This is a genomic window from Shewanella sp. SW1 (assembly GCF_025653545.1).
Lineage (GTDB): Bacteria > Pseudomonadota > Gammaproteobacteria > Enterobacterales > Shewanellaceae > Shewanella > Shewanella oncorhynchi.
Genome location: NZ_JAKKSG010000013.1, coordinates 115,344 through 164,179, shown reverse-complemented (window position 1 = coordinate 164,179; position 48,836 = coordinate 115,344). Strand labels below are relative to the sequence as shown.

At 45.5% G+C, this 48,836-nt stretch carries 43 protein-coding genes and 1 pseudogene (1 of these 44 only partly in view); 25 read left to right on the top strand and 19 right to left on the bottom strand.

Annotation, left to right across the window (positions count from 1 at the left end):
* Positions 1 to 157, bottom strand: a 157-nt coding sequence (locus L5M71_RS13400) for a transposase (RefSeq protein WP_259573881.1), incomplete at its 3' end; no start/stop codon positions are given.
* 218 nt (positions 158 to 375) lie between these two features.
* Between L5M71_RS13400 and L5M71_RS13395 the strand changes: the two genes are divergently transcribed.
* From L5M71_RS13395 to L5M71_RS13370, 6 genes are all read left to right on the top strand, one after another.
* The gene (locus tag L5M71_RS13395; protein ID WP_263208272.1) at positions 376 to 999 is read left to right on the top strand and encodes a hypothetical protein; all 624 of its coding nucleotides are present in this window, start codon (positions 376 to 378) and stop codon (positions 997 to 999) included.
* 198 nt (positions 1,000 to 1,197) lie between these two features.
* Positions 1,198 to 2,592 carry a UDP-N-acetylmuramate:L-alanyl-gamma-D-glutamyl-meso-diaminopimelate ligase gene (gene mpl / locus L5M71_RS13390; RefSeq protein ID WP_263145309.1) on the top strand — a complete coding sequence of 465 codons (1,395 nt, stop codon included), beginning with the start codon at positions 1,198 to 1,200 and terminating at the stop codon, positions 2,590 to 2,592.
* Between the two features lies 1 nt (position 2,593).
* Positions 2,594 to 3,253 (top strand): flavin prenyltransferase UbiX, encoded by a 660-nt coding sequence (locus L5M71_RS13385; protein ID WP_212599735.1) that lies wholly within the window; start codon positions 2,594 to 2,596, stop codon positions 3,251 to 3,253.
* A 7-nt stretch (positions 3,254 to 3,260) separates the two neighbouring features.
* The gene (gene hpt, locus L5M71_RS13380) at positions 3,261 to 3,791 is read left to right on the top strand and encodes a hypoxanthine phosphoribosyltransferase (protein ID WP_028761726.1); all 531 of its coding nucleotides are present in this window, start codon (positions 3,261 to 3,263) and stop codon (positions 3,789 to 3,791) included.
* A 203-nt stretch (positions 3,792 to 3,994) separates the two neighbouring features.
* Positions 3,995 to 4,933, top strand: a complete 939-nt coding sequence (locus L5M71_RS13375; RefSeq protein ID WP_113939775.1) for an ABC transporter ATP-binding protein — start codon at positions 3,995 to 3,997, stop codon at positions 4,931 to 4,933.
* Positions 4,930 to 5,700, top strand: coding sequence for an ABC transporter permease (locus tag L5M71_RS13370; RefSeq protein ID WP_006080287.1), 771 nt, complete (start codon positions 4,930 to 4,932; stop codon positions 5,698 to 5,700). Before L5M71_RS13375 ends, L5M71_RS13370 begins: the two co-directional genes overlap by 4 nt.
* 68 nt (positions 5,701 to 5,768) lie before the next feature.
* Here the strand turns inward: L5M71_RS13370 and L5M71_RS13365 are convergent, their stop codons facing one another.
* The 3 genes from L5M71_RS13365 to rluA all read right to left on the bottom strand — a co-directional run bounded on the left by L5M71_RS13365 (position 5,769) and on the right by rluA (position 11,075).
* Positions 5,769 to 9,632, bottom strand: coding sequence for a S8 family serine peptidase (locus L5M71_RS13365; protein WP_263208276.1), 3,864 nt, complete (start codon positions 9,630 to 9,632; stop codon positions 5,769 to 5,771).
* A 208-nt stretch (positions 9,633 to 9,840) separates the two neighbouring features.
* Positions 9,841 to 10,302 carry a transcriptional regulator AsnC gene (gene asnC, locus L5M71_RS13360; protein WP_006080290.1) on the bottom strand — a complete coding sequence of 154 codons (462 nt, stop codon included), beginning with the start codon at positions 10,300 to 10,302 and terminating at the stop codon, positions 9,841 to 9,843.
* 95 nt (positions 10,303 to 10,397) lie between these two features.
* A complete protein-coding gene (gene rluA, locus L5M71_RS13355; RefSeq protein WP_113939779.1) occupies positions 10,398 to 11,075 on the bottom strand; it encodes a bifunctional tRNA pseudouridine(32) synthase/23S rRNA pseudouridine(746) synthase RluA in 678 nt (225 codons plus the stop codon).
* A 203-nt stretch (positions 11,076 to 11,278) separates the two neighbouring features.
* Here rluA and L5M71_RS13350 point away from each other — a divergent pair, with 203 nt between their 5' ends.
* Together L5M71_RS13350 and L5M71_RS13345 are read left to right on the top strand one after the other, a co-directional pair.
* Positions 11,279 to 13,195, top strand: a complete 1,917-nt coding sequence (locus tag L5M71_RS13350; protein WP_263208269.1) for a peptidase U32 family protein — start codon at positions 11,279 to 11,281, stop codon at positions 13,193 to 13,195.
* Between the two features lie 200 nt (positions 13,196 to 13,395).
* Positions 13,396 to 13,770: a PH domain-containing protein gene (locus L5M71_RS13345; RefSeq protein ID WP_105250128.1), complete on the top strand. Its 375-nt coding sequence runs from the start codon at positions 13,396 to 13,398 to the stop codon at positions 13,768 to 13,770.
* A gap of 143 nt (positions 13,771 to 13,913) precedes the next feature.
* Here the strand turns inward: L5M71_RS13345 and L5M71_RS13340 are convergent, their stop codons facing one another.
* Positions 13,914 to 16,310 (bottom strand): toxin-antitoxin system YwqK family antitoxin, encoded by a 2,397-nt coding sequence (locus L5M71_RS13340; RefSeq protein WP_263208266.1) that lies wholly within the window; start codon positions 16,308 to 16,310, stop codon positions 13,914 to 13,916.
* Positions 16,311 to 16,490: 180 nt separating this feature from the next.
* Between L5M71_RS13340 and L5M71_RS13335 the strand changes: the two genes are divergently transcribed.
* Together L5M71_RS13335 and L5M71_RS13330 are read left to right on the top strand one after the other, a co-directional pair.
* A complete protein-coding gene (locus tag L5M71_RS13335) occupies positions 16,491 to 16,619 on the top strand; it encodes a cupin (protein ID WP_263139544.1) in 129 nt (42 codons plus the stop codon).
* Between the two features lie 207 nt (positions 16,620 to 16,826).
* Positions 16,827 to 17,069 carry a cupin domain-containing protein gene (locus L5M71_RS13330; protein ID WP_317630047.1) on the top strand — a complete coding sequence of 81 codons (243 nt, stop codon included), beginning with the start codon at positions 16,827 to 16,829 and terminating at the stop codon, positions 17,067 to 17,069.
* A 19-nt stretch (positions 17,070 to 17,088) separates the two neighbouring features.
* Here L5M71_RS13330 and L5M71_RS13325 read toward each other — a convergent pair whose 3' ends face one another.
* The 4 genes from L5M71_RS13325 to L5M71_RS13310 form a co-directional block, all read right to left on the bottom strand.
* A complete protein-coding gene (locus L5M71_RS13325; protein WP_263208264.1) occupies positions 17,089 to 18,261 on the bottom strand; it encodes an AAA family ATPase in 1,173 nt (390 codons plus the stop codon).
* An 83-nt stretch (positions 18,262 to 18,344) separates the two neighbouring features.
* The gene (locus tag L5M71_RS13320) at positions 18,345 to 19,511 is read right to left on the bottom strand and encodes a dipeptidase (protein ID WP_263208262.1); all 1,167 of its coding nucleotides are present in this window, start codon (positions 19,509 to 19,511) and stop codon (positions 18,345 to 18,347) included.
* 176 nt (positions 19,512 to 19,687) lie between these two features.
* Positions 19,688 to 20,134 (bottom strand): SufE family protein, encoded by a 447-nt coding sequence (locus L5M71_RS13315; RefSeq protein ID WP_028759335.1) that lies wholly within the window; start codon positions 20,132 to 20,134, stop codon positions 19,688 to 19,690.
* 100 nt (positions 20,135 to 20,234) lie between these two features.
* Positions 20,235 to 21,551, bottom strand: coding sequence for an aminotransferase class V-fold PLP-dependent enzyme (locus tag L5M71_RS13310; RefSeq protein WP_263208260.1), 1,317 nt, complete (start codon positions 21,549 to 21,551; stop codon positions 20,235 to 20,237).
* 346 nt (positions 21,552 to 21,897) lie between these two features.
* Between L5M71_RS13310 and L5M71_RS13305 the strand changes: the two genes are divergently transcribed.
* From L5M71_RS13305 to L5M71_RS13285, 5 genes are all read left to right on the top strand, one after another.
* Positions 21,898 to 23,598 carry a methyl-accepting chemotaxis protein gene (locus L5M71_RS13305; RefSeq protein ID WP_263208258.1) on the top strand — a complete coding sequence of 567 codons (1,701 nt, stop codon included), beginning with the start codon at positions 21,898 to 21,900 and terminating at the stop codon, positions 23,596 to 23,598.
* Positions 23,599 to 23,877: 279 nt separating this feature from the next.
* A complete protein-coding gene (locus L5M71_RS13300) occupies positions 23,878 to 24,717 on the top strand; it encodes a MipA/OmpV family protein (protein WP_317630046.1) in 840 nt (279 codons plus the stop codon).
* Between the two features lie 9 nt (positions 24,718 to 24,726).
* A complete protein-coding gene (locus L5M71_RS13295; protein ID WP_263208254.1) occupies positions 24,727 to 25,116 on the top strand; it encodes a DUF3019 domain-containing protein in 390 nt (129 codons plus the stop codon).
* Between the two features lies 1 nt (position 25,117).
* The gene (locus L5M71_RS13290; protein ID WP_105250123.1) at positions 25,118 to 25,822 is read left to right on the top strand and encodes a response regulator transcription factor; all 705 of its coding nucleotides are present in this window, start codon (positions 25,118 to 25,120) and stop codon (positions 25,820 to 25,822) included.
* Positions 25,819 to 27,111, top strand: coding sequence for an ATP-binding protein (locus tag L5M71_RS13285; protein WP_263208252.1), 1,293 nt, complete (start codon positions 25,819 to 25,821; stop codon positions 27,109 to 27,111). The genes L5M71_RS13290 and L5M71_RS13285 overlap by 4 nt, the downstream gene beginning before the upstream one ends.
* 260 nt (positions 27,112 to 27,371) lie before the next feature.
* Here L5M71_RS13285 and L5M71_RS13280 read toward each other — a convergent pair whose 3' ends face one another.
* The 3 genes from L5M71_RS13280 to L5M71_RS13270 all read right to left on the bottom strand — a co-directional run bounded on the left by L5M71_RS13280 (position 27,372) and on the right by L5M71_RS13270 (position 30,020).
* Positions 27,372 to 27,830, bottom strand: coding sequence for a CC0125/CC1285 family lipoprotein (locus L5M71_RS13280; RefSeq protein WP_028761861.1), 459 nt, complete (start codon positions 27,828 to 27,830; stop codon positions 27,372 to 27,374).
* A 21-nt stretch (positions 27,831 to 27,851) separates the two neighbouring features.
* Positions 27,852 to 28,625, bottom strand: coding sequence for an outer membrane protein OmpV (ompV, locus tag L5M71_RS13275; RefSeq protein WP_131523706.1), 774 nt, complete (start codon positions 28,623 to 28,625; stop codon positions 27,852 to 27,854).
* A gap of 354 nt (positions 28,626 to 28,979) precedes the next feature.
* The gene (locus tag L5M71_RS13270; RefSeq protein WP_263208247.1) at positions 28,980 to 30,020 is read right to left on the bottom strand and encodes an NADP(H)-dependent aldo-keto reductase; all 1,041 of its coding nucleotides are present in this window, start codon (positions 30,018 to 30,020) and stop codon (positions 28,980 to 28,982) included.
* Positions 30,021 to 30,474: 454 nt separating this feature from the next.
* Here L5M71_RS13270 and L5M71_RS13265 point away from each other — a divergent pair, with 454 nt between their 5' ends.
* The 6 genes from L5M71_RS13265 to nqrF all read left to right on the top strand — a co-directional run bounded on the left by L5M71_RS13265 (position 30,475) and on the right by nqrF (position 36,406).
* Positions 30,475 to 31,848 (top strand): Na(+)-translocating NADH-quinone reductase subunit A, encoded by a 1,374-nt coding sequence (locus L5M71_RS13265; RefSeq protein WP_105250119.1) that lies wholly within the window; start codon positions 30,475 to 30,477, stop codon positions 31,846 to 31,848.
* On the top strand, positions 31,848 to 33,080 hold the full coding sequence (locus L5M71_RS13260) for an NADH:ubiquinone reductase (Na(+)-transporting) subunit B (RefSeq protein ID WP_028759366.1): 1,233 nt from the start codon (positions 31,848 to 31,850) through the stop codon (positions 33,078 to 33,080). Before L5M71_RS13265 ends, L5M71_RS13260 begins: the two co-directional genes overlap by 1 nt.
* Positions 33,070 to 33,876: a Na(+)-translocating NADH-quinone reductase subunit C gene (locus tag L5M71_RS13255; RefSeq protein ID WP_131523704.1), complete on the top strand. Its 807-nt coding sequence runs from the start codon at positions 33,070 to 33,072 to the stop codon at positions 33,874 to 33,876. The genes L5M71_RS13260 and L5M71_RS13255 overlap by 11 nt, the downstream gene beginning before the upstream one ends.
* Positions 33,873 to 34,493, top strand: a complete 621-nt coding sequence (locus tag L5M71_RS13250; RefSeq protein WP_028761892.1) for an NADH:ubiquinone reductase (Na(+)-transporting) subunit D — start codon at positions 33,873 to 33,875, stop codon at positions 34,491 to 34,493. The genes L5M71_RS13255 and L5M71_RS13250 overlap by 4 nt, the downstream gene beginning before the upstream one ends.
* A 9-nt stretch (positions 34,494 to 34,502) precedes the next feature.
* The gene (nqrE, locus tag L5M71_RS13245) at positions 34,503 to 35,111 is read left to right on the top strand and encodes an NADH:ubiquinone reductase (Na(+)-transporting) subunit E (RefSeq protein WP_105250116.1); all 609 of its coding nucleotides are present in this window, start codon (positions 34,503 to 34,505) and stop codon (positions 35,109 to 35,111) included.
* A gap of 77 nt (positions 35,112 to 35,188) precedes the next feature.
* Positions 35,189 to 36,406 (top strand): NADH:ubiquinone reductase (Na(+)-transporting) subunit F, encoded by a 1,218-nt coding sequence (gene nqrF / locus L5M71_RS13240; RefSeq protein ID WP_105250115.1) that lies wholly within the window; start codon positions 35,189 to 35,191, stop codon positions 36,404 to 36,406.
* A gap of 99 nt (positions 36,407 to 36,505) precedes the next feature.
* Here nqrF and L5M71_RS13235 read toward each other — a convergent pair whose 3' ends face one another.
* The 3 genes and pseudogenes from L5M71_RS13235 to L5M71_RS13225 all read right to left on the bottom strand — a co-directional run bounded on the left by L5M71_RS13235 (position 36,506) and on the right by L5M71_RS13225 (position 37,796).
* The gene (locus tag L5M71_RS13235; protein ID WP_107403856.1) at positions 36,506 to 36,898 is read right to left on the bottom strand and encodes a hypothetical protein; all 393 of its coding nucleotides are present in this window, start codon (positions 36,896 to 36,898) and stop codon (positions 36,506 to 36,508) included.
* A 580-nt stretch (positions 36,899 to 37,478) separates the two neighbouring features.
* A pseudogene (locus L5M71_RS13230) lies at positions 37,479 to 37,646 on the bottom strand (ankyrin repeat domain-containing protein); the annotation flags it as partial.
* A gap of 15 nt (positions 37,647 to 37,661) precedes the next feature.
* Positions 37,662 to 37,796 carry an ankyrin repeat domain-containing protein gene (locus L5M71_RS13225; RefSeq protein WP_263208243.1) on the bottom strand — a complete coding sequence of 45 codons (135 nt, stop codon included), beginning with the start codon at positions 37,794 to 37,796 and terminating at the stop codon, positions 37,662 to 37,664.
* A 167-nt stretch (positions 37,797 to 37,963) separates the two neighbouring features.
* On the opposite strand from L5M71_RS13225, the gene L5M71_RS13220 reads away from it, so the two are divergent.
* The gene (locus tag L5M71_RS13220; RefSeq protein WP_263208241.1) at positions 37,964 to 38,281 is read left to right on the top strand and encodes a hypothetical protein; all 318 of its coding nucleotides are present in this window, start codon (positions 37,964 to 37,966) and stop codon (positions 38,279 to 38,281) included.
* 251 nt (positions 38,282 to 38,532) lie between these two features.
* On the top strand, positions 38,533 to 39,738 hold the full coding sequence (locus tag L5M71_RS13215) for a serine hydrolase domain-containing protein (protein ID WP_263208239.1): 1,206 nt from the start codon (positions 38,533 to 38,535) through the stop codon (positions 39,736 to 39,738).
* Between the two features lie 140 nt (positions 39,739 to 39,878).
* Here the strand turns inward: L5M71_RS13215 and L5M71_RS13210 are convergent, their stop codons facing one another.
* The 4 genes from L5M71_RS13210 to yjjX all read right to left on the bottom strand — a co-directional run bounded on the left by L5M71_RS13210 (position 39,879) and on the right by yjjX (position 44,776).
* Entirely contained in the window at positions 39,879 to 40,298 is a 420-nt protein-coding gene (locus L5M71_RS13210) for a hypothetical protein (protein WP_263145267.1), read from the bottom strand.
* Positions 40,299 to 40,459: 161 nt separating this feature from the next.
* A complete protein-coding gene (locus L5M71_RS13205; RefSeq protein WP_263208236.1) occupies positions 40,460 to 42,922 on the bottom strand; it encodes an ankyrin repeat domain-containing protein in 2,463 nt (820 codons plus the stop codon).
* A 239-nt stretch (positions 42,923 to 43,161) separates the two neighbouring features.
* Entirely contained in the window at positions 43,162 to 44,211 is a 1,050-nt protein-coding gene (locus L5M71_RS13200; RefSeq protein WP_263208234.1) for a bifunctional helix-turn-helix transcriptional regulator/GNAT family N-acetyltransferase, read from the bottom strand.
* Between the two features lie 4 nt (positions 44,212 to 44,215).
* Positions 44,216 to 44,776, bottom strand: a complete 561-nt coding sequence (yjjX, locus tag L5M71_RS13195) for an inosine/xanthosine triphosphatase (RefSeq protein WP_263208232.1) — start codon at positions 44,774 to 44,776, stop codon at positions 44,216 to 44,218.
* Between the two features lie 258 nt (positions 44,777 to 45,034).
* Between yjjX and L5M71_RS13190 the strand changes: the two genes are divergently transcribed.
* Both L5M71_RS13190 and L5M71_RS13185 read left to right on the top strand, forming a co-directional pair.
* Positions 45,035 to 47,599, top strand: a complete 2,565-nt coding sequence (locus L5M71_RS13190) for an acylase (protein ID WP_263208230.1) — start codon at positions 45,035 to 45,037, stop codon at positions 47,597 to 47,599.
* Positions 47,600 to 48,050: 451 nt separating this feature from the next.
* Positions 48,051 to 48,836, top strand: the 5' portion of a protein-coding gene (locus L5M71_RS13185; RefSeq protein WP_028761640.1) for an aromatic amino acid transport family protein. It continues 510 nt past the right edge of the window; only the first 786 of its 1,296 coding nucleotides appear in the window; it begins with the start codon at positions 48,051 to 48,053; its stop codon lies off the right edge, out of view.

Here is a 48,836-nt window from a genome sequence, read left to right as displayed (position 1 = left end):
CTTTAGGTAAATCTCGCCAAGGGATACCTGTTCTAAGGCGGTAAAGAATACCTTCGAATGTTTGTCTATGTTCAGGTTTGTCATAAACACGGCCTGTGCTTTTCATTAAATGAAATAGCTTTTCCCAGCGTGCATCGGTTAGCATAAGTCTTGGCATGGCTTGAGGTTATGGTTACTTTTGGCGAAGCAAATTATAACGTCTTGCCATGCTGTCTAAAAATTACTCTCGAAAGATCAACAGACCCTAATAGAGTCTTGAATTTAGCCTTGCTAGCCTATATTCCGTTTTTTGCCACTGTTTTGGTGTAAAAATGTACAATCCCATACTTTGGTGGTACTTTTTGGGGTAAGGAATTTAACTCGGGAGGACGTATCATGATGGATGAACCTCGATTATCCGCGGAGGAGCTTGCTTGTTTTAGCGAACTTTTTTCGCCGACTCGTGTGGGCACTGCCTTGACTAACGATCCCCTAGTCAATCACGTGCTCACAGTCACAACTGAAGTGCCGCAAGTTATTGCCTCGATTCTCGGCAAGGCAAAACTCACTTTATTGGCCGAAGTTGGACCCTATAAACTCTGGTTTCCGCTACTGATGAATGTGGATGACTTTGGACAGTTTCAACCCACTTTAGGTGTGCCTGAAGTGCTAGATGCCTCGGGAGTGGAGCGCAGTTGGCGGTTAACTCAAGCCGATGATGTGTGGATATTTGACCACGATCAAGGTGAGCAATGGTCTGTTGCCTCGTTATCCAGTTCTGGCATGGCCATCCGTGCTAAATCACAGCAGCAATTTAAGCAATTGTTAGGCAGTAAAGACTTGCAATTACAATTGCCCAATGGCGAGACTATGCGCGTCGATATCGAGCCTATTCGTAGCGAGAAAGGTCTGGCCTTCGTTAAGTTTCAGGCCGAAACCGAAGAGCGTGAAGCCTTACGTCAATTCTTATTTAGTCGTCACCGTAGCCAGCACGCTCAGCTCTACCGTGACTTACGTTAGGACCTCCATTGCGACAGTTTTCGGCCTTGTGTTAGTTGACCTGTTATCTAAAAATCTCAGTTCTGCAGCTCAAATGTGAAATCTACGGATTTAAAAACTGTCATTTGCGATTGCAGTGCTTTTCACCGATTGTTACCTGCCAATCTGTCGCCCGATGGATTAGAATGGCGGTGAATTCAACACATCAGAGCGAGCGGTATGCACGTACATATTTTAGGGATTTGTGGAACCTTCATGGGTGGTCTAGCGTTATTGGCTAGGGCCAAAGGGCACAGAGTGACGGGCTCGGATGCCAATGTCTATCCTCCAATGAGCACGCAACTAGAGGACCAAGGCATTGAGCTTATTCAAGGTTTTGATCCCAGCCAGCTGGGTGAAGCAGGGCATTATCCTGACTTAGTTGTGATTGGTAATGCCATGAGCCGGGGTAATCCTTGTGTGGAAGCCGTGTTGAACATTGGCATCCCTTATACTTCTGGCCCGCAGTTTTTAGCCGATCATATTTTGCCTGAGCGTTGGGTGCTGGCAGTGTCTGGTACTCACGGTAAAACCTCGACATCTAGCATGTTAGCCTGGATTTTAGATGATTGTGGTTATGAGCCTGGGTTCTTAATCGGTGGCGTACCGCAAAACTTTGGTGTGTCGGCACGTTTAGGCAAGACCGCTTTCTTTGTCGTTGAGGCCGACGAATACGACAGTGCCTTTTTCGATAAACGTTCGAAATTCGTGCATTATCATCCGCGTACCTTAGTGATCAACAATCTTGAGTTTGATCATGCCGATATTTTTGCCGATCTGGCTGCTATTCAAAAACAGTTTAACCACTTAGTTCGCACCGTTCCAGGTGAAGGCAAGATCATTTGGCCCGCCGATTCCCATGCTGTTAAGCAAACGATTGATATGGGTTGTTGGAGTGAGCAAGAAACCTATCATTTAGCCGAATCGACCAGCGGTTGGTATGGCAAAGCGTTAAGTGATGATTGCCATCGCTTTGAAGTGTTTTTTGATGGTGAGTCTCAAGGCATTCTCGAATGGGATTTGATTGGTCAACACAATATTGAAAACGCCATAATGGCTATTGCTGCCGCACGCCACGTGGGCGTTAAGCCGAGTGCTGCAATTGAAGCTTTAGCTAAGTTTATGCCACCTAAGCGTCGACTAGAATTACTCGGAACCGTTAACGGTGTGAGCGTATATGACGATTTTGCCCACCATCCGACGGCCATTGCGACCACGTTAAAAGGTATGCGGGCTAAGGTTGGGCAGAGCAAAATTACTGTGGTACTTGAGCCGCGCTCAAATACCATGAAGAGCGGTGTCCATAAAGACACTTTAGCTTTTTCTATGATGCAAGCCGACGAAGCCTTTTTATATCAAGCCGATACCATCGACTGGAATATGAAAGAAGCCATGGAAGCGGCGGTGATCCCTGTGACTGTGTTACATCAAATTGATGATGTGGTCGCGAAAGTCGCAGCAACCGCCAAAGCAGGCGACACCATAGTGGTGATGAGTAACGGCGGTTTTGGTGGGTTACATAAGAAGCTGCTGGCCGCATTAGAACAGGCTTCAACTGTAGAGCAGGTTAGCTAAGATGGCCTACGCAAAGTCGACTAAGGCGATTAGCTTAGCTTGGACAGGTGCCTCGGGTGCACCCTATGGGCTTAAGTTACTCGAGTGTCTATTGGTATCGGGTTATCAAGTGTTTTTGATGATCTCCAGTGCCGCTCGAGTGGTATTGGCGACGGAACACGGCTTACAGTTAAGCGCCAACGGTGACAAAGCCCATGCCCAGCTGTTGGCTTTGCTGCACGAAAAAGGCGTGATTATTGCTGGCGAGTTAGTGGTATTAGGCAAAGATGAGTGGTTTTCGCCGCCTGCATCGGGTAGCGCTGCACCTAAACAAATGGTGATTTGCCCTTGCTCGACGGGGACGTTAGCGGCTGTAGCCACTGGAATGAGTAATAATTTACTCGAACGCGCCGCCGATGTGGTGATTAAAGAGCGCGGTCAGCTTATCCTAGTACCGAGGGAAACTCCTTTTAGTGCCATACACTTAGAGCATATGTTAAGCCTTTCTCGCCTCGGCGCGACCATTATGCCCGCTGCACCCGGTTTTTATCACAATCCCAAATCGGTAGAAGATCTGGTAGACTTTATGGTCGCTCGAATTCTCGATCATTTGGGCGTTGACCATGCATTAACGAGTCGCTGGGGTTATGACAAACAGTCTAACCGCGACCTCGACAATTGAGACTTATATGAAACACACCACCGAAGTGATGATCTCTGCTGAAGAGATAAGCCAGAAATTGGATCAAATGGCCGAGCTAATCAATGCCCATTATGCCCACAGTGAACGTCTGCTGATGGTAGGCTTGTTAAAAGGCTCAGTGGTCTTTATGGCTGACCTGTGTCGCCGCATTAAAGGGCATGTTGAAATCGATTTTATGTCGGTTTCCAGTTATGGCAATACTATGACCAGCTCACGGGATGTGAAAGTGCTGAAAGATGTGCAATCAGATATCGCCGGTCGCGATGTATTGATTGTGGAAGACTTGATTGACTCAGGTAATACGTTAAGCAAAGTGCGCGAGATGTTGTTACTGCGGGAGCCTAAGAGCCTTGCACTGTGCACCCTGCTGGATAAACCTGAACGTCGTGAAGTGGATGTGAAGGTCGATTTTATCGGTTTTACTATCCCTGATGAGTTTATCGTAGGTTATGGTATTGATTATGCCGAGCAGTATCGCAATCTACCTTATATCGCCAAAGTCGTACCACTCGATTAAGTGTCCGATACAGTTTAAAACTCCCGCAGCAGGCGGGAGTTTTGCTTTTTGCGGCAATATAAAAAGTATTAATGATTGAATCATTAAAGATTGTTTTTTCAATCAATTAGCTATTTTTTTGCTTTAGTTCTGCAACCCATCATTGTAATTGTGTTTTTTAGCACCATCTTATTACTTTCTAATGTGTAAGGATCGGTACAAATATGGCGAATATTACCCATGCTCTAGTACTCGAAGGGCTTAAAAAAACCTATAAAGGCGGCGTCGAAGCGGTCAAAGGCATCAGCCTCACCGTCAATCAAGGGGATTTCTTTGCCTTGCTAGGCCCCAATGGTGCGGGTAAATCCACCACGATTGGTATTATTAGCTCCTTAGTGCAGAAGAGTTCAGGTACGGTCAAAGTCTTTGATTATGATATTGATAAGCAGCTAGAACACGCCAAGCTCTGCATTGGTTTAGTGCCACAAGAGTTTAACTTCAACCAGTTTGAAACCGTGCTGCAAATTGTGGTGAATCAAGCGGGTTACTATGGTGTGCCAAAACCTATCGCCCTTGAGCGTGCCCAAAAATACTTAAGTCAACTGGATCTGTGGGAAAAGCGCAATAGCCCTTCGCGGGAATTATCCGGCGGCATGAAGCGACGGTTAATGATTGCGCGCGCCCTGATGCACGAACCTAAATTATTGATTTTAGATGAACCTACCGCAGGTGTGGATATTGAACTGCGCCGTTCTATGTGGGAGTTTCTCAAACAAATTAACCAGCAGGGCGTGACGATCATCCTGACCACTCATTACCTTGAAGAAGCGGAAATGCTTTGCCGTAATATCGGCATTATCGATAAAGGTATTTTAGTGGAATGCACTAGCATGAAGGCGTTGCTGAGTAAGCTGAATATGGAGACTTTTATTCTCGATCTTCGTCGCGATACTGGAACGGCCCCCGTGCTCGATGGCATGGCTTGTCGCTTAACCGACTCTCATACCTTAGAGGTGGATGTAGCGAAAGAGCATAATCTTAACGATGTCTTTAGCCAATTGAGCGCAGCCAATATTGAAGTGCTATCGATGCGTAACAAGTCTAATCGGTTAGAAGAACTCTTCGTCGAACTCGTGAAGAAAACTCAGGGAGCCTCAGCATGAATCAGCTCTACTTTATTGCCTTTAAAAGTATTTTAAGTAAAGAGATTAATCGTTTTACGCGAATTTGGATCCAGACCTTAGTCCCGCCAGCGATTACCATGACCTTGTATTTTTTGATTTTTGGTAACTTAGTCGGCAGCCGGATTGGAGAAATGGGCGGCGTATCTTATATGGAGTTTATCGCCCCTGGTTTGATCATGATGTCGGTGATCACTAACTCTTACTCGAATGTCGCTAGCTCATTTTACAGTGCCAAGTTTCAACGTAATTTAGAAGAGTTGATGGTGGCACCTGTGCCCCATTATGTGCTGATTGCTGGCTACGTAGGTGGCGGCGTGGCGCGCGGTTTGTGTGTCGGCCTAATAGTGACGTTAGTGGCCATGTTCTTTGTCGACATTAGCTTACATCATGCAGGTTTAGTGGTGATGACAGTGTTTTTAACTTCAGTGTTATTTTCATTGGGTGGCTTAATTAACGCTGTTTTTGCTAAAAGCTTCGACGACATTAGTATCATCCCCACCTTTGTGCTTACCCCATTAACTTACCTTGGCGGCGTATTTTACTCCCTGTCACTCTTGCCCCCATTTTGGCAAGGCGTGTCGGCACTTAACCCTGTGGTCTATATGATCAATGTGTTCCGCTACGGCTTTTTAGGCTTCGCCGATATCAGCGTGCCATTATCCATTGCCATTATGATCGGTTTCTGCGTCGCACTTTGGACCTTAGCGTATTACTTAGTCTCGCGCGGAATCGGCCTGCGTTCCTAGACATATTTCTTTAGAGCGTAATAGAAAAAGGGAGCCATTAAAGCTCCCTTTTTAGTGTCAACAACTCGTTACTTCATACGACGACGCATTGCCGCCAGTGGTAACAATAAGGCGGTTAGCCAACCGAGCGAACCTCCTCCATTGTCTGTATTTTTATTTGGTGCAGCAACCGCAGTCACTTCACCAGTATTACTGTTTAATGTGCCATCATTCGCAATAACAGTAAATGTATAGGTTCCCTGCTCTTTTGGGGTAAAGTTAATATTTTTTGCTGCAGGATCAAAAGTCACTGTAGGACCTGATGTCTGTGTCCAAATGTAGGTGAGTGCATCGCCATCGACATCTTTAGCATTTGACATGACGGTGATTTTTTGGCCTGTAGGCAAGGTTTCTCCTGTTGGGGCGACAGTTGGTGCATCATTGACATTAGCAACTGTCACAGTCACTTTCGTCGCTTTTGATACGTTGCCATCGGCATCTTCGACGCTGTAAGTGAAGCTATCGGTGCCAAAGAAGTCTTTCTTAGGCTGATAAGTCGCAATGCCAGCTTCACTGATAGTGACAGCACCATTGGCAGGTGCGTCTACTACAGTTGCTTTAGACAATGTACCTACAGGAGCAATATCCAAAACACGCTGTGCATTGGCGGTTATGCCATTGCCTGTGATTGATGCGCGAGCAACTTTTTGATCTGGATTGATATCATTTGCGAGCAAATCAATTTCTATTGAGGTTTCTTCTGTAGCTTCTGCCATATCGCCAGTGCCAAAGGAGAATTCTGTCGCTTTAGCCAGATAGTCGATAGTAACATTACCTGCCGTTGTGTTTTTCAGCGTCAATGTATTACCTGTTACAACCGAATCACCTTCACCATTAAAGTGGTAAGTTGTTCCAATTGTTCCGCCTATATTTTCAGCGCCGATAGTGACGTTTGAAGGCATATTTGGAATATTTATGTAATTGAATACAACCTCTTCAGTATCACCTGTTTTAATCCAAATGCTAAACGTATAAGGTGTATTTGATGTATCACCATAGAGTTGGCCTTTATTCCACTCTAAAGCTAACCATTTAACTCCATCATCATCTGTGAATACACCAACGGCTAAGTCACCACCGCCAGTATCGCCAGCAGATTTATCTGATAAATCAAAATCTGACCAGAAGGGCGCTAAAATGTTATTTGGGTTGCTGCCATCAGGTAGCTTTTTGTTCGCAAATGTACCACTTGCACTTCCACCTCCAACAATCGCTAGACCATTGTCAGACATAGTGATGCTGGAATAGCTAACCCCATTGTATTTAAAGCTAGGCACAGTAAAGGTGAACGCTTGTTCATCACAACCTTCTGGACAAGTAATTGGTTTGACCCCTAGACTCACTATGCTTGGGAAACCAGCAGAGCCCTTAGTTGTCGTCATTTTAGGAAGATTAAGTGACCCAACCCAAGTAATGTTGCCTATATCTTCGTTGATTTGTAAACCATTTTGCGTCGCGCCAGCTAAGCTAACTTTTACATCATCTTTCGATGTTAGTTTCGTGCCTTCTGGTGCTTGTGCTGTAATAGTCACTGTACTGTCAAATGAGTTATTGTTAATCACAACTGATATTGGAATCGCATCGGTTGCGTTAAGTTCGGTTTTCTTGCTCGTAGTCGAAATCAGTGAGGCATCACTTGACTCTTTAGCTAACACAGCCAAAGGTAAGTGAGCATCTTGCAGTCCTTCGGTGCTGCTTATCATTACATTACCAAAAATCCACTCACCATATTCTGCGAAAGTTGAGTCAACGGTTACAGTAAACGTGGCAGAGGCTCCTGCGGCAAGTTCTAAGGTAGAGGGGGATACTGTGATGCCTGTGCTATCTGATGAAGTTGATAAGCTCCAAGATGTCGTTGCATCGCTTTTGTTATAGACAGTACGAGTGAAGGTGCATGGACCAACGCAAGAGTCTGAAGCAATTGAAGGTTTGTCAAAGGTTAATACTGCTTTGGCTGCAGCATCTAAATCCATGCGTCCAGCACCCATACCAAATGGTGTGGCTGGTGTTGTTGCATCATCATCTAAAATATCATCAAATTTAGCTGTTGATGTTAAAGCAGTTTTAATATCGTTTGCAGACCAATCTGGATGTAATTGACGCATCATAGCTGCAGCACCTGCTACGTGCGGGCTTGCCATACTGGTGCCAGAGATCATATTAAAGTCTTCACCACCATCATCAGGAGAAAAAGCTGACAGAATGTTGGTACCAGGTGCTGCAATATCCGGTTTAAGAATATTTTGGTTGCCATCAGGACCGCGTGAACTGGTGCTATTTAGGTTATCAGCAAGTTCAGAAACCATGATGCGTTTAGTTTTTGCAACTATCGTACCTGTTGTTGCAGCATCTCCCATGGCTTCAATTACGGCTAAACCTGCATCTTTCGTAATCATGACTGCAGGGAATGGTTCACCAGGCATAGACATAGTCGTTGGTGCACCTGCCGCATTGTTATAAACTACAAGGGCTTTAGCGCCTGCAGCTTTTGCGTTTGTGGCTTTTAATGAGAAGTTACATGTTCCGCGAGAAATCAATGCAATGCCATCTTTGAATGAATCCGCAGCAAAGGCATCACAACCATTGGCATTTTCAGCATCTAAATTAACGGCCGCAATCACTGGAGCGGTAATATCTTCTGAAAGCACTGCATCAGAACTTGGGATAGCAAGTAAATCATCACCACCGGTATTAAAGCTATTAGCGAAAAAACGCCCTGTTGTAGTGTTAGCAACAGTTATTCCTGATTCAATACAAGCAGGGCAGCCGATAGTTTGAGGACCATTACCATCGTTACCGGCAGCGCTAACTACAACAACACCCGCAGCTTCTGCAGCTTCAAACATGGTTTTGTATGGGCTGCTAGCTGGATCACTACCAGCACTCCCCCCCCATGAGTTGTTGATTACATCTGCGCCATCATTAACAGCATGCTCTAAGGCTTCCATTAACATGATGTTAGAGCCGGTTCCGCCTGTGCAATCAGGCTTACTGTAAAGAGCCTTGTAGACCATAAGGTAAGCTGCTGGTGCTACACCAGATAGTTGAACGGGAATATCTTTATAAGTAGTTGATATCTTGTTACCGACAGCGGTACCTGCAACGTGAGTTCCGTGACCACCATAGCTAAGTGGACTCATGTATTCATTAGGACACACAGGTGATGTTGGCTGTGACCAACGCGCAACGATTAGTTTGTTATTACAGAAAGATGCATCAACAGTCGAGCAGTAGTCATCCGATGGTCGACTACCGCTGGGGGCTGTGAAGCCTGCATCGGTAAACATGGGGTTTTCCGGACGAATACCGCCATCAATAATAGCAACTTTCATTCCTTTGCCCGCATTAGCCATGCCGGAAACGGCTTCCCACATAGCCGGGGTATTAATCACTTGGTGTGATGCATCCATGCTAGTTTCATATATAGCCTCTGGGTATACAGCTTTCACCCCAGGCATTTTGGCTATTTTTTCAACACTTAGTCCTTGGCCAACAATTGTTATACCGTTAAAAAGTGTTTGGAAATGACGTTCCACTTTTGCATTTGGCGCAATTTTAGCTAAATTGCTAGCAAAAGCGTTTTGCTCTTTAGCTAGGTGACTTGAATAGCTTTTGACATTAGTAGATTGAATATCTAGTTTTTCTTTTTTCGAATTTAAAGCTGTTGCTGCGAAGTTGCCGATGCCGCCTCTATACTTAGCTAGTGCAGGAGATTCCATCTCAACAATAAAACGTTGTGGAGCATCGAGGTTAGTGGCTGATGTTTGCGGTTTAGTATATTTATCATGCGCGCTTATTTCTGGAGAGTAAGTTTTAAATGTAAATTCACTGTTAGCAATAGCTGCGCTTGAGAGTAGTGCAGCAGAGATAGCGATCGATAGTTTTGTCTTCACAACTTCTTCCTTGTCAATTAATGCTTTCAGCACTTTACTAAATGTGCTTGTAGCTGAATTGTTATAGTTTCTGCTGCGCTCTTTGGCGGCAGCAATGAAGTTGTAGCACAAATATATCGTATGGTTAACACTTTTGCGGTAAAAAAGATGTTAATCACACTTTGCTAGTTGTTATTTTGTTTGCAGGTAGTTTGCTGTTTTTTTCTGTTTAAGGCTTAACCGCTCTGACGATTGGGTTTTGTAGGCTGATCAAGGTTTCTGTTGATTGGATTTCATCGATAGATTGGATGCGATTGATGAGCACGTGTTGCAAGCCGTCGATGGATTGGCACATGACCTTTACGAAAATACTGTAGTTGCCTGTGGTGTAATAGGCTTCGACGACTTCTTCGAGAGCGTTGAGTTTGGCGATAGCTGCGGGGTAATCGCCAGCACTTTTAAGGTTGATACCGATAAAACAGCAAACGTCATAGCCTAGGGCTTTAGGGTTTACCGTGATCTGCGCACCTGTAATGATCCCCGCTTGCTTCATTTTTTCTACCCGAACATGGATAGTGCCGGCGCTAACGCTAAAGCGTTTAGCGAGTTCGGCAAAGGGTGTGCGGGCATCCTGCATTAGGGCTTCGAGGATATGATTATCGAGTTGATCGCGCTGAAATGCGGTATCCATAAATAAACTCTCTATAACGTAGTGAATTGTCATAAAGTTACGTTTTTTTATGGGGAATTGCTACCGATTTTGCCCGTATTATTTGATTTTAGTGATCATTGTTCGCCCAAAGGCTCACAAAAAGGGACTTTTGCGCTAAAAGTCATACTGACACCTGAGTAGGGATGTTTGATGGTGAGCTCTGCTGCATGCAGCAATAGTCGAGGCGCTAAGGATTTTGCCAGTGAGTCGGCATAAAAACCATCACCTAAGATCGGATGTCCTAGCGCCATCATATGCACCCGTAATTGGTGTGAGCGGCCTGTGATTGGCGTCAGTTTAACCAGCGTTGAGCGTTTGGCGCGGCTCATTACTTGGTAGTGAGTCAAAGACGGTTTGCCAACAAGATGATCGACTTTCTGTTTAGGGCGATTTGGCCAGTCGCAGATCAGTGGATAATCAACGCTGCCAGTGTCATTTTTGACATGGCCTGCAACCCTTGCATAATAGGTCTTGCTGGTTTCTCTATCGTGGAACTGACGTTTTAATTCCCGCTCGGCGCTACGAATAAGGGCGACAACTATCACACCTGAGGTCGCCATATCGAGGCGATGGACGATTTGGCAATGTGGATGCTCTGCTTTTACCCGGGCATAGACACTGTCGTAATGGGCGGGGTCGCGACCGGGCACAGACAACAATCCTGAAGGTTTGTTGATGACGATAATGTCTTTATCTTGATAAAGAATATCGAGCCAAGGAGTGGTCGGTGGTTGGTAAATAAAATCAGTCATAAATAGTGCCTATTCGTCAATGCGGGGCAAAGATACTCTGCTCGGCTTGAGGGTGCAAGTGTGAGGCCCAAAGATCGGCTGTGCCATTATCCTTGCTGACAAAAGTAAAGCGGATTAGTTGATGATTTGCTGATAGAGCTGTATTTGAGTTTTTGTTATACTCCCGTCCTTTTCGTTAATGATCATTTTGAGTCTGTGAAGCCATGAGCCAGCCAGAGATATACACTCCCGAGAATCTTTCTCACGTCCATAACCGTCTTGAGTTATTGGCGCCTGCAAAAAATGCTGACTACGGTATCGAAGCCATACGCCATGGTGCCGATGCGGTATACATAGGTGGTCCTGCATTTGGTGCGCGGGCAACGGCGGGTAACAGTGTTGAAGATATCGCGCGCCTGTGTACTTATGCTCATCAATACCATGCTCAGGTATTCGTCGCCCTCAATACCATTTTGATGGATAACGAACTGGCCGACGCCGAAAAACTTATTTGGCAATTGTACGAAGCGGGTGCCGATGCGCTGATTGTGCAGGACATGGGCGTATTACAACTCAATTTGCCGCCGATTGCCCTGCATGCCAGTACCCAAATGGATAACCGCAGTCCAGAAAAAGTGGCGTTCTTAGAGCAAGTTGGTTTTTCTCAGGTGGTGCTCGCCCGTGAATTAGGCTTAAGCCAAATCCGTGATGTCGCCGCGCATACTAATATGCAGCTCGAATTCTTTATCCACGGTGCTTTGTGTGTGGCTTACAGTGGCTTATGTAATTTGAGCCACTCCTTTAGTAACCGCAGTGCTAACCGCGGTGAATGCTCGCAAATGTGCCGCCTGCCGGGTAATCTTAAAACCCGTCAAGGGGATGTATTAGCGCAGAATGAACACTTATTGTCTTTAAAAGATAACAACCAAACTGAAAACCTTGAGGCGCTCATCGATGCGGGCATTCGCTCGTTTAAGATTGAAGGTCGCCTAAAAGATTTAAGTTACGTTAAAAACGTCACTGCGCATTATCGCCAAAAGTTGGATGCGATTATGGCGCGTCGCCCTGAGTTTAAGGCTTCGTCCCACGGCCGCTGTGAACATTCTTTTATCCCCGATCCAGAAAAGACCTTTAACCGTGGCAGCACAGATTACTTTGTTAACGAACGTAGCCAAGGAATTAAAGATTTCCGCTCGCCCAAATACATAGGCGAAGAAGTCGGTAAAGTGGTCAGCATAGGTAAAGACTTTATCCAAGTGAGCTCTAGCCATGAGTTTAATAACGGCGATGGCTTAGCGTTTTTCCCCGCGAATTTTGCCATGGCAAAACAATCCGATGACAAGCTGCAAGGTCTGCGGGTTAACCGCGCTGAAGGGTTAAAACTGCATATATTGCAGGTGCCAAAGGATTTAAAGGTTGGCATGACTTTATATCGTAACCATAACCAAGCCTTCGAAGCCCTGTTATCGAAAGAATCTTCTAAGCGGATTATCGGCGTCGATTTACGGTTGAGCGATACCCAAGACGGACTCGCACTGACATTGACCGATATCTATGGCATTACAGCCACAGTGAATTTAGTGGTCGAGAAGACGCCTGCGACAGATGTCGATAAGACCTTACAAAATACTCGCACTCAGCTGGGTAAGCTCGGCAGTACCGACTTTGTTGCCCGTAGCATCAGTATCGATACGGCCCAAGCTTGGTTCTTGCCTGCATCTGTACTCAATGGTCTGCGCCGTGATGGTGTGGCCGCCTTAGAGGCTGCTCGTGTGCAAGGCTATGTGCGTCCACTGCCGTGGAAGCATAATCAAGATGCAGTCTATCCCGTCAAGCATTTGAGTTACTTAGGCAACGTTGCCAACGAAAAGGCCAAGGATTTTTATCAACGCCACGGCGTAATTGAGATCCAAGACACCTATGAGAAAAATGGCGTCACCGAAGACGTGCCATTGATGATCACTAAGCATTGTCTGCGCTTTAACTTTAATTTGTGTCCGAAGGAAGTACCAGGCATCAAGGCCGATCCTATGGTGCTTGAAATCGGCAATGATGTGCTCAAGTTGGTATTCGACTGCCCTAAATGCGAAATGATGGTGGTCGGTGAAAACCGTCAAGTGCGAGGCCAGAAGCACCTTTAATATTTGTCATTAGGAGCATTGCCCGAGTGCAATGCTCCTAGCACCTATTCAGCTACATCCACGCACCTACACCAGCCTACCTCTCATTGATGTTGCTCTCACCAGCGTCACTCTCATATTTTCATCAAAGCCTTATATTGCACATGCGGTAATGAGCAGATATCTTATTGAAAATAATATCAATAATAAGGGATGTTAAAATGGGATTGTTAGACGGTTTACTCGGTAATGCTGCTGAGGTTGATTTACAGGAATTAGCCGAGGAATTAAGGCCTATCATGGGCATTCAAGAAGAATTAAAACTCGCCTACAAAGTGATCCGTGATTTGTTTATTTTCACCAATAAACGCCTGATCTTAATTGATAAGCAGGGACTTACAGGCAAGAAGGTTACTTACCATTCAATACCTTATAAATCTATTACCCATTTTGAAGTGGAAACGACAGGGCATTTTGATATGGATGCAGAGCTTAAAATTTGGATCTCAGGCCAGAGTGAACCTTTAGTCAAAGAACTCAAGCGTGGCACGGATGTCGTGGGTATTCAAAAGACTATTGCCACTTTTGCACTTTAGTCTTAGTACTGCGACTTAGATTCATTTAGTGCTATCAAGCTTGGAATTGTTATCGCAAGCTGACGGTTAATGTGAGTAAGGTAAGCCAAGTTTTATCTGGGCTTACCTATCCTCGCTATCGAGTGTGATTCAAATCTGCTTGATTAATTTAACACTATCCTACTTGTGCTAGTGGAGTGCTCTATCGGTTCGCCCGCCATAGTATAGGTTTCGGAAAGCTTGAGTTTGCCTTGCTCATCGTATTGATTGTGGATGCCGACCCAGAATTGCTCCTGTCCTTGAATTTGTAAATTACCTTCTTCTGCAATCTGGCGATTGGGATGATAGCGTTTCATTGCATAAAGCTTGCTTTCATCATCAAATTTTAAGTGATAAGCCAATATGGGTTCTTCGGTGTGAGCGGCGACATCTGCTATTGTTTTATCTTCTCGCTGTTTTGTCGTGGCATTGCCATTGGGTGCGTGATACTTCTGACGAGATAAATATGCGTTATTTCTACTATTGCTAGCATGATGTTCGCTGTTATCCGTACGGTTATTTGGTCCGTTACTTTGCCCATCAGCATCGTCTTCATCATAGTCATAACTAGGATTTTCTGGGCTATCCCATTCAGGTTCTTCATCTTCCTGAGTTGCTATATTTTCATGGAAATCAAAGTAGTGACGGCTTTCTATCAGTTGGCCTTGTTCATCTAGCCAGGCTTCGCGGTACACTTTTCCTTGGGGCGTAAAACGTTGCCAATGGCCGATATCGAGGTAACGACCATTAGTAATTTGGATTGTGCCAGTTTCTAAAATTAAACCTTGAGGGGACAAGGATTTAGAGCTAAATAAATCCCCTTGCGTACGGGTGAGTAACCAGCGAATGGCACCATCTTCATAGTATTCGATGCGAGTATCGGCAATACCTTCTTGATAGTATTCCCTTTGATTATTATCAAGATTATAGCCGCAGCGGGTATTCGAGTGACTCTGATAGGATTCGAGGATCCCTTTGTTATTATAAAAGCTGGACTCTTTGAGGTAGCCTTGGCCATCACGAACTTCATATTCAGAAATTGTACGTATCGTGCCATCTTCATAAAACCAGCGAGCAGTGCCATCACGGTTGCCCTGTGTGTGCGGTAGGTACATCTGAATTTGCTGGTTTTCGTGGTATTCAATAAAAGGGGCTACCGAGAGGTTATTTTTATATTGGCCTTCGGCCGAAAGCACGCCACTTTTATAATAGCTTCTAAATAGACCTTCCCTGAGTCCCTTTTCAAGATAGATCTCAAGGGCGAGTTGACCATTGTCATGATACCAAAGGGCCATGCCTTGTTCTTTACCATCCTCAAAATAGATTTTTTCTTCAATTTGACCATTGGGATACCATTTTACATGTTCGCCATGTAATTGGCCTTCGGTATTGAAGGGTTCACGCCATGCAGGCTTACCTGAGTCGTAAAATTCTTCAATGACTTTGCCCGTCACATCGTTAAACACTTTTTGTTTAATCGCTCCATTGGGATGATACCAAACGGCTTCATATTCATAGCCTTGGTTGTAATATCTTTCAGCTTCTAGTGAACCATCAGGGTAATATTGTTTTTCAATTCCGTGGATAACATCTTGCACTAAGGGCCGGATCAGCTGTATTTGTCCAGATTCATAGTAGCGAGTTAACGTATTGATATAATAGCCATTGCTATCTTGTTCGGCGGTTTCTTTAAGCTGACCATTGCCATAAAAGTATTGAATAAATTGACCTTGGGGATGGCGATCTTCTATTTGATTGATCTTGCCCTCATGGTCATACCACGTTTGTGTTCCAAGTTGCTGATCATTAATAAAGTTGCCTTCAAATAACAGGGTACCTAGGGCATTAAATTGGCGGGTCACGCCATTACGTTCGCCAAAATAGTTTGAATCGACGGCTTGGGTAAGCCCTGGGCTTTGGGTGATGATTCTAAGTATACCCGCACCTTCTTCAGTATTGAGTTGGTGAAAAATGCGGTGCAGTTGGCCTGTTAGGCTGGCGTAATCTTGAATATCGCCTTGCACTATATTGTCTGCATCGAGGGTAAAGTGGCTTATCAATAATGCATCGAGATTGTTAAGCTCAACTTGCCACAACGCCTTTATTTGGCTGTTCTTTTTTGGGGTGATACTGCACACTTTTACCTTGTCGAGCCAAAAGTGCTGCTCGGGGAAAGGGAATTGATTGCTGATTTCGAGGCGGTCGAATTCGGTATGGTGGAATTCGCAGCATTCATTGGCGTTTTCCCAGCCCAAGAGTTCTATGACTTGGGGAGTATCGTAGTGATAGAGAGTTAAGCCGTGGTCAGCATTTTCTTCGCAAGAAGTCGCGTCTGCCTTTGTCGCATGGATTTTTAAGCTGAAATGACGCTGGAATAGCGGTGCAGCGACTGACGGCTCCTGCGTTAAATCTTGTTCTTGGCTGAGTGTTTGTGACTCAGTTGGAAGATGAATGTCTTTTGGATCGCGGCTAGTTTGGTTTGAGGGAAATAACTTGGCTTTGAGTGCGCGAAACAACGACATTGGGGGAAATCTCCATATCCATATGTAAAACGATAGGCTTATCTGAGGGATACTCATGGCAACTGAGTATTTCTGTGCGCATATCATAGCGGTTTATGGATTCGTTTCTCAATGCTTGATTGCTCAAAATACCGTTTAATCAGAGTGGCACATTAATAAAAGCAGAGGAATAAAGACAAAATGCTTGATAACTTTTTTGCAAAATTACCCACAGATTTATCGGCCGAAGTGTTTGAAAAACTGGCGGGCAATAACACTGTGACCATTGAGCGCATCGTTTCCAATGGGCAATATACCCAAGCTACCTGAAGATACGAGTTTCAGAGCGCCTAAGGTGCTTCAATTCAAGGCGCATCAATGACAGAATGTCGGCCACCTTCTGAATTGATGCAACACGGAAGTGGAGTGCCCTAAGCGCTCCGTCCCGGCGGGTTTTAACGCACTCTATGCCGTGTTGGCTATTTTTAACTTAGTCCACTAGGTCTGCAAATAGCCGCCTTGCCTAAAGTGCGTTAAATTCCCGCTGAATCCTGCATCTTCAGGTGGTTTGGGTATCTACCAGAAGCTCAATGGTACGATCAAACTCAGTATGAATGGGTGATGTTACTTAAAGGCGAGGCGACACTCGAATTTGAACAAGGTGAACCCGTTACGCTAACTCCAGGTGACTATTTAACGATTTCGCCCCATCAAAAACATCGAGTCGCTTCGACTTCTATAAGTTCAGAAACCCTATGGCTCGCGGTATTTTACGATTGATTAGGGTTAAGGCTATAGGTTAACGATTCTGCCATAGCCAACTGGGCGTATTGAGTAAGTCTTGGCCTTGGATCTGCGTTTGGCCTAAGGTTTTGTCTAAGGCCAAGGTATTGCAGTGTTCAAATTGGCTTAAGGCATTAATAAGCCGATTAGCATGGGAAACCACCCACAACTGGCACTCTTCCGATACCTTCGCGATTAAGCGTGCAAGCGCAGGTAATAAGTCGGGATGTAGGCTAGTTTCTGGCTCGTTTAGCACCATAAGCTCTGGCGGCCTTGGGGTGAGTAGGGCGGCAATTAATAGCAAATAACGCAAGGTGCCATCCGACAATTCACTGGCATTGAGTGGCCTTAATAAGCCATTTTGATGAAATGCGAGTACTAAAATACCGCCCGCTTGAGGTTCGATTCGAACTTTAGCACCGGGAAAAGCATCGCTCACCGCATGATCAAAAGCCGCTTTATCACCTATCTCAAAAATGGTTTGAATTGCTGATGCAAGGTCGCGCCCATCGTGGTGCAATACTGGCGTGGCTGTACCTAATTGTGGACGACGGGCTGGCGCTTCTGCATCGGTTCTGAAGTGATCGTAAAAACGCCATGCGCGGATACTGTCGCGAAGCTTGAGCACTTCAGGGCTGCGCTCTGGATCGGCAAGTTCGGTAAAAATACTGTCGCCGGTTTGCAGGTGTGCGCCTAAGGTTATCCAGCCTTGTCCGTCAGCACTGCGACTCTTCACCATAGGACCACGGCGCTCAACCAATACAGTTGAGGGGCGATACTTAGGCCCGTTCCAAATGGCTTCGCGCTTGATTTGTGGATCTAAGCCAAACAGCGTAGTGGCGTCGGGTTTGGGTAAACCGAGTTCAATAAGATAGCTAAAATCTTCGCCAGCAAATCCAAGCTTTAGGCGTTTTGGCGCTTGCCTGACGGTGGCTTCAATGGCGGTGTCGCCCGCTAGCATACTTTTGGTGGGGTTTTCTGGTCCCGCCCAAAAGCTGGAGTCGAGTCCGCCTTCTTGGGCTAAAGCATTGACAACGCCGCCTTGCGCCGTTTGTGCGAGTAAACGTAGTGCCTTGTATAGATTCGATTTACCACTGCCATTCGCCCCAGTGATCAAATTGAGTTGCCCTAGGGGTAAGACGATTTCACGCAGAGAGCGATAATTGAAAATAGCGAGTGTGGTCAGCATAGAATATCCAAGACTGAAACAAGCTGATAAGCCAGTAAATTTATCGACAAAGTAAATTAAACATGACGATAAAACAATGGCATTTACAGTAGCACTTTGTTGAGCACTCTTTGCCAGTTACCACCCATAAAACGGTCGCGATCAGTAGATTTAAAGCGCGCCTTGGCTAAGGCATCGTCGATACGGCTCATGCGATCGATATGATTCAGCTCGGGGATCACTACATGTCTGGGCTCTGCATCAAAACCTAGCACGCCTTTCGCCCTCAGGCTGTACCACCATTCTTGATATTCTTTAATGCCTTTGGCGTTGTCATTACCCAGTGCCAGTAGGTTTTCTTGGCCTCGGAGCTGGAAGTCATTAGCGATTGCCACGCAGTCCACTCCACCAACACGCATAACGTATTCCAGTTGTCGAATATAATCATCAATCGTGGGCACGGCATTATTGGTAAGCCAGAAACTCATCATAAATACGCCGAATACGCCGCCGCTATCGCCGATGGCGCGGATCACTTCATCGGGGGAACAACGGGCATGGTTTACTATGCCGCGCGCCGCGCCGTGGCTTTGCACTATGGGTGATTTAGTGATTTTTGCGACATCTAAAGCGGTTTGAGCGCTGGAGTGACTCACATCGACTAAGATATTGGCGTGATTGAGTTTGGCGATAAGCTCGTGCCCGTGGGCCGTGAGTGGTTTATTGAGTCCGCCACTGGCATCATTATCTAAGGCGCCACCGGCAAAGGTATTGCCGTAATGGTGGGTGAGTTGCAGTACGCGTAGCCCTTGTTGATGAAACTCATCTACCCGCGCCCACTGGTTAGCTTCGCTGTCTTCTTCGACACAATCTGCGCCTTGGATTTGAAAGTATACCGCAGTGCGCTGGCTGTCGCGGGCACGTTGAATATCTCGCCCCCTCAGACCTTGCAGTAAAATATCGGGATGATCACTTACCCGTTTAGCGGCCTGCTTAATGCTTTCCATGCAAGCTTTATAAGTGCGTTTGTAGTTTTGAGTGCCATCGGCTTGTTCTATGGTCTCAATAGCCGAAATATCGCAAAGATAGGCATCGAGCTTAGCGGCAGTTACATCACTTAAGTCATCGGGAAGGAAAGATAAACCATCGACATATATCCGCCTCTGTGCGGCGGCAAAGCTAGGTAAACTGGCGAGTGGACTTAACAGAGTTGCTGCGCCAAGACCTTTAAGGAGTGTACGACGGTAGTGATTGACTGCCTTGATGGGCATGCTCGGTTCCTATCAATAACGCAAATGTAACTTCTTTATACCTTTTTAGGGCGTAGAAGTCTTTGATTAAATCCCTTTTTTGGCCTTTGCCCCTGAGCTAGAGTTGTGATTATTTGTTGTTGCCGAGTGGTTTCAATTATCGCTTGTCGCAGTAAATGAAAACCCTCGGGTTATGATTATCGAGTGGCTTCAACCATTGCTTTTGCCAGTGAGTTAAGGCCGTTAGTGCGCGATGGGCTGAGCTGACCTTCTAGGCCCAATTGTTTGAAGTAAGCTGTAGGATCAAATGCTTGGATTTCAGCGCGGCTTTTACCATGGCAGGCGCCAAGCAATAATCCGATCAATCCCTTAACGATGCGGGCATCGCTGTCGGCTAAATAATAGTGTTTGCCAGCCTGTTCTAGATGATAAATCCACGCATCACTTTCGCAGCCTTTGACCTGAGCGGCCTCGATGCGAAGCTCAGGGCTTAAGCTTGGTAAGTCTTTCCCTAACAACATAATTTGACGATATCTTTCCTGCCAGTTAGGGGCATTCGTAAAACGCGCCAGTAAGGTTTCGGCATCTTGCACTAAATAGTGAAAATCGGCCTCATTTGGCATAGGCATGATTGAATCTGTCATAGGGCTAAATCCTGTCTCACTTACTTGAGCGTAACTTGTCTTGAGCGTAACTTATTTTGAGCATCGTATGAGTGGCGTAGATCAGTGGCTAAATGCTGGATTACAGCAGCAAGTCTTTTACTGAGGCTAACGCGGCAATAAAGCGGTCGATATCGTCTTTATTGGTGTAGATACCGATAGAGGCGCGGCAACAGCCCTTAAGATTCAGACTCTGCATTAATGGCATGGCACAATGATGGCCACAGCGAACGGCAACCCCTTGTTGGTCCAGTAAAATGCCCACATCTTGGTGATGTTCATTGGCAAGATTAAAGGCGACGACGCCGATATTGTCATCAAAGGCGCCGTATAAATGCACTTCACCGAGCGCGCGCAATTGGCTTTGTAAATAGTTAATTAGTTCTGCTTCATAAACTTGAACCTGCGGCATGAGCTCGGTTTGTAAAAATGTAATGGCCGCGCCCAAACCTATGACTTCAGCAATCGGCGGTGTGCCCGCTTCTAAGCGATTCGGCAGGTTGCCAAATTCTGTCGCCTCAAAACTCACGCGTTTAATCATCTCGCCTCCAGTTAATAGTGGCGCGAGATTATCTAACGCGTCGAAACGGCCGTAAAGCACGCCAACACCAGTGGGACCATACATTTTATGCCCTGAGAAGACATAAAAATCACAATCGATTTCAGTCACATCCAGCGTTAAATGCGCAACTGCCTGTGCGCCATCAACTAAGGTGATAGCACCTTGTTTTTTCGCTAACTGCACTAGCTGAGCCACGGGATTGACTGTACCTAGGGCGTTGGAAACATGGCACAGGGCGACGATTTTAGGCTTTAACTCGAGCAAGGTTTTATAGGCGTTGATATCTAAGCGGCAATCCTGACAGAGCGGGATTGGTTTAATGATTGCCCCTGTGCGTTTCGCCAGTTCCTGCCAAGGCACAATATTGGCGTGGTGAGCGGCGGCGTCGATTAATATCACATCGCCAGCATTTAATTGGGGTGTCAGCCCAAAGGCGACTAAGTTGATTGATTCTGTGGTGCCGTGGGTAAAAATGATTTCTTCGCGGCGTTTTGCCTTCAAAAATTGCTGCAACTGATCGCGCACGTTTTCATAGCTTAAGGTCGAACGCGCCGATAACTGATGTGCAGCACGGTGTACATTCGCATTGTCATTAGCGTAAAACTGCGCCATCGCATCTAACACCATTTGCGGCTTCTGGCTGGTGGCTGCTGTGTCGAGATAACATAGGGGATAACCATCAAGCATTTGATTTAACGCTGGGAATTGCGACCTAATTTTAGCATTGCGCTGCTCTGCTTCTAATGAACAAAGAACCGCAGAGGCATCAGGATAGGCAACAGTATTCGTCGCTGTGTTAGTCACAGTATTTGGCGTAGGCGATGCAGGTTGAGTCATGGGCGAGGCTAAGGGCAATGAAAAAGGCCAAGGGATCTTCTGTGATCTGCCATGTGAATGCAAGTTTTAGCAGTTTGTTGAGGCGTTGGTATTGGACAGTGGTATTGAACGCCTAATTTCACCAAGGTCTGTTCAAACTGTTGCCTAATAGATATTTTGCACGCCTTAAACGGTTTTAGACTCTAACGTATCATTGAGCTTAGCTATGATGCGATTTTTCTAATGTTTAAGTTTTTCTTTTAAATTCAGCTAATACTTTACGCTTAATTCATCCACCGAAAGTTAAAACTCCGACTATCCTAAATTGGACGTCCTTCGTTGTCAGTGTTTGCTGGAGAGTAGTTTTATGGTGAAGCTTTTAAAAGACTTACGGATTAAACATAAGATGATCGCCCTCGTTGGGGTGATGTTAGTGCTGATCTTGATTTTGTCTGGATTTAGTTTGTTGAAGATGCAGCGTGTATCGGAGGAAATTCAAGCCATTGCAGAAGAGAATCTTCCGTTAGTGAGATTATCAACTGACGTCACCATTAAGCAGCTTGAAAGCTCTGTCATTCTAGAAAAAGCGTTTCGTGCCGCGGACATTGAAACCGCATCGAGCCAGCAAATTTTAGTGGCTTTTATTGCGGATGTTATCAAGCACAATGAAGACATTAGCAAGGAGTTACTCTCGACTCAGTCTATGCTCAATGAGGCATTAAAAGAGGCTGTAAATCCGCAATTACATGAAAAAACTCAGCAGTTAAATCAAGAGATTGGCACTATTATTCAACGTTTTGGTAATTATGAAGCCCTGCTTGCCACTGTGATTACTGGAATACAGCAAAAAGAAGAACCTGCAGCCTTGGCTAAGCGGGTTGAATCTTTAGAGATTGCGCAAAACGAGTTTAATACTGAGCTGAGGCAATTCGTTGAGCGTTTAGAGCAAATGACCCAAACTGCGGTTTCTGTGACTGAGGAAGAAGAACTCAGGGCGATTTATGGCTTAACGATTATTTCGATAGTGTCTTTAGTCATAGGCTTATTGATTGGCATCGCTTGCAGTCAATACATGGTCAAATCTATCAATCGGTTACGTAATTCTGCCGCCATGATGGAAAAGGGTAACTTTAATCAAGAGTTACGCGTCGATTCCAAAGATGAATTAGGCGAACTTACCGTCAGTATGAATCAAATGGCGTGGACCTTAAGTAAAACTGTTGGCCAAGTGATTGCTCGAAGTGAAGAAATTGCCTCTATGGTGACTGAGCTTAATGCGGTGGCCGAGAATAATCGTGAGGCTATGTTGAGGCAGCAGGATAACACCGACCAAGTCGCCGCCTCTATGACCCAAATGGCAGCAACGATCACTGAAGTGGCGAGTAGTGCAGAAACCGCTTCTTATTCAGCGGGACAAGCCGAGCATAAAGTGAAAGAAAGTTGTGAAGTTGTCGATGCGAGCGAAAAAATCTCGAAGCAGTTGGTTGCCAGCGCCCAGTATTCGAATCAACTTATTCAACAGGTTCAGGCGAGTACGGGAAAAATCCTCAACTTTGTTTCTGTGGTCGATGCGATAGCTGGGCAGACGAACTTATTAGCTTTGAATGCATCGATTGAAGCGGCGCGGGCGGGAGATCAAGGTCGTGGTTTTGCTGTCGTTGCCGAAGAAGTGCGGGCATTGGCAACGCGCAGTCAAACGGCTACGCAGGAGATCAGCGATCTTATCCAAACACTTGTGAAAGACGCCAAATCCTCAGTCGAATCCTTCGCCGATAACGATAAGCAAATCAGTGAGTCATCACTGCTCGTTAATCAAGCCAAGCAGCACTTATTTGAGATTTTAGATGCGTTGACTGAACTGACTCAGGCTAATACTCAAGTCGCGACCGCCAGTGAGGAGCAAGCCGTGACCGCCGAAGATATTAGTGAGCGCATTAATGCGATTCGTGATTCGGGTGAGTTGGTACTCAGCAGCGCTAACGAAACCGCGAAAGCCAGTGAGTCACTGTCTAAGCAGGCTAATTCATTGAGGGAAACGATGCAGCAGTTTAAGGTGCGAGTTGTTTAAATGTATTAGCCCATAATTCAGTGTGCCAACGACGACAGCGGTTAACTTAACTGCGCCACTTCATCTTAGCTTGAGCCTCATTTGTGCCTTAACTCAATGTGAGGTGAGCATATCCTCAAACAATTTGAAGATGCAGGATTCAAGTTGTTTGGGATATAGGTCTATCTTGTTATCCGACACACAATTGCCGTAAAAATGATACTGGTTGTGCAGTGACTTGCAACAAACTGTTGTAATATGTAGCGCTAAATAACGACTAAAAATGTGAATTAAATGGGCATGCGTATTCTTTGGCTTCTTGTGTTAACGCTGAGCATTCTTCCTAGAACCGCTGCAGCATCAGATATTGCGAGCAGTGTTACTGGAGGAACTAATCGCCTTGCTGACGGCGGTGATTTTGAGCTGGGAATGAGTGTTTACGGGATTAATCAAGTCGATGTTCGGCAAACGGATTCAGGTTCTGCAAAGTTGTCGCTGTTAGTCAGTGGCATGTACCAGTACAAAGGGCTGTTTGTTGAGATGATCCATCAATCTCAAGATGGTATTAATCTAGGATTTAATCTGTGGAGCTCAGAGGATTGGTCATTAGAACTGCTATTGGCTAACTTGCAAGGTTCATGGTCCCGTCCTGATGTGGATCCCAGTACGCTGGATGAAGCTGGCCGCAATGCTTATCTACTATCGGAAGATTCTCTCTATGTGGGTGCCGGTTTTCGTGCCACGCGTTATTGGGGCGATAACTATGTTTTTCAGTATAGGTTAGTATCTGATTATTATGATGATCAAGGTATTCAAAGTTCTGCCAGATTGGGTAAGTCCTGGCAGGTTCGTAATTGGAATTTTCACGTATTGGGGAGCGTAGGTTACTCATCTGCCACCTTGAATCGCTATCTTTTTGGGATCAGTAAGGAAGAAGCCACTGAACGCTTTCCTGAGTATCGGCCGGATAGCTCTTTCAGTTACGGCATGGAGTTAGGGGTTGCCTATCCGCTGAGTGAAAATTTTGTCTTTCGGGCCATGTATCGCTTCAATGTGTTATCACAAGAAGTGACCGACAGTCCCTTCAATCAAGCGAGTTATACATCGTATTTTAATGCTTCTCTTAGCTATGTATTTTAGGAGGAGGGCATGAACCGATTTAATCCATTGTTAGCGGTAGTGATGCTGAGCACGCCTTTTTTGGCTTGGAGTCAGGATGATGCCGTTATTTTTACCGCGACCCCAGAACGCTGCATTGCACTGCATAAAGGGCAAACTTGCTATCAAGATGTATTGTTCCGATGGCAGACACCCGCGAGCGGCGAGTACTGCCTCATACTGACAGACCGTCAGCACCAGTTAACCTGCTGGACTGGCAAAGCTATGCAAGAATATCAATATAGTTTTGAAGGGGATAAAACGGCGACTTTTAGTCTTATCCGTAATGATGATGTGCAACCGCTCGCGCAAGTTAAAGTGGTCGTGACATGGGTTTATAAGGCCCCTAAACAGAGTCAGTCCGGTTGGAGGTTATTCTAATATGTCAGTTGCAAAGCATATCTTAGTCGTAGAGGACGATACCTCACTGGCAGAGTGGATCAGTGATTATTTACTGGATCACGGTTACGGAGTCACAGTGGCCAGCCAAGGTGATTTTGCCTTAGAGATGATAGCCGATGAGATGCCTGACTTAGTGCTACTCGACGTGATGATGCCCGTTAAGAATGGCTTCGATGTGTGTAAGGAGGCCAGGGCATTTTATACTGGGCCCATTTTATTTATGACGGCTTGCGTTGAGGACGGCGATGAAATCCGCGGGTTAGATGCCGGTGCTGATGATTACCTCACTAAGCCGATTCGACCACAGGTGTTGTTAGCGCGGATAAAGGCCCTGTTACGCCGAGTGAGTGATGAGGAGCAAAAGCAGCAATTAGTGTTTGATTCTTTAGTGTTAAATGCGACGGCAAAGTCAGTCACCATTGATAAACAGCCGCTGGATTTGAATGCCAATGAGTTTGATGTTTTGTGGCTGCTGGCATTGAAGGCGGGCACGATAGTGAGTCGCAATGAATTGGTGGCCCAACTGCGGGGCATTGAATACGATGGCCTAGACCGCTCGGTGGATATTCGCATATCGCGCTTACGCAAGAAGTTGCAGGAAGCGTTGAGTCAGCCCTATAAAGTCAAAACCATTCGTGGCAAGGGATATTTGTTTTGCCGCGATGAGGCCGAGCAAGCTTTATGAAGAAGTTAATGACTTCTCTGGTGCTGGTCGTGCTGGTGGCCATTGCCAGCCTAGGCTGGTCGATAAGTGAGTTTGCAACACTTATTGATCCTGATAATGAAACGCCTAGCCCAGCAACTCACCTCGCGGCATTAAAACTGCTGGGCGGCTCACTGGCGCAAACGTTAGATAACGATCCCGCCCCCAATAATGCGTTTATAGACAACTGGAATCAGCGAAATGCAGATCAATTGTCTTTGGTGAATGAAGCGGATTTTGTCTTACCCTCAGCCCTAAAGACAGAGTTTTATTCAGGGGAATCATTACTGCTGGAGTCCGATGATGGCATCTCTTTGCACTATTTATTGCCTAAAACGGGTCAGGTGCTGAATATCAATACCCAGATAGTGACGCCAGCCGATGTGAGTTTTAACGCGAACAAGCTGTATACCATGCTTTTTTATGGCGGTGTGGTGGTGATTTTGTTGGTGTGGGTGTCTCCTTTAATCCGCCAACTGGTTAATCTAAGTAAGGTGACTCAAGCATTTGGTATGGGAGAATTACAGCAGCGAATTGTGGTCAGCAAAGCGTCCTACATAGGCACAATAGAAAGCGAATTCAACCGCATGGCAGATCGCATCCAGCAATTGATCGATGACAATAAATTGCTTAGTCGGGCAGTTTCCCATGATTTAAAAACTCCGATTGCGCGGCTGCGATTTGGTATCGCGGCGTTAGAAGAAACCCAAAGCGAGCAACTTAGGGTGAAGTATTTTCAGCGATTGAATCGCGATCTGGACACTATGGAAGAGTTGGTCATGACACTGCTCAGCTATGCCCGCCTCGATGAGGCGAATATCCAACCTGATTGGCAATCTATTGAGCTTAATACTTGGTTGCTGGAAAAGTATCAAGGCCAAGTATACCCAGGGTTTTCAGTGGAACTCATCACCTGCCCAATACCGTTGAACATCAAGACAGATCCTAAGTACTTGTCAATGCAGGTGAATAACTTGCTCAGTAATGCGCAGCGTTTTGGCCGTGCCAATATCCGGCTGATGTTGGCATTGGAAGATGGGATTGCGTTGTTACACGTTGATGATGATGGCCCTGGCATAGATGAACAGGAATCTGCTCAAGTGATTAAACCTTTTGTGCGTGGTCAGCACAGCCGCGGAAATTCCGGTCATGGCATGGGTCTGGCGATTGTCGATAGAATTGGTTGTTGGATGGGTTCCCCATTACGTATTGGCCGTGCTCCTGACTTGGGTGGGGCTCGCATGTCACTAAAATTCAAGGCTGAAGTTTAAAGTTGGGGTTTAATACGATTGGTGTAATGCGAGGTTTGAGTCGTTTTTGTCTGTTTCTTTAACATGAGCTGAAGCGAGCAATGCGGCTAAATCTGCGTCATCTAATCTGCTGTGTTGATTTAGAGATAGAGGCAGAATGACTCAACTTACTATACGAATGAGTGCTTAACGAATTGGTGCAAAACAGGGGAATTTATAAATAAAACGCACCAGCCTTGATACCTAACGAGAATCTAGACTGGTGCATTTTTGATGAGCAATTAACTTTTCACATTGACATTGTTAAGTATGTAATCTGTTTCATAGATGCGGGAACTCGCATTTTCTGGCTTGCTATGTAAACCTGTGACTTCGACCATGACAGAGGTTTCTTGATTCATCGTTGAACTCCCCCACAAGATATCCTTACTCGCGCTCGCTCCTACTCCAAACTGGCCAATTGCATCACGATCGGTTTGTTCGTGAGTAAAAGTGAAGTAGTTATAACCCGCTTGTTTGCATAACTCTGCTGACTTACGCATGACGTACTTTCGGGCCAATGCGCGGTCAGTGTTGGTATTGCCAACAAAGCTTATCTGCCAGCTATCGGGTGCAATCTGTGCGGTTTCAAATCCTTTACCGAAAGACCAAAATTGCTTTTCGGTATCGTAGGAAGTGGCACAAGCTGAAAGCATCAGAGCTAATCCAGCACATAAAAACGTTTTTCTGATAAGTGTCATGGTCTTGTCTCGTCAGGTTGTTTAGAAGCTATAGTTCACGCCAAGGGTAGTAACCCACTGGTTGTTACTGTCTATTAGCGGAGAGTTTGCCATGTTGGCACCTATGTGCGAGTAACCTGTGGCTTGAGTAATATCTAAATGCTTAGTGACTGGAATAACCAAAGCGTAGCCTAGCTTATAGGCAAATGTGCCGTCGGCTTGATAGGCAGGGCGCTGCGCCGTAGCTTCAGATGACGTCACACCAGTGTAGTAGTTTGCAAAGTCTTTACTGAAGTAGTGCACACCCGCATAAGGCACCAGATCACCGAAGCCTACATTTATTGGATGGTAATAGGTGATATCAGCCTGAAAACCATCATAAATATTGGTGACATCGTGTTGGAATTTGGTTGATAGCGTGCCATTTCCTAAATGAATGTCGGCGTTTAAACCCAGATCACCACTGAATTTGCGATCCTTCATGCCCGTTAAAATATCCGCATCATCGGCATCAAAGCCGGGATTGGCAACGGCAAAGATACTGAAATTAACGGCACTATCGTTCGTGCCTAAAAAGCGGTAGTTGATGCCGGACAGATCGGCGTTGAAGTCTTCACCGTGGTAGCCGCCATTGAGATAGGCACCTGTCTGGTGATCTTGACCCTTATAAAATTGACTACCAGTAGCAACACCTGCGCCAGCAAAGAACTGATCTTGATGACTATAGATATTACCGTTACGAATGTAGGTATTGCTTTCAGCAAGAGCGTGGCTTGACATCAAAACACTTGTAATTACAAAGCAAAGTTTTTTCATTTTTTTATCCTTAAGACATCTGTCTAGTGACTGTGATGCCACTATATTTCACTTCTTAAAAGGACTCTGTATCCGAATGTAACCTAGACCATGTATTGCAGCCTTCTCGCATAGCCTGGCGCTGGTGAGCTCGTGGAGCTGAAGACGATGACCTTTTGCTAAGCCGGAGGGATAAGATAAAGAAGACTAGGTAATAGGTAGCTTTTGATTGAATGGAGGAGAGAGCGCATTGATGAGGTGATATAAAGGTAAAAAGTTATGCCTCTAAAGCTATTTGAAATCAATAGCATCAGGGGGATTTGACCCGATGCTATTGGTCAGTCATTCAAACAACTCGCCGACTAAGCCTAGGGGCTAAGGACAAGGTAATCTAAATTGATCGGACAGTTGGTTTAATAGTACTAATAGCTCTGGCGATAAGGTGACTTTTAAACTGTCGATGTTTTCTTTCAGTTGATATAAGTCGGTGGCGCCTATGATATTGGAGCCGACAAACTTACGTGAGTTAACAAAAGCTAACGCCATTTGTGCGGGCGTGAGTTTGAACTCGCGGGCCAAATCGACATAGGCTTTTGTCGCCTCCAGAGCCATTTGCGAACCTGTATAGCGGGCGAAACGCTTAAACAAGGTCAGGCGCGCGCCTTCAGGCCATTGGTCGTTGCAATATTTTCCCGTCAAGGCGCCAAAGGCCAGTGGCGAATAGGCCAGTAATGGCAAGTTTTCGCGGTGACTGATTTCGCTCATGCCGACTTCGAAACTGCGATTAAGCAAGTTATAGGGATTTTGCACACTCACAATACGCGGCAAGCCATGTTTTTCGGCGAGTTGCAGGTACTTCATCAAGCCCCAAGGCGTTTCGTTCGACACCCCGATATAGCGCACTTTACCTTGGCGGATCACTTCGGCGAGCGCTTCTAGGGTTTCAAGTATCGGTGTTTGATGTTCATGCTCTTGTTGATCGTAAAACAGTTCACCAAAGAAATTGGTATTACGGTCAGGCCAATGGATTTGATAAAGGTCGATAGTGTCTATTTGGAGGCGTGCTAAAGATGCATCGACCGCTTGGTGGATGTTGTTCCAGTCCAGCGCCATATTTTTGCGAATGTAATCACTTTTACCCCCCGGTGCGGCAATTTTAGTGGCGATCACTAAGTCGTCTCGGTTACCGCGGGCCTTAATATATTGCCCTAGGATACGCTCGGTTTCCCCTTGGGTCTCCGGCTTAGGTGGTACGGGATACATTTCCGCCGTATCGATAAAGTTGATGCCATTGCCTATGGCGTAGTCCAGCTGTGCAAACGCTTCGGCTTGGGTATTTTGTTCGCCCCAAGTCATAGTGCCCAAACAAATTTTACTGACCTCAAGATTAGAATGCGGTATGCGTCTGTATTCCATCTATTTCTCCTACGGAAACTCTCTTAGTTTGAGGCTACCAAGCTTTTGCTGTAAAGCAAAGGTTAAACCATAGGTTGAAATGTTAGTGCGCTAAAAATAGCCAACAAGTTTAGCCATCCTGCCCCATTTTGAGGCATGCCATTGGTTGAAGTTTGTTCGCTGAGTTGCTCTTTTAACGGTTTTAGCGCTTTACTGCACTGAAATGGAGATTTTGGCTTATTTTTGTAAACCTTAGGTACTACTAAATCAGTAATGACGTATTTATGAATAAATTGTTATAAAACTACATTTGCAGATTACAGTAAGTAAAGATGTGAATCTGTGTCACAAAATTGCGTAAATTTACGTATCTAACTTACGAATTTGCAGCGGAATGTGACGCCAATATCGGAATCTGCGTTAACAAATCTCTACCCTAAATTTATCTAAAAATTTTTCATGGTTGATATTTGTGATGGCAGATTTTTCAAACCAAATTGTAACGATCAAAAAAGGCCTCGACTTGCCGATTGTTGGTGAGCCGCGACAGGTCATTGAACTCGGTGCTAAGCCATCCCAAGTGGCTGTTCTGGGAGAAGAGTTCGTTGGGCTTAAGCCGACGATGTTGGTCGAAGAGGGTGATTTTGTTCAAAAGGGCCAAGCTCTATTTGAAGATAAAAAAACGCCTGGTGTGTTGTTCACTGCACCCGCTAGTGGCCAAGTCGTAGCGATTAACCGCGGCGAGCGTCGAATTCTACAATCAGTCGTCATTCGTTGTGATGACGGTGAAAACCGCGATGGGCAGATTTCTTTCGATATCCATCAAGACATTGCCGCTCTCCCTCGACCAACCGTTCAAGACCAGTTGGTGAAGAGTGGTCTATGGACTGCCCTGCGTACTCGGCCTTTCTCGCGCGTGCCTGCGCTCGATAGCACGCCCGCAGGGATTTTTGTTACCGCAATTGATACTAATCCACTGGCCGCCGATCCCCGTTTGATTATCGCCGAGCAAACTGAGGCTTTTAAAGCTGGCTTGCTGGTGTTGAGCCGTTTAACCGAAGGCAAGGTTTACCTGTGCCAGGATAAGGGCGAAGCGATTGTTAAAGAAGCATTACCACAACTTGAGGTGCGCCGCTTTGATGGTGTTCATCCTGCGGGTTTAGTAGGCACTCATATTCACTTTACTTTGCCAGTGAGTTTAGAGCGTCAGGTATGGCATATCGGTTATCAAGATGTGATTGCCTACGGCAAGTTATTCCAAACCGGTGAGTTGTATACCGACCGCATCGTCGCCTTAGGTGGCCCGAGCGTGCTGAACCCGCGTTTACTGCGCACTCAATTGGGCGCTGAGCTAAGTGCCTTAGTGAGTGATGAAATCAAACCTGGCCATAACCGCGTGGTATCGGGATCTGTGTTATCTGGCCATACCGCGGCGGGCGTACATGACTTTTTAGGCCGATTCCACAACCAAGTATCAGTGTTGAGCGAAGATTCGCAGCACCATGTTCTCCCTTGGGTGCGCGGTGGTTCTGACAAATTCTCCATCACTCGTGCTGTAACATCACGTCTGTTTGGTGCGACTAAATTGTTCGAGTTTACGACTCATCAGGGCGGTTCAGCTCGCGCCATGATGGCTTTTGGTCAGTTAGATCGCGTGATGCCACTGGATATTTTACCCACCTTGCTTGTTCGAGACTTAGTGGTGCGTGATACCGACGAGGCGCAAGCCTTAGGTGCATTGGAGTTAGATGAAGAAGATCTGGCGCTGTGTACCTTCGTATGTCCCGGCAAATATGACTTTGGTAAAGAATTACGTGCCTGTCTAGATGTTATTGAGAGGGAAGGTTAATGACCAAACAAGTGAAAAAACCTGATTTACAGGACGCCTCTGATTTACAGCAAGAGTACTACGCAACGGGTAAGTCGATGAAGGGCTTTTTGCGCTCACTCGTCATTGCCAACGGTCGTAGCACTAAGGGCCAAGTGCATGTGCGTGACGCGATTGACGTGAAACGTACCATGACGCTAGTCGGTTTGTGTTTACTGCCCGCCATTTTATTCGGTCTATATAACATTGGCCTACAGGCACAGCTTGCGCTCGCGGGAGGATTATCGACCCCAGATATTTGGAAGTTAGAAATCTTTAATACCCTGTTTGGCAGCCTTAGCCAAGACACTGGGATATTAGGTTTATTCCTCTATGGTCTTAGTTTTTATCTGCCGATTTACCTGACAGCACTACTCACCAGTTTGTTTTGGGAAGTGGTGTTTGCGCGGGTTCGTGGTCAAGAGTTGCACGAAGGCTTCTTCGTGACGGCCCTGCTGTTTACCTTAATCTTGCCAGTATCGACACCGTTGTGGCTGGTGGCCATGGGGATTTCCTTTGGTGTGGTTGTGGCTAAAGAGCTGTTTGGCGGCATGGGATATAACTTCCTTAACCCTGCGTTGGCGGGCTTGGCTTTTATCTACTTCGCCTATCCATCTGAAGTTTCAACCATTAAACAGCTCGTTGCCGTTGATGGTTTCTCTGGTGCAACAGCGCTGGCACAAACTGCAGCGGGCAAGTTGAGTTTTGCCGATTACTCTTGGTTTAGCGCCTTTAGCGATCCTAACTGGTGGAACAACTTTTTTGGCTTTACCGTGGGCGCGATTGGCGAAACCAGCACCTTAGCGATTTTGATCGGCGGTTCATTATTGCTGATCAGCCGCTTAGCGGATTGGCGCATTGTGCTCGGTGTGTTGCTGGGCATGATAGCGACAGCAACGCTGTGTAATTACATCGGTTCTAGCAGCAATCAAATGATGGCAATGCCGTGGACTTGGCATCTTGTCACTGGCGGTTTTGCGCTAGCAATGATGTTTATGGCCACCGATCCTGTGACCACTTCGTACACTCGTCAAGGCAAGTTTGCCTACGGTGCTTTGATTGGTTTTATGACTGTGCTTATCCGTGTTGCTAACCCCAAAATGCCTGAGGGCGTGATGTTAGCCATTCTGTTCGCCAACCTTTGGGCGCCGCTGTTCGATTATCTGGTGGCCCGCGCCAACATCAAACGGAGATTAAAACGTCATGGTATTTAAGAAAGATACTGTGGTGGGGACCATGATCTTCACCATCACGCTCTGCCTCCTGTGCTCTTTTATGATCACAGGCACAGCAGGCATATTGAAAGAACGTAAAGTCGCCAAAAAACGTGACGAAGTGCAGCGCTATGTGTTGATGGCCGCCGATGTGAACTTAGGTCAGGGCAATGAGTTTAGAGAGATTTTTGCTAAATCTGTTAAGCCATTATTGATCAACCTAGACACAGGCAAGGTGGACTCAGACGCTAACGTCCTCGATTTCGATGAGCGTATGGCGGCAATTAATCCTGAGACTTCAAGTGCGCCGAAAAAAGATATTGCCAAGATTAAAACCCGTGCGAACGATGCCCGCGTGTTTAAAGTGCTCGATGCCAACGGCAAGTTAGACAGCGTGGTTGTGCCTTTCTACGGTAAAGGTCTGTGGTCGATGATCTACGGTTATGTGGCGGTTGAACCCGATTTCAACACCATTAAAGGGCTAGTCGTGTACGAACATGGTGAAACCCCTGGTATCGGCGACTTTGTGACCGATCCCCATTGGTTATCGTTGTGGAAGGGTAAGCAATTATTTGATGAAAAAGGCAAATTTGCGATACGTCTTGTAAAGGGTGGCGTTAAAGAAGGCGATCTTCACGGTGTGGATGCGGTAAGTGGCGCGACCATGACGGGCCGCGGCGTGCAGCGCGCAATGGAGTTTTGGTTTGGCGTTGAAGGTTTTCAAACCTTCTTCAACCAGCTGAAAGCGTCGGCAGCGCAGGGTGAATTGCAAGGTGAGTTGGGAGAGGCAAAATGAGCAACACTTTATCCATGCGTGACATGTTAACGGGGCCAGTGTTTGCCAATAACCCCGTCGCAATGCAAGTGCTGGGCGTATGTTCGGCACTGGCGGTCAGTAACTCAATGCAAACCGCTGTGGTGATGACACTGGCAGTGACCTTTGTGTTGGTGTTTTCTAACCTGATTATCTCTGCCATCCGTAACTTTATCCCGACCAGTGTGCGGATTATCGCGCAGATGACGGTTATCGCCTCCTTGGTGATTATCGTCGACATGGTTCTGCAGGATGTAGCCTATGAGTTATCTAAGCAACTTTCTGTATTCGTTGGGTTAATTATCACTAACTGTATCATCATGGGCCGCGCAGAAGCCTTCGCCATGAAGTATCCACCGCATTTAGCGGTCGTCGATGCGCTTGGTAATGCGACAGGTTATGGCTTGATTTTGATCAGCGTCGCCTTTGTACGCGAGCTGTTAGGGACGGGTAATTTATTCGGTCACCCTGTGTTCACCACCATCGAAAATGGCGGCTGGTACTTGCCAAACGAGATGTTCAAGTTACCACCGAGCGCCTTCTTCCTGATTGGTGTGTTGATCTGGACTATCAATGTGATCCAGCGGAAACGGGGTTAAGGAGCAGATATGGAACACTATATAAATCTATTTTTGCAGGCCACTTTTATCGACAACATGGCGCTGTCGTTCTTCTTGGGCATGTGTACTTTCTTGGCCGTGTCTAAAAAGGTGTCAACCGCCTTTGGTCTAGGTGTCGCTGTGATTGTGGTGATGACCTTAGCCGTGCCGTTAAACCAACTGATTTACGTCAAAGTGCTCGCACCTGGCGCACTGTCTTGGGCGGGATTACCCGGTATCGATTTAAGTTACCTGCAACTGATCACTTTCATTGGTGTGATTGCGGCATTAGTGCAAATCCTTGAAATGTTTTTGGATAAGTACATTCCTAGCCTGTATGACTCCCTTGGGATCTTTTTACCTTTGCTCACAGTGAACTGCGCGATTTTTGCCGGGGTGATCTTTATGGCGAACCGTGATTACAACTTCGGTGAGTCAGTGGTGTTTGCGATGGGCTCGGGTCTTGGTTGGGCGGTGGCGATTGTACTGCTGGCGGGACTGCGCGAAAGAATGAAATTCAACGCGATTCCCGAAGGCTTACAAGGTATTGGTATCACCTTTATTACTACAGGCTTGATGGCGCTGGGCTTTATGTCTTTCTCAGGGATCTCGCTGTAAAGCTACAGTAGGCGAGCCAAGAATTGAGAAAGTGAAACCAGATTCTTTTTAGAAAAGAGCTAGAAAAGGGTAATACGATGGAAATGGCAATTGGCATAGGCATGTTCACGCTAGTGGTCTGTCTATTGGTGATAGTGATTCTAATCGCCAAAAAGAAATTAGTGGCTACGGGTGAAGTGACAATCAGCATCAACGAAGATGCCGAAAAAAGCATTCAAGTTGCCGCGGGTGACAAGTTACTCGGCGCTTTGGCTAGTCAGAGTATTTTTATTCCGTCTGCCTGTGGTGGCGGCGGAACCTGTGGTCAGTGCCGAGTGAAAATCAAATCGGGCGGCGGTGATATTCTGCCGACTGAAATGGGCCATATCACTAAGAAAGAGGCTAAAGAAGGTTGTCGTCTCGCCTGCCAAGTCTCAGTGAAAACCGATATGGAACTTGAGCTCGACGAAGAAATATTTGGGGTGAAGAAGTGGCAATGTCAGGTGATCTCTAATGATAACAAGGCGACTTTTATCAAGGAGTTATTGCTTGAGTTACCCGAAGGTGAAGATGTTCGCTTTAAAGCAGGGGGTTATATTCAAATTGAAGCGCCAGCCCATGTGGTGAAATACGCTGACTTTGATATTCCTGAAAAATACCGTGGCGATTGGGACAAATACGGTCTGTTTGACATTGTCTCTACCGTTAATGAAGAAGTGTTGCGCGCTTACTCTATGGCCAACTATCCCGATGAAAAGGGCCGCATTATGCTGAACGTGCGGATTGCGACGCCGCCATCGGCCAATGTGCCAGCGGGCAAGATGTCATCTTACATCTTCAATCTGAAAGCGGGCGATACAGTGACGATTTCTGGGCCATTCGGTGAGTTCTTTGTGAAGGAAACTGATGCGGAAATGGTGTTCATCGGCGGCGGTGCGGGCATGGCACCAATGCGTTCACACATTTTCGATCAGCTTAAGAGTAAGAAAACCACACGTAAAATGAGCTTCTGGTACGGTGCTCGTTCGACCCGTGAAGTGTTTTACCAAGCGGATTTCGATGCCCTAGCAGCCGAGAATGACAACTTCGTCTGGCATGTGGCGTTATCTGAGCCATTGCCTGAGGATAATTGGACTGGCTACACTGGCTTTATTCATAATGTGATTTATGAGAATTATCTTAAAAATCATAAGGCACCAGAAGACTGCGAGTACTACATGTGTGGTCCTCCAATCATGAACTCTTCAGTGATTAAGATGCTTGAAAGTCTAGGCGTTGAACCAGAAAACATCCTACTCGATGACTTTGGTGATTAGCCGTTAAACTTAAGCTAGAACTTAATCAGAGCTTCAATTAGCGGTTAAAGCTTGAAACTAAAAACTCGCGTTAAGGCAACTTAACGCGAGTTTTGTTTATTACTTGTTAGCGTTTTTAAGTTCAAAGCCTCTAACAATGACATATGCGATAAGGGCAAATATAAATACGATAAGATACATCCATGCGATACTTTGCAAAGTTTCAATAATTGTCCGATAGATCTCAATAGTCCAACGTTCTAGAGTTAGCTGTAGAATTTCAACATCTTTATGTCTAGCGGTAATGTAGCGCTCTAAATCATAAATTCTAACCCCACCAGAAATGCCTACAACGTATGTGGCAAAAATAATATATTTTTGCCAGGCGGCACTGATTGAATCTTGAATTATTCGAGAAAATATTTCTCCCAGTGGTTTTTTGAAAATCGAAACAACTAGAAATGAAACGGTTATAGATAGTGCAAATGTAATAAACAGTAATGTAAAAAACATGCTCTCTCCTTAGAACAGATAATCAAATCGACAATTTTACCAGTCATTTAAAATCAACAACATAATCGGCTTTCGGCTTACGTTCAAGCGAATAGTAATTGAGGTTGCTTTAAGGATAGGTACCTTCATATCAGCCAAGACGCCCCTAACGGAGTTGAAAGCGCCTTGGGCATAAAGCGTACTTATGCTATCGCATCAGACGTTTGACCCTGACCGTTGTGTCCCATCTTTCGATTGCGGCCTTTCGGCCGAGGTGAATCAAGGTCGTGGGGCTTCACTCCACACCCGACCAAAAGGGGAAAAGCGCCTGTCCCCTTTTGGAAATCCCCCGGCGTCCCTAGCGAAGTTACATGCATTGATTAGTGGCTTCGTGCTTATTCAAAAATCGCTAACGCTTCCGATGGGGTGTCCCTTCCCCCCGAAAGCTACGCAGACGTCCTGTCTGCGTCACGCGATTTTCTTCAACGCCCTTCAGCAACTTCGCAGGGGAAGGTGAGCTTCTGCGGTCTGGATGTTGGCAGTTAATCCCAAAGAGTTATGCATGTCCCATCTTTTCGAACTTTTCAATTTAGTACCTAACCTAGCTAAAGGATTTACCACCATGGCGCGTTAAATAACTCACCATGCGCTCACTCTCAGCGGTATAGCATCCCATGCGAAACTCACCCTGCCAGTAAGCAATATCGAGCGGATGATACCCCTGCGAGTTTGGATGATTCACATTGGCCCCCGCATCCACCAATAATTTGAGAAGTTCAAAAGACTACAACTCACAGGCATGCAAGAGTGCCGTCATCGCATTTTCGTCCACGTCTTCAAGATCCGCGCCATTGGCAATAATGCGCTTAACAGCAAGCGTATCTTTGGCTTTAACCGCATCGATGAGTTCAGTGCTCATTTGATCGCTATTTAACCTCATCCAAAGGATTTAATTTAAGTGGATTTAGCCTAGGTTTCTTTAACTTGTGGGCGAAACTCCGTAAGCTGAGTAGCTTATACCTAAATGCTTATGTCTAGAGGTATAACTTATCATGGATGTAATAGTTGTGGGATTAGGAGGCTTGTTTGAAAAAGTTAGCAGTAGTATCACTTATCTGTTTCTCCCTCAGCGCATGCTCTTCACTCAATGAAGTTAAATTGGACTCTCAGTCGATATCCAGCTACATAGGTGAAAAGGTCAAAGTCACCACAATCTCTGGCGAACAAATGGAATTTCAAGTCGAAAGTGCAACGGAACAGCATATCGAGGGAGAAGGGCAACTAGTCAAAATTGAAGATATACAGACGTTGGAAGTTGAGGAGTTTAGCCCACTAAAATCGATATCACTTTCTGCAGGCTTATATATGTTAGGTGCGATAATTATTACTATTGTCGTTTTATAGCCATTTTGAATGTGTATTAGCTGCAACTTGAGATATTCAGTCTACAAACTGGGGCAGACTGCCACTTGGTTTATACTGCTCGGATTAGCTTCGTCGCCCTAGGTATCACTTTGTTGTGTTATTTTTATATGGAATATTTCCTTTATAATTCAATTGTAAAGATTAAATTGTATTATCCATAAAAAGAGCTTGTGATAAGCTTGTTTTTTCTAGCAGGCAGCATTATTTGTTAATTACGTTAAGGATAACCCATGCGTTTGAGTGTTATCAGTACCCTGTTGACTGGTTTTTTATTATTCCCAAGTGCCAATAGTTTTGGTCTCTTATTAGAAACAGGTGCTGAACAAGAGCAAATCGGGCAAGGCAGTAACTCGATTGCCGTTGAAAGCCAAACCGCATCTTCAGTATCGAAGGTGGCGGAGATTAAGACCTTAACCCAAACCGCAATAAAGGATTCGCCGCAGCCATTTAGTGGCAGTGTTATCCTGCTTGAGCAGGGCAAGCCGCAGTTTGAACTGCAAAAGGGCGAAGGTATTAGTCAAGATTCGCGTTTTGTGATGGCATCGCTCTCTAAACAAATCACTGCAACCTTGATATTGCAGGCGGTCGATGCGGGGAAACTCGAGGTAAACCGTTCGCTTAATCATTATCTTTTTGGTGATGCTGAAGGGAATAATAAGGCGCTAAAAGGCATGGATGCAGGTGTAAATCCAAGTGCGGATGCATTGAATACCAGTCGATATGATGCGCGGATTACGCTGCACCAACTGCTAACTCATACATCGGGTGTCGATAAACTGGGTAAGGCCAATCGATTCGAGCCGGGTAGCCAATTTGAATACTCCAACTTTGGTTATTCACTGCTTGGGCAAGTGCTTGAGAAGGTCAATCATCTATCCTTTGCCGAGCAAGTGGCGCAGTTTGCAACGCGATACCAGCTTAATGGCTTGAGTGCTGAGCTTGGCAGTATTGAGGCGATTCACGCCAAAGTGCCTTCACTCGCCGTAGGTTTACAGGAAAGCGAGGTGATTGCCCTCTCTGATTTAGTGCTTGATGAAGCTTTGTTGCCTGCTGGGGGATTAATTGCCTCAGCGCCAGCTTATGCCGCCTTTCAGCATCTATTACATTCTGGCAAGTTGATGAGCGCAGAGAGTTATCAACGGATGACAACGGCGTATACCGAGATCCAATTCTTATGGCCGAATATGCGCTATGGCTATGGGGTGAGGATCAATAAGGACGATGGTCTCGTCGAATACAGTCATACGGGCTATTTATCTGGCTATATGTCGATGACACTTCATTATCCTGAATTTAATTTGGATCTGGTGATGCTGGAAAATCTATCGCTAAATCTTAATGATCGCGCTCGAGTATTTGAACTGCATAATCAGATACGTCAAATCATTCGTAGCCAGTTACTGCTTGTTAAAACATCACTTGCACCAGTGATTTGAGTAAACTGACTACTGACATAAGTGCCCTTATGCTGATATTAAGCATGGTACTTTAGTACTTAAAAGATTTCTAAGATATAGTTTCTGCGGGAGATAATGGCTACTATCTCCCGCGTTAAGGGAATAAATATAGTCTTTTACTACTTAATGTCGCCATATTTAATTGAATCACGACTATCTGTTTCATATATCATTTCATATTCATAGTTCAATGAGTCTAACAAGCTAATTATATAATCTTCGGATTTAATTCTTTCGTATCCAGGAAAATCTTGGTGGAAAATGATACTCAATAACCAGCTGCATTCTGGTTTTGATGGTGCGAAAGTATTTGCATCAAGATCTACATTGGGAAATAATTTAATGAATGTGCCTGTCTCTTTATTTAGATTCCAATGGTAATGTTTTATCCTGAATGGTAAAAAACTCTCAAGCATAGTAGGGTTCTTAGCTGTAGATGTTTTTCTATCTATTAATGCTAGAAATTCTTTGAGTTTATTATGAATTGTTTTTTCATCTTTACTTGTTGATTTTATACCAAATAGTACTTGATGTTTCATATGGTTGAATCTCCTCATTGAATAGATTTTATCGGCACTGGTGTCTTTTAAAGAGCCATTTTCTTTAGTTAAGGGTGTAAGTTTGTTAGCTAACAGAGAATTCAAACTCTATTTTAATGATTAACGTTCCTAACAAAGAGACGTTAATCTGTGACTTACAGTTACCAAAAGCGCTTTCTAAGTGCGGTCTCGATATCAATATCAACCCTAAAGTACTGCAAAATCGTCCAAACTGAATCGACTAAGGCTTCGGTAAGCGCTGGATAATCATCCTCGATAATTCTGTTAATTTCTTCGACGGTTTCATCGATATATTCCTGAACACCTTCCTCAAATTCGGCCTTTGTCGCTTGATTGCGGAAAAAGCTAAAGTTGTCGAGCTTTTCTATCAATTGATCAATAAGGACTCTCACCGAATTGAGTTGTTCAACTGTGATCGTCGGATCGGTGGCGATCAGTTTAAAAAAGCTCTGCACTTTGGTTTTGAGATCGAATAGCGTTGGGATTTGATCTCGATTTGCCGCCGCATTACTCACCTCTAATTTGGTTTGCTTGACGGGCGCAGGTGTCACATTCCCCTCAGATGCTTGCGGATTGGCCGTCATAGGATCGGCATTGCTCGAAGCTGTTGCTGGTATTGCGCGATTGTGGGCTATGGTTGTGGGGGCTGGCGGTATCTCGCGCCCCAGTGTTTGTAGCAGGCGGCGCTGGAAATAGCTTTGCGGCAGGGCTTTGCTGAGTGCTTGCTCAAGCTGAGTTTCACTGTAGGAGGCTATTTGCAGCAGCGCTTCGAAAATCTCTTTATATTCTTGCTCAATAGCCGCTATTAGCGGGCTATTGCCTAAGCTATTGGTCACGGTTAAGTCGGCGCCATATTGCTGCAAAAGTCTTAAGATCCGCACTGCCGTTGATTCAAAGCGGGGGAACTCGATTGAACTGCCGCCTATCACAGCGCAAAGGGCAGGAGTGGTGTCTTCACCATTGATGGCATTGGGGTTGGCGCCATGTTCGAGTAGCGCCTCTACGCAGGACTGCGCGCCGTAGTAACTGGAGCACATTAATGGCGTAAATTGCTCATCCACCGAGAATTCTTCTAACTTTGCTCCATGGCGCAGTAAGAGTTCTACGGTTTTTCGCCGCATAGGGCCGGTAATTTCATCCCACCAGTAGGTCGAAATCGCCTTGTGTAGAATGGGCGAATTATCGTGGCCACAATGGGTAAAAATATCCCCGCCTTGGTGAATGAGCCATTCAAGTAGTTGGCTTCGACAGGAGATGGCCGCCGCAGACACATAGTTAGTGTTATAGATATTGGTGAGGCTTAAATCCAGCCCCTTGGTGAGCAGATATTCCATCACTTGGATAAGCGTTGCTTGATCTTCTTTCCCTGAACCACGCTGGCAGATAGTCAGTAAGGTCGGTTCATCCACCGCACCAAATTTTTTATTGATATCCATATCATATTGCAGGAACAGATCGAAAAACTCGGGCAGAAAGGTTTTCTTTTCGACCATTGGATAAACCAATAGTCGTAAATTCGACCAGACTAACATCTCATAGGATTTACCCGTATTGACAAATTCGGCATTTGGATTAGCGCCATATTTGAGCAACAGTTCAAGGGCTTGGTAGATGTAACTCCGTTTATTCGGATCGGTAAATTGGGCATTATTAATATATTGGTTGAGCAAGGGTGAATGGTCGGCATCAGGCGGTGTCATCCTATAGATGCGATTGATATCGACGGTGGCCTTAATCAGTTTTTCGATAATCCTAAGGTCAAATTCTGAGGTCAATGCCGCATAGACCAAACTTTTGGCGTGAGAATCGGCTTTGAGCTGCGGATAATGGTCTAACAGGTATTCAGTGTAGTCTTGCGCTTTAGCGTAAACGCATAGTTCGAGTAAATTGGCATCATCCCAGAAGCTGCTATCGTTGGCCATAATATAGCGTGACTTTTTAAATGCAGGGAAGCGTTTAACCAAGGGAGAAAATGTTTCTACTCCCCAAAATTCGCTCGAAGAAATAATGTTTTCAATTAGGCTTAATTTGCCAATATCTAATGGGATATCTTTATTAATGATATGCAGGAACAGATCTTTATTGCGTTCATCATATAATATTTCTAGTGGGTGATTTAATTCACCATTGGTCCAGAAACTCACCGGTTTATTGATATCTAAGTTAGCTGCAAGTAGAAGATCGATCATATCTCTACGTTGATGGTGTTGATAGATATATTGCGGATTAGGATGAAATAGATAGTTGAGCCAGCAATTGTTATATTGATTTTGAAAGTAAAGATTGGCACTAGAGTCTAGGTATAGGGTAACGAGTTCTGAGTTGTTATATTCAATAGCCGAATGCAATGCACTGAAACCATTACATTCGATTTTAGCGCCTTTGCTGAGCAAGTATTTTATAAGCATTAAATCGGACTGAGGACTGCAAGATAGTGGAACTAATATATTGCAGGGCGAAACATTGAGATCAATAAAGTTGAGATCTCCACTATCGGCAAGAAATTGATCAACTTTCTTTATTTTAGCCGAGGTCGAAAGCGTGTTATCTAGGCATATTTCCCGAAGTGTGAGTTTCTTATCACTAAAAATCCAACTGAGCATAATGTTCCCTATTTAATGCCGTTAACAAAATGGTATCAAACACCTTTCAATTTATTAAAAATTGAGCGAGGTAAAATTGCCATATTTTAATGCAATTAAGTTAAGAAAAACTATGCCCTAAGACTGATAATTTAAATCATCTTGCTGAATAACATTTGCTGATACAAATTGATAATGCCAAACATGCTTAATCATGGCTGTTTGGCATTGTGACTTCTGTTTAAATTTTGCTGTGTATTCTATTGATTAAGTTCTAGCAGCATAGGCATTTCGCAGGCGTCGTGGCCTGTGTTCCCTAGGGGAGCCGACAGATGCACAAAGCCCAATTTCTCATAGAGTTTTACTGCTTCATTTAACGCGGCTGTGGTTTCTAAATAGCAGCTTTGATAACCCGTTTCGCGGGCGAAATCGAGTGCAATTAGTGCTACGCGTGTTGCGAGCCCTTTGCCGCGGATTTCAGGCATAAAGTACATTTTCTGTAGTTCACAAACACCCTCATTGCTAGCTAAAGGCGCAATACCGGCGCCGCCTAGAATGCGCCCCTCTAATTCAATAATCCAATAGTTGGCGCCCGCTTGGGAGTAAATCTGGCTGAGGCAATCTAAGGTCGGGTCGGCCACGCTATAACCTTTATCCGCGGTTAAGCCGTATTCAGCCGAGACATCGCGGATGACTTTGGCAATCGCGGCATCATCTTGGGCTGTGGCTTGGCGAATGTGGCAACCACTTTGCTGCTTGGCGTTATGTACGGCTTGGTTATATAACACGAGGGCCTCTTCGATTTGTGAAGTTTGCAATGGAGTCAGTTGGGCTAAGATCCCTTGGAATAATTGATTCTGCTGAGTATCCAATTTAACGAGTAATTTCTTACCCGCAGGTGTCAGTTGCACAACTAAGCAGCGACTGTCCCGTGGGTGCACCTGACTCTGGGCAAGATGTTTATCGATCAAATGCTTGATAGCGCGGCTCGCATTGGACTTATCTATGCTGAGTTTGCTTGCAAGCTCTTTGATGGTCAGGGGCTGCTTGCCTATCTCAAACAGAGCATGGGCTTGCACGGGCGAAAGGGGTAAATCCCCAAAGGCGGCGTTGAGCATGCCTAAATTTCTCACCAGATAGCGAGACAAATGCCTGAGTTGGGCGGATGAGCCTGACTCAGTCGTTTGCTTAGTTTGAGTCACAGGCTTCGCGGGATCTTGAGCCAATGGTGCGTCTGTTTGAGCCATAGTCGAATAGGTTTGGTTGCATGTCACAACTAAGTTAGCGGGCTTTAATTCCTCTTGCAACATATTACTAACAATCTACTGTGTAAATATCAGGATTCAATAATGGCGCCATGGCGAGAATAATCGCCTGGGTGTAATTACTTTCACGGGTCGCATGGCCGTGGGTGAGTAAACCTATGGCACCGCCTTTTTGCTTAATATTGATTGTATTGAACAACCTATCCATGACATCCCCGAGTTCTTCCCCCGCTTCTAATGCCCGATAAACTTGCATTGGTAAAGGTAAAATCGCACTGCGGCCAATGGCAAGCTGGTCTTTATGGCCAATAGCGATATAAGCGAATGTGGCAGGACCAAAGTCGAAACAATCGACACCGCCTTCCATCGCAAAATAGTAGTCGGCTTTAGTCTCTTGCGGGTCCTGCTGTTGACAATAGCGCACCCGATTGATCGCCCCTTGGCGAGTGTCGAGATCTGTCATTGGCTGCGCCGCAACACCAGAAGGGGCATCCATACCGCTGGCTTCTATGATGCTCTCAGGGAACAGCTGTTCCATGGCGTTAGTTGCCGCGTTGATTTTTACTGGGTTTTTAGAACCCACTTTTATCTTAATAATGTTTTGTTGCATATAAGTTATTTATTTTGGATTTTAATGTGGACGCTCGTTTGAATCATTGCTTAAATGGTCTGAGGTGTCTAAGCGTTTGGGTTTTCTATTCTGCCACAGTCGTCGGCGAAGCTCAGTAAAAAAGCCAACAGTAGGGGAGGCAATAGCCAGCCTTAGGGACTAGGAAGCGACATGCAACTATTGCTCCTTCAGTAATTTGGGCTGGAATAGGCAGTAAGGCTATGTCATTGAAGGAACCAAAACCAAGAGATAATAATAATGAAATTCAACAAACTCGTGATTGCTATGGGAATGGCCTGCGGTGTAATACTGACCGGCTGTAACGATAGCGACGATAGCACTACGCCTACCGAACCTGAAACTCAACTGCAAACTTTTGCCCCCAATGGTTTACTCAAAGCCAGTATTCGCCGTACGACCTATGGCGTGCCGCATATCCAAGCTGACAACTTAGAAAGTTTAGGTTTTGGTAGCGGTTATGCGCAGGCACAGGACAACTTATGTGTATTAGCCGATGGTTTTATCAAGGCGAACTCACAGCGTTCTATGTACTTTGGTCCCCATGCGTCGATTGACTTCACTACGGGTCAACCTACGGCGGAAGATAATGGTAACCTTATCTCAGATTTTGCCTATAAAGCGCTAAAGATCAGAGCACAAGCCGAAGAAAAATGGCCGAAATTTAGTGAAAACTCTCGGGCACTTATCCAAGGTTTTGCCTCTGGTTATAACCAATATCTTGCTGATGTCGAAGTGGGCACACAAACGGCAGAACCTTTCTGTGGTGGTCAGCCTTGGGTGAAACCCATAGTGCCAGAAGATGTGGTGACTTATTTGTTTTCTATCGCCTTATTACCGGGCGCAGCTAACTTTCTCGATCTGATTTTTTACGCTAACCCAGGAGATGCACAGGAATACATGCCGCGTATCGTTGGGCCTGCGCCTAGCCAAGACCAAACTGCGTTTGTGGCCGATATGCAGTCTAAGTTGATTGCCCGCGCGGCTCGTATCACGACACCAGAGACCAATCCCCGCGATTTAGGTTCAAATGGTTGGGGTTTAGGCAAGGATAAAACCGAAAATGGTAAGGGCATGGTGCTAGGTAATCCGCATTTCCCGCATACGGGTAACCTGCGTTTTTGGCAATCCCATATTACGATCCCAGGGCATTTAGATATGATGGGCGGCTCGTTAGTGGGTATGCCAGGACCGATTAATATTGGTTTCAATAAAGATCTCGCTTGGACTCATACCTTCTCTACCGCTGAGCATTTTGTGATGTATAACCTTGAGTTAGTCTCGGGTGATCGGATGCAGTATTTGTTTGATGGTAAACCTATGCCGATCACCAAAGAGACAGTATCGGTTCTAGTGAATGCAGGTCCTGCGGGCATGCTGGTCGCCGAGAAAGATATTTATACTACGGCCAAAGGCCCTATGGTCGAAGCTCCTCCCGCTTTAGCGCCTTTCGGTTGGGATGATGGCAGTGCCTTTATGATCCAAGATGCCAATATGGGGACTATGGACCCTGTTGACCATTGGTTAGCCATGAACATGGCGACGAACAAAGAAGAGTTCCAACAGGCATTTAAGGACTACGATGGTGTCATCTTCAATAACACTATGTACGCCGATAAAGAGGGCAATGCTTTCTATATCGACGACTCAACTGTGCCAGGATTATCTGAATCGGCAGTTGTGTTGTTAAAAACCTCACCGGATATTAAAGCGGCTAAGGTTAAGGCCGGATTTACGATTTTACCCGGCAACACTTCACTGTTTAGCTTCGATGGTCCAACGCCCTATGAGCGTGCGCCCAAGCTTGAGCGCAGCGACTTTGTGCAAAACTCCAATGACTCCTTTTGGTCGACTAACTTGAATGAACCGCTGACTTACTTCTCGCCTATGTACGGCGCAGAGGCTGGACAGCTATCACTGCGGACACGGATGGGCTTGAGTTTAATGCAGGACGCCGCGGGGGCTGATGGCAAGTTCAGCTTGGAAGAACTCGAAGCGGCGGTGCTGTCGAATCGCAGTTATCTCGCCGAGTTAGTGCTGCCTGACTTGATTGCCCAGTGTGATGCCCAAGGCAGTACACCTGTGGTGGTGTCGGCGAGTTTATCTAAGGATGTCTCTTCGGCTTGTGCGGCATTAAAGGCGTGGAACGGTAAGCAAGATAACGACAGTAAAGGTGGTGCTTTACTACGTGAATTTGCCCATCTATTCAGCCAAACAACCATGTTGACCCAAGGATTCGATCCCGCTAATGCGGCAACGACACCTAAAACCTTGACTACGGATGGTAGTGCCTTAAAGGCCTTGGCGCACAGTGCGCTTAACCTTGAGGCCGCAGGCTTTGCCTTAGATGCGCCATTAGGGGATGTGCAATTTGTGGAGAAATCTCTGCCAGATGGAACGCCAAGTGGGTCGCGTTTACCTTGGCCGGGTAGTCATAATGCTGAAGGTGGATTCAACGTGTTTTCAACCAGTTTGTCGGGTGATGACACTTTGATCCCGCAGCACAAATACGCTGCTGTGATGGATGTGGTCACTGGCAAGGCGATGAGTTCTGGCTTAACGGCGAAAGGATACCAAGTGCGTTACGGGTCAAGTTGGATGATGGCGGTGAACTTTACCGACGAGGGGCCTGTGGCGCGGGGGATTTTAACTTACTCTGAGTCGAGTAATATCTTAACGCCTGCGTTTGCCGATCAAAGTATCTTGTACTCGAGTGCTAAAAGCTTCCGTCCTTTGTTGTTCAAAGAGGCTGACATAGCACCTGCTGTAGTGTCGACAACTGAGCTGACACTACAAAAACCATAAGTCGGATTTTGCGCTTTAATCGTTAGCGGCTCACTTCGGAGTTGAATCTGGATGAGCCGTTTTTTATGCGTGTTTGCGACTGATAGCGATTTGTAAAAATTTAACATTAACGACTGTGATCTCGATCTACCTTAGGCGTGAGTATGCGGCGGCTAGTCTCGTTTTGTTGATTTTTGTGACATATGCCCGGTTAGCTGTTTTTCTCGGCGCTTATGCAATGTCACTGGATTTCGCTTGAGGTGAATACCTTGTATTTTTAAGTGGCTTTTTATGTATATGTTTTGATGCTGTATTGAAAACTTATTACATTAAATCAGCGATCTAGATCTCAATATCAGTTTATTATGAAATTCCCTTACATAAAGCCGTGTCAGATCAACTTTTATGGGCTTTTTTTGGTTATCCTTAGCGCGAATTTATTATGCTAGTCACACCGTAAGGTAACTTTTATATGCAAAAAGATGCGACCAGTGTTCTTGGAACACCTCAAAGCACACAGAATCTAGATTCAACGAAACACTTACCTTGGACTCGCCAAGACACGACTTGGATGTTGAGTTTGTTCGGCACTGCCGTTGGCGCTGGAATTTTATTTTTACCTATCAATGCGGGCATGGGCGGCTTTTGGCCTCTTGTGTTAATGGCAGTGATCATCGGTCCTATGACCTATCTTGCCCACCGTGGTTTATCTCGTTTTGTTTGTTCATCAAGCATTCCTGGTAGCGACATTACTCAAGTAGTTGAAGAGCATTTTGGTGTTGGCGCGGGTAAAGCCATTACCGTACTGTATTTCTTTGCTATCTACCCGATTGTATTAATTTACGGTGTGGGTATTACCAACACTGTTGATAGCTTTATCGTCAATCAGTTAGGCATGGCATCGCCACCACGCTTCATTCTATCGGGTGTATTGATCCTCGGTATGATGGCTGTAATGGTCGCAGGTGAGAAATTCATGCTCAAAGTGACACAATTGCTGGTGTATCCGCTGGTGGGTATTTTGGCCTTTATGTCTATCTACCTGATCCCTGAATGGAAAATGGATGCTTTACTCGTCGTACCAGAAGCGGGTGCATTTTTAGGCACAGTTTGGTTAACGATTCCAGTTTTAGTGTTTGCCTTTAACCATTCTCCAGCGATTTCACAGTTTTCTGTGTCATTGAAACGTGACCATGGCGCGAATGCTTCTCGCAAAGCTGATGTTATTTTACGTAATACTTCCATGATGTTAGTGGGC

Excerpts from the sequence above, each read along its gene's own strand:
- L5M71_RS13395 (WP_263208272.1), top strand. The coding sequence starts at position 376 with ATGATGGATGAACCTCGATTATCCGCGGAGGAGCTTGCTTGTTTTAGC.
- mpl (WP_263145309.1), top strand. The coding sequence starts at position 1,198 with ATGCACGTACATATTTTAGGGATTTGTGGAACCTTCATGGGTGGTCTA.
- L5M71_RS13385 (WP_212599735.1), top strand. The coding sequence starts at position 2,594 with ATGGCCTACGCAAAGTCGACTAAGGCGATTAGCTTAGCTTGGACAGGT.
- hpt (WP_028761726.1), top strand. The coding sequence starts at position 3,261 with ATGAAACACACCACCGAAGTGATGATCTCTGCTGAAGAGATAAGCCAG.
- L5M71_RS13375 (WP_113939775.1), top strand. The coding sequence starts at position 3,995 with ATGGCGAATATTACCCATGCTCTAGTACTCGAAGGGCTTAAAAAAACC.
- L5M71_RS13370 (WP_006080287.1), top strand. The coding sequence starts at position 4,930 with ATGAATCAGCTCTACTTTATTGCCTTTAAAAGTATTTTAAGTAAAGAG.
- asnC (WP_006080290.1), bottom strand. The coding sequence starts at position 10,302 with ATGGATACCGCATTTCAGCGCGATCAACTCGATAATCATATCCTCGAA.
- rluA (WP_113939779.1), bottom strand. The coding sequence starts at position 11,075 with ATGACTGATTTTATTTACCAACCACCGACCACTCCTTGGCTCGATATT.
- L5M71_RS13350 (WP_263208269.1), top strand. The coding sequence starts at position 11,279 with ATGAGCCAGCCAGAGATATACACTCCCGAGAATCTTTCTCACGTCCAT.
- L5M71_RS13345 (WP_105250128.1), top strand. The coding sequence starts at position 13,396 with ATGGGATTGTTAGACGGTTTACTCGGTAATGCTGCTGAGGTTGATTTA.
- L5M71_RS13340 (WP_263208266.1), bottom strand. The coding sequence starts at position 16,310 with ATGTCGTTGTTTCGCGCACTCAAAGCCAAGTTATTTCCCTCAAACCAA.
- L5M71_RS13335 (WP_263139544.1), top strand. The coding sequence starts at position 16,491 with ATGCTTGATAACTTTTTTGCAAAATTACCCACAGATTTATCGGCCGAA.
- L5M71_RS13325 (WP_263208264.1), bottom strand. The coding sequence starts at position 18,261 with ATGCTGACCACACTCGCTATTTTCAATTATCGCTCTCTGCGTGAAATC.
- L5M71_RS13320 (WP_263208262.1), bottom strand. The coding sequence starts at position 19,511 with ATGCCCATCAAGGCAGTCAATCACTACCGTCGTACACTCCTTAAAGGT.
- L5M71_RS13315 (WP_028759335.1), bottom strand. The coding sequence starts at position 20,134 with ATGACAGATTCAATCATGCCTATGCCAAATGAGGCCGATTTTCACTAT.
- L5M71_RS13310 (WP_263208260.1), bottom strand. The coding sequence starts at position 21,551 with ATGACTCAACCTGCATCGCCTACGCCAAATACTGTGACTAACACAGCG.
- L5M71_RS13305 (WP_263208258.1), top strand. The coding sequence starts at position 21,898 with ATGGTGAAGCTTTTAAAAGACTTACGGATTAAACATAAGATGATCGCC.
- L5M71_RS13300 (WP_317630046.1), top strand. The coding sequence starts at position 23,878 with ATGCGTATTCTTTGGCTTCTTGTGTTAACGCTGAGCATTCTTCCTAGA.
- L5M71_RS13295 (WP_263208254.1), top strand. The coding sequence starts at position 24,727 with ATGAACCGATTTAATCCATTGTTAGCGGTAGTGATGCTGAGCACGCCT.
- L5M71_RS13290 (WP_105250123.1), top strand. The coding sequence starts at position 25,118 with ATGTCAGTTGCAAAGCATATCTTAGTCGTAGAGGACGATACCTCACTG.
- L5M71_RS13285 (WP_263208252.1), top strand. The coding sequence starts at position 25,819 with ATGAAGAAGTTAATGACTTCTCTGGTGCTGGTCGTGCTGGTGGCCATT.
- L5M71_RS13280 (WP_028761861.1), bottom strand. The coding sequence starts at position 27,830 with ATGACACTTATCAGAAAAACGTTTTTATGTGCTGGATTAGCTCTGATG.
- ompV (WP_131523706.1), bottom strand. The coding sequence starts at position 28,625 with ATGAAAAAACTTTGCTTTGTAATTACAAGTGTTTTGATGTCAAGCCAC.
- L5M71_RS13270 (WP_263208247.1), bottom strand. The coding sequence starts at position 30,020 with ATGGAATACAGACGCATACCGCATTCTAATCTTGAGGTCAGTAAAATT.
- L5M71_RS13265 (WP_105250119.1), top strand. The coding sequence starts at position 30,475 with ATGGCAGATTTTTCAAACCAAATTGTAACGATCAAAAAAGGCCTCGAC.
- L5M71_RS13260 (WP_028759366.1), top strand. The coding sequence starts at position 31,848 with ATGACCAAACAAGTGAAAAAACCTGATTTACAGGACGCCTCTGATTTA.
- L5M71_RS13255 (WP_131523704.1), top strand. The coding sequence starts at position 33,070 with ATGGTATTTAAGAAAGATACTGTGGTGGGGACCATGATCTTCACCATC.
- L5M71_RS13250 (WP_028761892.1), top strand. The coding sequence starts at position 33,873 with ATGAGCAACACTTTATCCATGCGTGACATGTTAACGGGGCCAGTGTTT.
- nqrE (WP_105250116.1), top strand. The coding sequence starts at position 34,503 with ATGGAACACTATATAAATCTATTTTTGCAGGCCACTTTTATCGACAAC.
- nqrF (WP_105250115.1), top strand. The coding sequence starts at position 35,189 with ATGGAAATGGCAATTGGCATAGGCATGTTCACGCTAGTGGTCTGTCTA.
- L5M71_RS13235 (WP_107403856.1), bottom strand. The coding sequence starts at position 36,898 with ATGTTTTTTACATTACTGTTTATTACATTTGCACTATCTATAACCGTT.
- L5M71_RS13225 (WP_263208243.1), bottom strand. The coding sequence starts at position 37,796 with ATGAGCACTGAACTCATCGATGCGGTTAAAGCCAAAGATACGCTTGCT.
- L5M71_RS13215 (WP_263208239.1), top strand. The coding sequence starts at position 38,533 with ATGCGTTTGAGTGTTATCAGTACCCTGTTGACTGGTTTTTTATTATTC.
- L5M71_RS13210 (WP_263145267.1), bottom strand. The coding sequence starts at position 40,298 with ATGAAACATCAAGTACTATTTGGTATAAAATCAACAAGTAAAGATGAA.
- L5M71_RS13205 (WP_263208236.1), bottom strand. The coding sequence starts at position 42,922 with ATGCTCAGTTGGATTTTTAGTGATAAGAAACTCACACTTCGGGAAATA.
- L5M71_RS13200 (WP_263208234.1), bottom strand. The coding sequence starts at position 44,211 with ATGTTGCAAGAGGAATTAAAGCCCGCTAACTTAGTTGTGACATGCAAC.
- yjjX (WP_263208232.1), bottom strand. The coding sequence starts at position 44,776 with ATGCAACAAAACATTATTAAGATAAAAGTGGGTTCTAAAAACCCAGTA.
- L5M71_RS13190 (WP_263208230.1), top strand. The coding sequence starts at position 45,035 with ATGAAATTCAACAAACTCGTGATTGCTATGGGAATGGCCTGCGGTGTA.